This is a genomic window from Methanolapillus ohkumae, from assembly GCF_032594355.1.
GTDB classification, from domain to species: Archaea; Halobacteriota; Methanosarcinia; order Methanosarcinales; family Methanosarcinaceae; genus Methanolapillus; species Methanolapillus ohkumae.
The window spans coordinates 288358-346028 of sequence record NZ_CP131061.1; the positions used below are offsets into that span (position 1 = coordinate 288358).

Below are 57671 nucleotides of genomic sequence, written 5' to 3' on the forward strand. Positions count from 1 at the left end.
CAACAATTTTTTAATTTTTTCAACAAAACGAGGGGTCAGCTTTTTAATTTTTAACATTGCCGCATCTGCTTACTATTTTACCGTTTGCTGCGTCTGTTTATTATTTTGCTGTTTGCTGCGTCTGTTTATTATTTTGCCGTTTGCTGCGTCCGTTTATTATTTTGCTGTTTGCTGCATCTGTTTATTATTTTGCCGTTTGCTGCGTCCGTTTATTATTTTTCTGTTTGCTGCGTCTGTTTACTATTTTTCTGTTTGCTGCGTCTGTTTTCACATATTTCTTATCACAATCGTATTTTACCGAAAAATTCGGACGCGGGAACGCGTCCGAATTTTCGGGTGGTTTTGCTTGGATTTTTCATTTGTTGTTTCGTATTTTTTATATTATTTTTCAACCGCCCCGTCTTGAAAAATTCAAAATGCCGCGGCAAATTTTGAGCAAAGTTTATATTCTAACGGACAGTTATGTCTTTCTCAATTCCAAATGGAAATGAAATATTGAAAATGAACTAAAAGTACAAATAAAAATGAATGAGACGTGGGGCTCTATGACGCTGAATCCTGATAAACTGGAACTGATCCGACGAAATACTGATGAAATTATCACTGAAGAAGAACTGATGGAACTTTTCAAAAAAAACCCGGCACCGAAAGCCTATGTAGGTTACGAACCCAGCGGAAAAATCCATATGGGACACGTCCTGACCGTCAACAAACTTCTGGACCTTCAAAAAGCCGGCTGCCAGATCACGATTCTTTTGGCAGACGTCCATGCCTACCTGAATAAGAAAGGAACCTTCGAACAAGTTCGAAAAATCGCCGACTACAACAAACGCTGCTTTATCGCGTTGGGTCTCCAAGAAGAAAATACGCGTTTCGTCTACGGTTCCGACTACCAGCTCGGGCATGAATACATGCTCAACGTGATCCAAATGTCGCGAACCGTCACTCTTAACCGGGCCACCCGCAGCATGGATGAAGTCGGCCGCGCCATGGACAACCCGATGGTTTCTCAATTGATTTACCCGATTATGCAGTCTCTTGACATTGCGCTTTTGGATATTGATATCGCGGTCGGTGGAACCGATCAGCGGAAAATTCATATGCTTGCGCGCGAGCACCTCAAAGATTTGGGATTTAAAACACCCATTTGCATTCACACGCCGATTCTTTTAGGATTTGATGGAAACAAAATGTCTTCCTCCAATGATAATTTTATTTCCATCGATGACAGCGCCGAAGACATTGAAAAGAAATTGAAAAAAGCTTACTGCAAACAAGGAGATGTGGAACAAAATCCGATTTTGGAACTTTTCAAGTACCACATCTGTCCGCGCTATGAAAAAATTGTCATTGAAAAACCTGAAAAGTTTGGCGGAAACAGCACTTACCATTCGTTTGACGAACTCAAAGAAGCATTCGCCGCTGAAAAAATTCACCCGATGGACCTCAAAGGCGCCGCCGTCAAATACCTCAATGAAATTTTAGATCCGGTCCGAGCCGTCTTGATGTAATCAAAAAAACGTCACATAAAATTGTAACAAATCGGAAATCGATATTAATTTGAATTGAAGAATTTGTCACAATTTCGGACTCTTTTTTTGAAAAATCAGTTTATTTTTCTTCTTTTTCTGTTTTTTGCTTTTTTAATTTTGGTTTGTTTGCGTTTTTGTGCATTTTCCGCCCCGCGCGCGTTATGGCAGCCATTTATGATTTGATCTAACAAAATCGAGGGACGTTTTTTTTAGAAATGTCACTCAATTTGATGACAGGGTTGATGACAGGCCGATGACAATTGATAGAAAAATGAATTCGTACGGAAAAAAGTAAAAACAAAAGACAAAAGACAAAAAAAGTAAAAAAAAACGAAGAGAAAAAGAAAGAGAAAAAGAAGAGAAAGGTAAAAAAGAGTAAAAGAAAGAGATTGACAAAATTAATAAAAGATAAAACCTTTGAAGGAATTGTTATATCCCATAAATGATTATAGGTTTCTCAAAATTTGTAAATGAACTTTCATTTATCCATCAATTATCAATATCGCAATGATTCAGGTGTTTTTATGATTTATACATATCAGGACGGAACAGAGCTTCCGGTTCAAAGAGATTTCATTCAAGATTTAAAGAATTACATTGAATGTTTGGGAAAGGTTCTGCCTCTTGAAAATGCTATCATTGAAAGAAAAGACCGAGACAAAGAGGACATTGCTGACTTGAATCGAAAATGGGTTGTCCTCAGCAAATTCCGTGAAGATTTAATTCATGCGTTACCGCTCAAAGAAGGAAGCGAAGAATTTGTGATTTTAAAACCGTGCATCGCCGAAATCATTGAAGTGTGTGACAAAAGCATTAAAAATGCGCGCGAATCCTTGGAATTTGAAACCAATCAAATCAAAAAAGAATCGAATGCCTTCATCAAATCCAAGGAAATTGAAATCATTAAAATTCTGAGTCCGTTTTTGGTGTCAAGTGTTTACGGCGCAAAGCGCGCGTATGTGATTTCCCAAGAACAAAACGCTTTGACCGGCATGCTTTTTGGATATGTGTCCGGCCTTCAATACAATTATCTGCTTCATTTCAATGACGAACGGTTGACGGTTCAAAAATTAATGGGAAAATTAAACGTGCCGCACATGGCCAAAACCGGGATTTTTGTCAAAGAAAACAAGCCACGCATCAGCAGCTTGTCGGACTACACCGTTTTAAACATCCAATATGATGACCCGTACAACTTTTCACTGGATTTGGAAAACAAAAAGAAAATCGTGAAAATCATCCGAAAAAATGGCAGTTTCTCAATTTTCGATGATGGTCAAGATATTACGGCCGACACCGATTTATCGGCACTGATTGAAGACACTGAGCTTCAAAAAATCCCGGAAAAAATTACCAATTACATCAAAAAGAACGTCGCGTCCTTCGAACTCAAAGAAATTTTTATTGACGAAGACGATGCGATCGCCAACAATTACACGTTTGACTGCATGAAAGTGATTGCCGGACAATATGGCGCCATCGTTCACGAATGCCTCCGAAAAAGTCCGATTAAGAATGAAATCTCCATCAAAATCCAAATGGAAGACGGTACCCGAAGTGAAAAATATATTTCAAAAGAAGAGTTGTATTCCAAATTGGCCAACCTTGGCGGGGAAGGACTCGAAATTGCCGGAATTATCGGGGTGGAAGCAACAAAAGGCGCCGGCGCAAATAAATATCTGATTGTTTGATGATTGGGTGATGTTTATTGTTTGATGTTATTAGGTGATGTTATTGGTTATGGGATTGTTTAATTTTTAATTTTTAATTTTTCCGCCTTTTTTATTTTTTGACAAAACGTTTCATGATTTTATTTTTTGGTGAAAAAATGGATCCTCCCGAAAAAATCCAATTCGGCTATTCTTTGGAAGACATTTCCATGGACGAACTCATGCGCCGGCAAGGATATGCCAAAGCCGGCCGCCATTCCGCGGTTAAAACCTGTACCTGGCTTAAAAATTCCATGAATGGAAACGGGGTTTGTTATAAATCTTCTTTTTACGGCGTCATTTCTCACCGGTGTCTTCAAATGACGCCGACTCTTCTTTGCAACCAGGAATGTGTTTTTTGCTGGCGGCCGACTGAAATTTCTGTACCTGCGCCGGATGAATGGGACTCGCCGGAACAAATCGTCTCAGGATGCCTCCAAGCTCAAAGAAAATTAATTACCGGATTTGGCGGGTCTCCCAATGCCCTTTCTAAAAATTATGAAGAAGCCAAAACTCCGTCCAATGTTGCGATTTCTTTGTCGGGGGAGCCGACATTTTATCCGCATCTGCCGGAATTGATTCGGGAATTTGAAAAAAATGAAATGACCACTTTTGTTGTCACCAACGGCACCCGCCCGGACATGCTGCGCCGTATTTTTCCGACGCAGTTGTACATGAGTTTGGATGCGACCGGCGAGGAAATGTATGAACAAATCTGCCGTCCGAAATCTCCGATGCTTTGGGAAAAAGTGATGGAATCCTTAGATGTTTTGAAAGAAAAAAAGAAAAACGGGGTTCGAACCGCCATTCGAATTACGGTGGTCCGCGATTATAATTACAGTGTGGCAAACGCCGAACAATTTTCTCAACTCATCCGGCGGGCCGACCCCGATTTTGTAGAAGTGAAATCCTACATGCATGTCGGATTTTCACGGCTGAGGCTTGCGCGTGCCAATATGTTGGAGCAGGAAGAAATCCGGAATTTTGCAAACGAAATCGCATGGCATGCCGGATATTTGTATGCCGGAGAATCGGAATCCAGCCGGGTGGTCGTCTTGTCCAAAACCGGAAAAACATCACCGGTCAAATGAAAACAGGGTCAAACCGGATTTCTTTTTTCTTTCTCTTTTTTCAAGATTTATTCTCCTTTTCTTTCTTTTCTTTCAACAAATTTTAAAATTTAATTTTAATAAAATATATCCTGTTTTGTACAATAAATTTTTTTAAATACAAAACTGTCTAAATATAAATTTATTTCTATTCGGAATAGTTATCAATAGAGTTTTAGACCAAGTTGTTTATCAATATACTCTTCAAGTATACGGATCGAAGTATATATACTCTCTTCAAAGTTTGTATTCAATCCCGGGGTGGAGGCGCATCGTGGTTTTTAGTTTGGATACAAAGATGATTCGAAAAAAGCTTATTAAACGACAAACCGATTACTGTGTTTACCTTATGTAGCAAATATTTGTCCGATGAAACCGGCAACTTGATAAATTTCAAAATTTTCAAGGGCAATCCTCAAATTTCAGAATTTTCAGGATCAATCCCCCTTGCAAAATTTGATAACAAATAATAAAATTCGAAAAATCAAAAACCAAAGATCGTCTCCCTCTAATCAAAATAAAAACCGGATCTTCACAAATCAATTCAGCCGGGCGGTTTCATTACAAAAATCAGGAGAATAAGAATGGCAAAAGTAATCGTTTATACGACAGATGTCTGTCCGAAATGCAAAGTCCTTAAGAAATACCTGAGTGAGAAAAATGTTCCTTTTGATGAAATGGATATGGGAACCCCGGACGCTTTAACGGAACTCGCCATGAACAATGTTTTTACCAACGTGGCCCCGGTTCTTCAAATCGGAACCAAATTCCTGACCTATAAAGATATCTTTGCCGGAAGCACCGTCAACGAAGCTCAAATCCAACCTTTGATTTCATTAGCCCTATAATCCCACATTTCATCCTATACACTATCATTCTGTCACTTATCACCCCTTAATCACCTATCTCTGTCACTTATCACTCCTTAATCATGTAATCACTTATCATTTATTATTATCACTTAATTCATCACACACCAATAAAAAGAGGATTCAAATGTCAATCGACTTAAACAACAGTGCCGAGAAAGGAATTTCAAAGCAAGTCCAGCAAACATTGGATGGGAACACCATTTCCACCATGCCCAAAGTCCGGACAACCGGCGGATTCATGCTGGATTGGGACCGAAATGAAATTGTCAAGCAATTGATGAAAGAAACGCCCCTTGCCGAACGTTTTTATGGAGTTTCCGGAATCAGCCGCGAAGAAGCCGTGGAAATTTCAAAAGATGCTGAAGCCCGCATCCGGAAAATGAATTTAAAATTCTTATCCGGTCCGCTTGTCCGCGAAATCGTCAATTGTGTTCTTCTTGAGCGCGGCCACACCGAATGGCGCAATGTGATGACCCGTGTCGGCGCGTCTGTTTACGACTCCTGCGAAATCGACACCGGTCTCGGATTCGAATCCCACGACAACGCCAACCAATTGGACAACGCCGAAACTTCTCACAAAAAGAAAGCCGACAAAATGTCCAAAGAACAAAACCTGTTGCTTATGCCGGGAAATTTGGCCGACCTTCACTTAAACGGCGATTTCCATATTCATGACTTGGAATATTTCGGAACCCGCCCCTTCTGCCAAGACTGGGACCTTCGGTATTTCTTCTACTACGGGTTGATGCCGGATGGCGTCGGCGTTCAGTCCAGCGTGGCCGGACCCGCCATGAATGCCGAAGTTGCCATTTTGCATGCGGTCAAAGTCATGGGCTCCGCCCAAACCAACTTTGCCGGTGGACAAGGATTCTACAATTTCCTGGCCTTCCTCGCCCCCTACTTCGTCGGCAAAACCGACAAAGAACTCGAACAACTTATGCAGATGTTCGTTTACGAAATGATGCAAATGATGTGTGCCCGTGGCGGCCAGACGGTCTTCTCATCCGTCCAATTGTCTCCGGGCGTCCCCAAACTCTGGAAAGACAAGCCGGTCGTCGCCATGGGAAAAGTGTGGGACGGCATGCACGGAACCAAAGTCTGGAAATACGGTGAACTCGAAAAAGAAGTGCGAAAGGCTTTCCGGGCGTTGATGGTGGTTATGCTTAAAGGCGATGCCTGGGGAAAACCGTTCAGCTTTCCAAAACCGGAAATTTCCATCGAGCCGGATTTCATGGAAGAAGATGTGGAATTTAACAAGGCGAATCCGGATGTTTTGTCATACGACGCGCTTTACGGTTTGACATTTGAGTTGGCGGCCAAATTCGGAACGCCGTATTTCGATAACCAGATTCCGGAATATCGCGGTGCTGGGGAAGGCATCAGCTGCTACCAGTGCTGTGCATATCAATTTTCCGCCAACCCGACCGATGACAGCGAATTTGATGACAAACTCTATTTCCGGGACGGAAAACACTTCTCAATGGGCTCTTGGATGGTCATGTCCCTCAACTGTCCGCGGGCGGCCTACAAAGCCGGCCATGACGATGCCAAGCTTTTTGAGGAACTCAAATACTTGATGGCAAAATCGGTGGAAGTGTTCCGGGTCAAAAAGAAATGGATGGACCATCTTTTGGAATGCAACCGGATTCCGTTTGCGTCGATGACACCAAAGGACCCAAACACCGGAAAATTAGGAGCAATTGCCGTTGATTTTGACAGCTTGGTCTACACGATTGGGGTCGTCGGTATTAACGAAATGGTTCAGTATCACACCGGTCAATCGATTTATGAATCGAAAGATTCCTACAAATTCGCTGTCCGTGTCATGTACGAGATGAAAATGTACGCTCAAAAGCTGTCCCGGGAAAATGGAATTGAAATTGCGCTTGCCCGAACGCCGGCCGAAACAACGGCACAGCGTTTTGCGGTTTCCGATTTGCTCCATCCGGAATATGCGGCGTTTGCGGAAAACAACATGAACGGTGATGTGGAATTGGCGAAAAAAGAGTTGGCCAACCGGAGCGGAAAGGACCTCCCGGTGTATTACACCAATGGGACCCACATGCCACCGATTGCCGACATTTCCATCATCGACCGGATTAATTACGAGCAAACGTTCTTCCCGATTGTGGACGGTGGAAATATTCTCCACATTTGGCTGGGGGAGGGAAATCCGGACCCGAAGGGCTTGCAGGAAATGGCGATGTATATTGCCAAAAACACTCACACCGGCTACTTTGCGTTTACCCGTGACATCACCGTGTGTAAAGACGAAGGTTATGTTTCCTCAGGCATCAAAGAATGCTGCCCGAAATGCGGTTCGGGAAACATCGATCACTTGTCCAGAATTACCGGATACCTCCAATCCGTAAACGGCTGGAATGCCGGCAAAAAACAAGAATTGGTCGACAGAACCAGGGTCGACCCGAAAAACATGAAAGTCTGAAAAAAACAAAATCATCTCAATAAAAATCGTCTCAATAAAAATTGTCTCATAAAAATTGTCTCAATAAAAAAACGAATACAAAAAACCGGCAAATTAAAACGAAAAACGAGCCGGCCAAAGTACGAAAAACAGGAAGGAAAAGAGTTTGGGGTCTTAGACTGCGGCCCTAAAACTCTTTTTTATATTAGCCACACTTTTTCTCTTTCCCTTCCAATTTTTATTTTTTCATGTTTCTTTTTTTAAAAATTATATTTTGACAAATAGGAAATAAATTATAAATTATAAATTTTTAGAGGGTCCATAATTTATAAATACTAAATGTGCATTTTATTGACTAATAGAATCTAATGAGCCGCTCAATAATGATGCTTGTTAGGTCATGACGGATTTATCACGTAATACTTTGTTATTATGTGGTAAATTCACTTTTTTTCAAAAATATTTCCAATACTTTTTATATTTCCCTTAACTTTCATAATTTATGAAAAAATATAACAAGTTGTCAATTTCTATTCCTGATCAAGTGGAAAAATTAGAAGAACGTGGATTGATATTTAAAAATGTAAATGATAAAAAAATTGCTGAATAAATTACCAGCGGATAAAAGGGGAGACATGGGATTTGTAAAAAATTGGGAATATGATCCATTTTGGAAATAATTTTAAAACATTGAATAGAACACATTTTGGCGTGAACAATGAAATTCAGGAGCTTTGAAAAATATTAATGGATTTCAATAAAAAAAGGCAACCGGTCTTAAAAAAACCGGTTGCCTTTTTCGTTTTTTGCAAAAACTTTATTGTTTTTACCTTCATGTTTACTTTAATTTTTAAACTAAATATTTAAAATTCAACCCAAAACTTACAACGGAACTTCAAAGTCCGCCAATTCGTAGTTGAACGGAATGCCTTTGTTTTTGGCGATTTCGCGGGCGAGGAGCCAGTAAATCAAGGACAAGGCTTTTCTTCCTTTGTTGTTGGTCGGAATCACCAGGTCGACGTTTTTCGCCAGGTTGTTGGAGTCGCAAAGGGCGATCACCGGAACGCTGATGTCAAACGCTTCTTTAATCACTTGCGCGTCGCCGGACGGGTCGGTCACAATCACGACTTCCGGTTCAAAATAGCTTTCCATTTGTGGGTTGGTGAGCATTCCCGGGATGAAGCGTCCGAGGGCGGAGCGGCATCCGGTTGCTTTTGCGAACATCTTGGCCGGGTATTGACCATATTGCCGGGAAGAGACAACCAAAACGCGGGAAATATCGTATTTGGCCAACATGGTGGCGGCGGCGATAATTCTTTGGTCGGTGGCTTGAATGTCTAAAACATATAAACCGTCGGTCCGGACGCGGTAAACAAACCGCATCATGTCTTTTGTTTTCTGTTGCGTTCCGATGTGAACACCGGCGGCCAAATATTCGTCAATGGAGACGAGATAGGATTGTTCGGGGGCGGACACATCTTCTGAAATGTTTGCGGAATAAACTTCTTCTTCCATGGAATCACCAAAATATTTTCTTAAAATAAAGTTTCCTTAATTTTTTTTTAGGTTTCCTAAATTCTTTCTATTCTGTAAAGATGAAAATTAATTGAAAAAAAATGAAGAAATTAATTTTAACGAATGAATCAAGGATGAATCAATAACGGGTAAATTAACTTCTCTTGACCGTAATCGGAACAACGCCTCTTTTAAATTCTTCAAGGGCGATGTAAAGCGGATCTACGCCCGACTTTTCGTAATCCTGAATCAAAACCGGTGCGCCCATTGAAATCTGAAGGGCACGGGCTCCGACAATTCGAGCTCTCTCAAATCGGGTATAATCTTGAATTTGAATTTCCATACCATCACCAAAATAATTGTTTTAAATGCGTCTTGAAAAATAAATTAAATAAACGAAATAAATAAAAAACAAAAAAAGGTCGAAGAATAAAATTGTCCGATCTTTTTTTGGCTTTTACCATTTTGTGTTTAAGAGGAAGTTATTTTTCAAGCAAAGTGTTTTTTTTTCAATTTTCTTTTGAAAATTTGATTTCATTTTCCATTACTGATATGGAGCAATCATATCCACCAATTCGATGTGGCTTAAAAGCATTCGGCGGCAACAATATCGGGTGATTCCAAGGTCATCTAAAATCTGACCTTTGTCTTCTCCCGCTTGGGCGCGTGCTTTAAATTCCTCGTAACTGGAGGAGATCACTTTTCCGCATGAAAAACAACGGACCGGTATCATAATTTATTCCCTTACCTGTATGATTTCTGGTATTTTGCGCGGGCGCCCGGACCACCGAAGTATTTCGGCTCTTTTTGTCTGGAGTCGCTCACAAGCAAACTTCTGTCAAATTCGGCAAATGCGTCTTTGACGGCAACGTCGTTGGTGAATTCAACAATTCCCTTGGCGATTGCGGTTCTGGCTGCGTAGGCTTGACCGACAACGCCGCCGCCGCTGACGGTGACACTGATGTCCAATTTGGAAATCACGTTTTCACCGGCAAGGTTGACCGGCTCGGAAATTTTTTGGTTCACAAGATAAGATCCGTAAATCGGAAGCGGAATTTTGTTAATTCTGACAATTCCCGTTCCTTTCTGAACAACCGCTCTGGCAATTGCGGTTTTGTGTTTACCGGATGTGTTTACAACTTTTTCTGTCATTTACTGGTTTTCCCCCTTTAGAAGTTCGCTCCGAGTTTTTTGCTGACATCGCCCAACCGAACGTATTTGCTGGAGCTGAGGCGTTCCATGTTAGCGGACTCAACGGTCTCGGTCGGCTTTCCTTTGAATTCGGATGGCACGCCGACGTAGACTTTTAAGTTGCCCATCGCTCTTTTCCCATGTTGTTTTTTGTAGGGAACCATTCCGCGAACTGTTCTTTTCATGATTCTGTCGGGTCTTTTGGGGAAATACGGACCGAATTCCGGTCTTCCGCGTTCGACAGAGTGTTCGTAATCGGCAAAAATATTTGCGCGGGAACCTGAAATAACTGCTTTTTCGGCATTGATGATATCAATGGTTTCGCCGGCCAAGAGGCGTTTTGCAACAACGCTTGAGAGGCGGCCCAAAATTAATCCATTTGCGTCAATAATTGTCATTTTTGCACCTCACTGGAAAATCCGAATGCCTGACCCTTTGGGGTTTTCTTCAAGGATGTCTTCGATTCTCATGCATTTGCCACCGGCTTCCGCGATTTTGTCGGCTGCGCCGGCACTGAAATTGAGTGCTGCGACGGTGACCGGGAAATCAATGTCTCCGGCGCCGAGAAGTTTTCCCGGAACCAAAATGACTTCGTTTTCGTTGGCATGCCGATTGATTTTACTCAAATTGACATCGGCATAATTTCTGGACGGGTTTTCAAGTTTTTTGGCAATCGCCGACCAGATCGGTGCGTCATTCTCATTGGCGGCATTTTTCAGCGTCAAAATGAGATTGATCATTCTCGGATTTGTCTTTCTCGAGATCTTTACAAGTGTTCTCTTACCCATTATTTTCCTCCGCAAGATTTTTTGAAAAATTGAACAAAAATCCTACTCACGCACATAAATCCGGCTGCAAAAACCAACCGATGCGTTCGAAAATACGGTATCCTCATTAATTACAGTCCAAAACTGCATAAAAAAGTAGATACAATACATTTTCGAATAGGTAAACTCCCTGAATAAGATTGATAGAATATAAAGCTTTAGTTTAGAAAAATCTGAAACATAAAACAAAACTAAAATGAAAATAAAACGAAACTAAATAAAACTAAATAAAAACAAAGTGCTGGTTTTTGTTGAAATCTTCAAAACTGTTGCCATAACGCGCGCGCATGCCGGCACAACACAAAAAAGAAAAACAGTAAAAACAAAAACAGTAATACTAAAAAACAAAAATAAAGTATGAAAAGCCGGGGTTTACATTTCGGCTAATTTTTTCCCAAATGTTTTGCAGGCGTTGATTGCATCCCCGGTGGGTCCTAAGTTGACAATCAGCCCGCCGTCCAAGAGTTTTGCGCCGGTGGCTTTGACATCTTTTGCCCATCGACGCATCCATTCTCCGTCTCCCCAGTCGTAAGACCCGAAGAGGCCGACATTTTTGCCGGAAATGGTTCCCATGATGGATTTCATGAACGGCTCAAATTCGTCTTCTTCCAAGATTTCGTCGCCCATGGCCGGGCATCCGAAAGCGACAACATCCGCTTTTTCAACATCGGAAACATTTGCGGCGGAAACTTCTTTTAACGTGACGGCAGCACCGGCGGCCGTGGCCCCTTCCAAAATAAGATTTGCCATCGCTTCAGTATTTCCGGTTGCGCTCCAATAAACGATTAACATATTCATGATTTTTTCACTTCCTATCAAGTTTTCAAATATTTTTCTGTTTCTTCTACTTCTTTTTAGTATAAAATGATTTCGTCTAATAGAATTATTTTAGATAAAACAAATTTAATCCGCCTGAACGAAAAATAAAAATCCGGCGGGGCGCTTCGGAATTTTATTTGGAATATATGCCGCTTGCTACTATTTTTTCAAAAATCTGTCTCTTTGGTCACGAAGAAAAACTGAAAAAAAAGTAAACCGAAAAAAAAGTAAACTGAAAAAAAAGTAAACCGAAAAAAAAAGTAAACTGAAACAATGAACTAAATAAATATAAAATTACCAGAACACGTTTTTTTCAGATAAAAGCATCCGCTAAAAGATAATTTTTCAAAAAAAGGGATAAAAATATGTCACATTTTTGTGACACATTCAACTATTTTTTATTTTTATGGCTTAGTCTTCCATTCTTTTTTGGAATTTGCGGATGACATCTCGGATTAAAACAATGTCCGCCGCGGTAACAACCCAGCGGTACGGAATAATAACGCCGTCTCCCGCAACGTCGAAGACATCTGTGTTGACTTGATTGGCAATCAAGCTGGAAACGGATTGGCTTTCCACATCAATGATTAAGTCAACAACTTTTCCGACATAAATACCGGTGATGGTATAAATGTCCAGACCAAAAAGTGAAGTAATTTCTGTACGCATGTTCTCGCCTTTGAATTGAAATTTGGATCGAATTTGAATGAAAAATGTGACGTATTGGATAAATTGTGTGTGAACTTGAAATGAATTATGAACTTTTTACCGTTTTCACGGCTTTATTAATCATAATTGTATAAACATAATACCGAAATATAATATAAATTATTTGTTCTCATCTCACTTGGATTTTTACCGGTTTTCATATTATTTTCGTTTTATTATTTTCGTTTTATTATTTTCGTTTTTCTGTTTTTATTGTTTACTTTTTATCTTTGTTATTCCTGTTCAATTTTGAATTGAATGGTTGTAAACATCGGTCCTCTGACGTCAATTTTTTTCTTGTTTCCGGTGATGAATTTTTGCCCCAGGTCGGTCAATTTCAAATTAACTTCTGACAACATTTTCACCATACGGACACGCGTTTCATGTTCCGTTTGACCGGCTAAAACCGCCTCTTCAGCATCCGCCGCCGCTTCTGCCGCAACCGCTCCGATAAATGTAATTCCGGTTCGTGCGGAATGATTCTCTAAAGCCTTTTGCCATTTCTTGTCATCGGGAACGCCCAAAACATCCCCGTTAAATGCAACAATTTCATTTAACGCCGCCGGGCCACACAAATTCGTATCGGATTCCGGTTCAATAATTTTAACCGTTACGGTTTTGCCGTTTAATTTTCCGAACCAAACCTCCGATTCGCAGGGACCGGGCGTTTTGCCGTATTTTTTGCATCCGGCCACAATCGCGTCCGCGATTTCCCGACCGGCGTCGGTACAGGGGGTTTTAATCAATTTCACTTGGCGCGCCAAATCCGCGTCCGGCATTTCCCAGTCGCCATACTGCGAAAATTGAGGGTAAGTCATCGATCGCATGTCTTTGGCGTCATACAAAATCATAGCCAGGCGCTCGACACCAAGACCGAAATTCATGACCGGGACCGGAATATTGTATTCCGAAAGCGCACAGGGCGAATAAATCCCAAAGGTGGCGACCTCAATCCAGCCGTCTTTGTATTTTGTGCTCGAGCCGTCCAATTTTGGATGATAGGCGTACACTTCAATTTGCGTATCGGGTGCATAGTATTTGCTCCGTTTTGTGTCCGGGCGGAACATAAATTTTTGGAAACCGAATTGCGATAAAATTCCTTCCGCAACAGCTTTTCCATGATCGATAGTCACATTTTCATCCATGATCACACAAGACGCGGAAAAATAAGTCATTAAGCGGGAAGCATCTTCCTGCTGCTCGCGACGGAAACACCGGTCGATGGAAAACATCCAAAACGGCGGTTCATTTCGTTCCAGCAGTTCGGACAAGGTGATAAACCAGCCGCTGGTCATGTGGCTGCGCAGGGTTTTTGAGGTTCCTTCCGGCTTAAGTTCTTTAAATTCCGGAAACACTTTGTCGATCACTTCAACAACGAGCACATCTTCCACATGAAGCTGTTCCGACAATTCAAAAACCAAATCGTCTCCCTCAATCGTTCCCTTCTTATACGCATGCAGAACTTTTCTTATAATTTCAATGCCGCTGTCATCTATTCCAGCTAAAATACTGCGAATCATCCGGATCCGCTCCTCGGAAATTCCGACATTGGGGCGCGGAAGGCCTGCCAAATAAAAGCATCGGTCCAAAACGGCCAGCGCTTCTTCGCCGAACTGTTTGTGAACATCCTTTTCGTCCACAATCAGCGGGTTCATCATTTCAATAAATCCCATCCGCATGTAGGCTTCCCGCAAGCGTTGAATGGTTTCATAAACCGGATGCGGCTTTCCAAATTCAAATGAAAGGCGCGGGTATTCTTCCTCAATCGGAGTTTTTCGAATGTATTTTTTCGTCTCATTCCACGCTTTTTCAAAATTTTCGTTTTTTTCGTCGCGGACAACCTGCGGGTCAAATCTCATAATTTCCTCAAAAATGTTCAAAAATTAAAAAATAATCATCATCTTTACAATATTTACTTACAATATTTTGCAATTTTGCAATATTTTACTTACAATATTTTACAATTTTGCAATATTTTACTTACAATATTTTACTTACAATATTTTGCAATACTTATTGGCTCAACTGTTCCACCATTTCCAGCCCTTGCCGGATCAAGTCAAAGCTTTCCGCAATGCGTCGCGGGTCAGATTCGTTTTGGACTTCTTCGGCAATCCCGGTGATTTTCATCAAGATCAGTTCTCTTAATCGTTCTTCTGCAGCCGGATAAACAGTTTGTCTGGTTATATAGTTCTCTTCCGCCTTTTGTTTTTGTCGGACCGCTTTTTCGGGAGGGGATGATTTTTTTGCCGGAAGAGGGGCCGAACAAAAAACCGGTGCCGCTTTTTCTAAAACCGGCTCGGGAATGCCGTCCGCGTCGGCGCCGCTGCACAACGGGCAGATGATTTCTCCTTTAAACCGGAAAAGCGGCGCTCCGCAAATATCACAGTGGCTGGCCAGCATGGTGCCGCCGGTTTCTAAGAAACGGGCAATCTTTTTAATTTCTTCATCCGAACTCATGATGTCACCTGAATTATAAATTGAATCATTTATTGAATCTGATTGGATAATTGAATTGTAAGTTGAATTATAAATTGAATTGTAAGTTGAATTATAAATTGAATTGTAAATTGAATTATAAATTGTTAATGATTTTTTCCATCATTCGAAATAACAATTTGAAATAAAACAGAAATAGATAATCCTGTTAATAAATATTGTTTTTTGTGATTTGTTATGGTTTGTTATGGGGTGTTGTATGGTTTATGTGATTTTATCGGACATTTTGTCACGGTTTTATCGTATGTTATCGCCCGCTTAATTGTTCTACGATTGAATTTTATACATTTGATTTCTATTTTGTTCAAATATTAAAAAAATCAGAAAAAGTTCATTTAAAGGTTAGATTTAAATGATAGATACGTCTCTTAAAGGTTACAATTCAACCGATGATTTAAAATTCAAAAGAAAAATAGGTTATCGTTTAAGAATTATTAAAATTTAAATTAAAAATCGAACTTAAATTAAAATGAATAATTGTAAATTAATACATATTAAAAAATTAAATAAAATTCAAAATTAGAATTTTTTAGTTTGAATCTTGCTTTTTCAGGATTTTGTATGAAGGCTCTTTAAAAAAATGTGTGGAAAATTCCTGCGGTTTTAGGCTTTCGTTTGACCATCCTGTCTTTCCTGTTTGTTTTATCCGGTTTTGGATGGGTTTTTTCAAAATCGGTCGTAGACGGCGCCATTTCCGGGCGGTTCGGCAAGATTTCAATTCAAAAGAGGGTGATTTTAATGGCAACTGATGAATATAATGAGACAATTGCACAATGTGTGATGGAATTGGATATGATTGCGAATGATACGTCTGTTCCGAGAAATATCCGCCGCTCCGTCACGGAAATTATTTCCATTCTTCAAAACGACAACCAAGAGTTGTTTTTGCGGGCAACGTCCGGACTTTCCATTTTGTCCGATGTGAGTTCCGACCCAAATCTTCCGATGCATACCGGAACTTTAATTTGGAGCATTCTCGGAAAATTGGAAACCATTCCGCCGGAAGTTTGATTTTCTTTTTCCTTTTCTTTTTTTCCTTTTCTTTTTTGTTTTTTCGGCCCGGCAGCGTGCGTTCGTTATGGCAGCAATTTCTTGAAAAAAACTTCAACGAAAACGGCAGGCTGTTTTTTTAAAATATTTTCAAAATATAATCTATTCATCCGGTTTTAATCGTTTTCATTTAAAAAAGTGTATTTTTATTGTTTTTTGTATTTTTTCTTGTTGAATAGTTTCACCCTGCAATCTTCAAGTATTTAAGGAATGTTTTTCTACAGAAAAGAACATTTGTGATTTGTTTGAAATTATGAACTGAGCTTTGAATTGAGCTTTGAATTGAGTTTGGAGAATGGGTTTTGATGCCGGAAAAAGAATTTATCAAGCACCCGCTGATTTTAGAAAATGCGGTTGAGCAGCGGCTCTATCAACTCAATATCGCGTCGTGCTGCACACAAAAAAATTCCTTAGTCGTGCTTCCGACGTCACTTGGAAAAACGGTTGTCGCACTTTTGATTATGGTCGCCCGTCTCGAGCGGGCCGGTGGGAAACTCCTTTTGCTTTCTCCAACAAAACCACTCGTAGAGCAGCATTTTTCCTTTTTTTCCCGAGTTTTGAAATTGGACAGCGATCAAATTGTCATGTTTACCGGTTCCGTTTCTCCGGAAAAACGAGGAGAATTTTGGGAAAACGCGACGGTCATCATTTCAACGCCGCAGGTCATTGAAAATGATTTGTTAGGCCATCGAATTCAGCTGGATGATGTCTCCTGCGTTGTTTTTGATGAAGCGCACCGAACGGTCGGCGATTACGCATACACCTATATCGCGGAAAAGTATCAGCAGGATGCGAAAACTCCGCTCATTTTGGGAATTACGGCAAGCCCGGGAAGCGAAGATGAAAAAATCTCCGATGTCTGTCAAGCGCTGGGAATTGAAAATGTCATTGTCAAAACCGAAAACGATGCTGACATTCGCCCCTATGTTCACAAAAAAGAAGTCGAGTGGCTGATGTTGTCCCTCCCAAAAGATATGGAGGAAATTGAAGTCGCACTTAAAAAAGTGCTGGACGATCGCCTGCAAAAGCTTTCCGAATTCGGTTTTCCGCTTTCTGCCAAATATGTTTCCAAAAAAGAGTTGCTCACTCTTCAAAAAACCCTGTCCGGCGAAATGAAATCCGGCGGCGCGGATTCCAATGTTTATTCCGCTATTTCCGTTTTAGCGGAAATTATGAAAATCGAACACGCCGTCGGGCTCATCGAAACCCAAGGAACAAAACCGCTTCTGGCCTATTTGAAAAAATTGGAAATCGACGCGTCGGCATCCGGGTCAAGCAAAGCTGGAAAGCGTTTGGTCAACGACCTTTATTTCCGGCAGGCGCTTTCATTGGCACAAAACAGCGAGGCTGAGCATCCTAAATTTTATACCGTCCGAAAAATTGTTCAAGACCAATTAACAGAATTTCCGGACTCCAAAATCATTGTTTTTACAAATTTTCGGGACACGGCAAATACGGTTCTTGAAGCGCTATCTGAACTTCCCGGTGTTTTTCCCGTTCGTTTTGTCGGGCAAGGTTCACGAACCGGTGACAAGGGACTGACTCAAAAACAACAGACGGAAATCCTCAACCAGTTCCGAAACGGTGACTTTAATGTTTTGATTGCGACGTCGGTCGCCGAAGAAGGACTCGATATTCCGGCAACCGATTTGGTTGTTTTTTATGAGCCGATTCCTTCGGAAATCCGAAGCATTCAAAGAAAAGGAAGGACCGGACGGTTTCAATCCGGCCGCGTGATTGTTTTGGTGACCAAGGGCACACGCGACGAAGCTTATCGGTGGAGCAGCCAAAACAAAGAGAAAAAAATGCTTTCCGTGATGAAAAATCTTCAAAATTCTTACGGGTCTGAAAAAGAATCCTTTGACGAAAACAATCCGGAGGAAGATGAACTGTCGCAAAAAACATTTTCCGATTTTGAAAAGGAATTCAAAAACCGATATCAACAAAAGGAGAATTCGAAAGAATGGGATTCAGAGAATAAGGATTTGGAGAACGGAAGTTCGGAAAAAGGAAATTCGAAGGAAGAGAATTCGGCGAACGGGAATTCAAAAGAAAAAGAGCCGGGTGATGAATTCAATGAACAACTTCTTCAAGAAATTCGCGAAACACGGGATGCAAAAAACAATACGGCGCCGGCAAAAAATCAGGCGGAGGACTCCGGGTTTTTTAAACCGGAATCTGAAAGCACAGATCCGATTTTAAAAATTCTGGTCGACCACCGCGAAATGAAAGGCGGCGTCCCCAAATATTTAGAAGCGCAAGGCATTGAATTGAAAATGGCGCAGCTGGAAGTCGGAGATTATGTTCTCAGCGACGACATGGCGGTGGAGCGCAAAAGTTCCGCCGATTTTGCCGCATCGCTTCTCGACGGCAAACGCAATTTATTTTCGCAACTGGTCGATTTGTCCAGAACTTACAAAAAGCCGGCATTGATTGTGGAAGGAGGGGACTCCATGACGGCCGGTCATATGATAAATCCGAATTCCATTCGAGGTGCGCTTTTGTCGATTGAAATGGATTTAAACGTGTCAATTTTTTACACACAAAATGAAGAGGAAACTGCGCTACTTTTGAAAATGATGGCCAAAAAAGAACAAATTCATGAAAAAAAATATGTGAATCCGCACGGCAAAAAAGTCGCCAAAACAACGGCGCAGCAACAGGAATATATTTTGTCGTCCATTCCGGGCGTCGGCCCGCATGCCGCCCGGCTTTTGCTGAGTGAATTCGGATCCTTAGAAAACGTATTTGGCGCCACGGAAGAAGAACTCTGCCGGGTCAAAGGAATCGGCAAAAAAACGGCGGAAAGGATTCTCGGGGTTGTAAAAGCGGATTATAAATAACTCTAACATTTCAAACAATCTGTCATTTCAAAAACTTTAAATAATTTAAAGTAATTTCTACATTTAATAATGCCTACCATGCCTAACAATTATGTTATTCATATAAATGTCTGACAAATTGATGCACACTCGGGTAGGCTCTTCATTTTTTCTGATAGATATGCCAAATAATAATTTGCCTCTTTCTGTAACGGACCAAATCACTCTTTTAAAAGGGAGAGGTTTGGTGTTTAATGATGAAATTTCGGCAGCTCATTTTCTTTTTAATAACAATTTTTATCGGTTAAAAAGTTATATGCATATTTTTCATGCACCCGATAAACATTTTTTGAAAAACATCTTCTTTGAGGATATTTTAGAATTATATCATTTTGATAGGGATTTAAGGTCATTAATATTTAATGCGACGGAAGAAATTGAAATTGCCTTCCGAACTCAAATTATTTCTCAATATTCCATGTCATATGGAGGACATTGGTATTTGGATGAAATATATTTTAGAAATCATTCGCTTCATTTCAATTTTTTGGAAAAATTATATGATAATATCGAATCCAGTACAGAAGATTTTATGGTTCCTTATAAAAAGCAGATTTCTGTTTCATCTTGTTGGATGGTTCCCGCATGTTGGATTTCTTTTGAGGTAATGAGTTTCAGACAGCTTTCCATGTTGTATCAGAATCTTTACAGAAATGATAAATGCAAAAAAGATGTTGCGGTCCATTTTGGAATAAAATCTCCTCTCGTTTTGGAAAATTGGATGCATTGCATGAGTTTAATTCGGAATATCTGTGCTCATCACGGTCGATTGTGGAACCGGACGATTCCAAAAAATATTGAGTTGCTAAATTCTTGTTCTGAGCCGTTTATTCAAATTTCAAATATTCGAACCGATAAAATTTATGCATATATTTGTTGCATGTTATACTTACTTAACAAAATAGAGCCTCAAAACAATTTCAAACTTCAATTATTCAAATTATTTGAAAAATATCCTTCCACCAAATTAAACCTCATGGGTTTTCCCCAAGGGTGGGAATCAGAACCACTCTGGAAAATATAAAACCGTGAAAGGAATCAATCCTTTCACACCTCTATTATTTTTTTGTCTTACGCTTTTCTTTCCACTTTCAAAATCGAGTGGTTGACCGCGCTTTTCGGGCATCCGGCAATACAGCGTTTGCAGCTGGATCCCAAACACTTCTGGCTATCGATAATGATATAGTTGTCAGGCTCCCGCTTTTCCACGCGGATCGCATTTTCCGGACAGATTTTTTCGCATTTGTGACAGAAAATACATCCGTACGCCGGCGCCGTTAAGAAAACACCGATGTGTTCCACCATCTGAATGCCTTGCTTTCCGACATCGTCAATGTCTCGGACCACACGTCTTTCCACATTTGGATTTGTTTCGCCATGCGGGAACGGCCGAATACCAAACATTTGCAACATCTCATCAAACATTTCCATTGACATGCCCTGTTCCCAGTACGAAAGTTCGCAGACGTAAATGTCTTTAAAAGTCTGAGAGGTCGCCATCATCAAGTGGTCCGCTTTGATTTTCTTCGCCATTTGATTGATGCTGTCCAGTTGTTCCGGATGAATTGCCAGTTTTCGGGCCAGGCCGATGGAGGTGTTTCCGAATTGGATAATATTTTTCGCGTAGCTTGGGACCGATCCCAAGTAGGCCGCTTTTTTGCCGTCCACATACGTGCCGGTCGCACCGGAAATGTAGGCGTATTCCAACCGGTCGTAATCTAAGCCGGCCGCTTCCATTAAAGTCAGCTGTGCCGCCCGAATCGCACCGATTGCTTTTCCGATTTCCACCACATCTTTTTCCGTAATTTCAATGTCTTTTCCAAGAATGATTTTTCCATTCGGCAGCTTCGGGATTTTGTTCATCAGTTTGCTTTTGAGCGCCACCGACATACAGGAAATGACGCCGGTTCCGGTAATTCCGACCGGCGGAATTGCTCCTTTCTCTATTACTTCGCCGGTGACCGGGTTAATTAAATCGCCAACAGAAGATTGCATTTTCTCATCCAGAATTGTCAAACGCCAGTAATCCCCCTCCAAATTCACATCGCTGATTGCGCCGGGGCTGGCCAGCATTCCACAGGGAATGCCTTGTCCTTCAATGGCGGGACCGGCAGCGGCACTGGCGGTAATAATCTTGTCTCCGACTTTAATTGCCATTTCGGCATTGGTTCCGTAGTCGGTAACCATACAGGGTTGGGTTTGCGTGTAAAAATCCGTCTCGGTCATCATGGCCAAAGCGTCGGCACCGATTTCGTGTTGGATTGCCGGCGGAACAATGATTTTACAGTCGCCCATATCGCAAATTCCATCAAAAAGATCGCTGGCCGGAAAAATCCGGGCATCCCGCTGGACATCTTCAACGCCCAAAGCCATTTGTTTGGTTTTTCCGGCGTAAGCCAAGTCCCGGATTTCGATGTTTTGGAAAAGAGATAATTGAATCGGGTTTCCGCAAATGGAAATGTAGTCAATGCTTTTGGGGTCTACCGCAAAGGCGTCCAGCATCTTTTTAACGGTTTGAATCATCACCTCATTGGCGACATCTTCGCCGGTCACGATGGCAAATTCCAAATGGTCGATGACATTTCCGCCCGGAAGCGGGTGACCCATTGTAATCACGGTTTTAATGGTTTCGTTCGTTTTCGGATTCAAAAGCTGGGCGCGAAAACCGCTTGTCCCAAGGTCAAGTGCGATGACGTACATTTTTTCCCTCTCATTGATGTAAATCGTTTCAGATGGTTATGATTTTATCCACCTTCTGTTGAAAAATACAATATGCCGTTTACAATAGGCTGTTTTTATTCAAATGTTTTTCTTTTTAGGTGTTATTTTTAAAAATATAATTCAAACCTGTTGTATTTTTATAAAGTTTTGACAATTTCATCTTTTCTATATAATTCCAAATATTCTCTATCATGAAAATTCAGGATAAAATTTAAAAATCTTCAAGGCTTTATGTTTGTCAGGTTTGTTCGGTAAAATGGCGTTTTACGCCGGTTGCAATCTTTTTTGCAATAAGCCGGATTTTTTAAAATCATTTTTTTGGAAATGTTGGTACTTTTGAAAAAATCATATTGTTTTTTTTCAAAAAACGTTACAAAAAAATCAGATAAACTTTAAAACCGTATTAAGAATCGTATTAAAAACCGTATTTGCATGGTATAATTTTAAAATAGGAACCTGACGGTTCTTTTATTTTTATATCATTATACCTTTGGGGGAACTCAAAATGACAACATACACACCAAAAGAGAGATTATACCGCGTTTTAAGAGGAATGGAAGTTGACAGAATGCCGGCCGTTTGTTTTACACAAACTGCGACGGTCGAACAAATGGAAGCCGTCAAAATCTTCTGGCCGCAAGCTCACGAAGACTCTGAAATGCTCGCCAAATTGGCAGAAGCCGCCCACACCGTCGTCGGTTTTGAAGCCGTCCGTGTTCCGTTCGACATTACCGCCGAAGCCGAATTTTTCGGATGCAAATTAAAAGCAGGAACCCTTGACCAACAACCCTCCGTCATCGGCCACAGCGTCAAGACACCGGAAGATGTTGACAAATGGAAAAACTTCAAATTCGGGGGAACCGCACGTGTGGACAGAATTATCAAATCCACCAAAATCTTGGCCGACAAATACGGAAAAGAACTTCCGATTATCGGTTCCATGATTGGACCGTTCTCCCTCGCCCAGCACCTTAATGGTGACAACTGGTTTATGGGAATCATGATGGACGACCCGGTTGTTCAACCCTTAATCGACCTGACCACCGACTTCTGTATCAAATACGCGACAGAAATGGTGAAAGCCGGCGCTGACACAATTGTCATTATCGACCCGACGGCCAGCTACGAACTTCTCGGCGACCAATTCTACGAGAAATTTGCGGTTCCGTACCACAAAAAGATCGCAGACGCCATGCGCGCCCTCAATGTTTCCACCATTCTCCACATCTGCGGCGACACCACCAAAGGAATTGCCCTCATGGACAAAGCCGGTGTTGACGGTATCAGCGTTGACCAAAAAGTCAACATCAAACTCGCATCTGCTGCCTCCAAACAGGCAAAAATCGTCGGAAACCTCGACCCTGTCCAACTCCTCTGGAAAGGCACACCGGCCGAAGTGACCAAACGCTGCCAGGAAGTCTTTGCGGAAGGCGCCACTATCGTGACCGTTGGTTGCGGTATTGTGACCAACACCCCGACCGAGAACTTAAAAGCCTTGGTGGAGTTCACCAAGACCGCCAAATACAAGTAATTTTTAAAAATAAACTCGTACATACCTCACATATTGTACAAGCCGGGGCAAATTCGCAAAAATGCGGATTTGCCTTTTTTTTGGCCAATATTTTTATTTTGAGCATTTTCACATTTTTGAATATTTTATAAAATCTATATATTATAAATCCATTAATATTAAATGTATTTAAAAATATTTGTCATATGTGAATTATTTTGAAAAAAATAATTCTTTTTAATATAGTTGAGGCTTTATTCTAAATATTCAAAAGGTGAAAATATGAAAAATAAATTTTTAAATCTATTTTGTACTTTTGTTATTTTGTTAGCACTTTCTGGTCCGGCTTTTGCGGAAAGATGGGAGTGAACGAAAACTGTCTGACGGGAAAGATATTCTGGCGGGAATTGATTTTGATTCGCCGGATTATGATTTCGAAAAATTGACCGATGCCCAAAAAAAAGTTTTGATGGCAGAATCCGACAAGTGGATTGCAGACCATACTTTTAATGTGACGGTGACAACAATTTATACAACAAAAACGTTGGATTCAAAAACAAAGGAATTGCAAGTTGAAACCATTTATCAAAGCAATGATTCCAGATTCAAGGAAATGTTTGAATCAGATGTGATTTCTGAGGTGAATTGTTATCCAATAGAATCAAATGAAAAACAAGTTTATTTTGAGGACCAACTCCTTTCTCTTGAAGAAGACGTATCATTAACAAATGTAAACAAAGAAATGGTTGTTATGGCATCCCCAAGCGACCCATATAAGTGGTGGAAGTATTACACTTATCCTCAGCACATGTGGTACATTATAAGTGGTGTGTGCGTAAGAAAAGATCCAATAAACATGATATGGGACAATACATCTTCAAGTCTTGTAAAAAATAACATTTTAGCAGGCGCAGGCAATTGGACGGGAGTTGTAACAGTAGAATACAGATATGAGATTCTTGATAGAAATGGTATTTAGCTTGGAAGTAAAAGTGTTGCCAGTGATCCTGTTAGATATAATGGCGGCTATCACGTTCGTTTGTATCAAATGACAAGTAGTTCAAATGGTGTTGTTGTTGGTGGTGCACACAGAGACAGTGCTTCTCCACACGTTGTTACGGAATTTGAACCGGTTGAACAAATGGTTGCAAATTACTTCAGACCTGGTCCATCATGGTTGCTCGGGTCGTGGAGTATAAGTCAAACACCGATGAACAATTCTGGTTACTATGATGGAATTTATAATAACAACTATGCAACGTTCATTTATCGTACTCAGTGAATCCGGAAAAACGGATTCCTTTATTTTTTTAAGGTTTTAATATGAATCCACAATCCACGAAAACAGATTTATTTCTCTTTTTTATAATCATATTTGTATTCATGGGGCTGATTCATCTTCCCAATTCATTCATTGCATCATATGTCGATTTTTCAGGATTTTTGCTTCTTTTTTGGGATATTGTCTTTTTATCTTACATCTTACTGAGCGGTGTTTTTTATGGCTTTATTACAAAATCACGCCTTTTATCCGCAGCATTGGGTTTTTTAATTCCAGTCATCGGATTTGTTTTGCCTTTATTCATTTCAGTAATTGAATCCGGATTCGATTTTCCAGCCGAAGACGCTTTAGTGCCGTATTTTCCATTTTTCAGAATTGCATTTTTTGCCGGATTGGCCGGCTTTTTTGCAGCAGCGAACAGTTCAAATAAAAAAATAAATGATATGAATTATGTATTTTCCATCCTTTCTTGTATTTTGACATTCGTTTTTGTATTTTATTGGTTTTAAAGGAAGATTCGCATGATTTTTAAACCAACTCAAAAAACCAATATCATTTTTTTTGTTGGTTTTTTTATTTTTTACATTCTTCTATCAAGATTTTATTACTTGGGAGTTTATCAAAATAATTTTTCAAGCAGTTTGGAATTCTTGATTGTTATTTTGCTGATTTTGTCCATCCTATCATTTGGAGCACTTCTTTTTGGTTTTTTCTCTAAAAATCAACCCCTTTCTTTATTATTTGGTCTTCTGCTTCCGGTTATTCCTTTTTACAATTTGTTCACATCGGAAATGGCGCTTTGGATTGTCCTTCTTTTAAGCGGTTTAACCGGATGGTTTTCGGCCAAAGAGGAGCAAAATCCGGAAACCAAAGGATTTTATTCTCTGATTACTTTTTCCCTCTTCTTTTTGCTCTTGATTTTTATTATTAAATTTTATCGCATTAACTGAATCAATTTCTGTTTTTCACTTGAATTTTTTAACAAAAAATTACGTAAAGCACTACAGATTCGGTTGAAACAAAAAAGTTTTCAAAATACAGACGCGAGAGCGCGTCTGATTTTGTCGGATTCCCCAAATTCAATTAAAAAACCAAACCCCATCTTTTTAAAAAAATCAAGTAAAAAAAAGCCGACATTTTTTCTTTTTCTTCTGAAAATAAAATCGGTCGGCGGGGTTTTAGAAAAAGTCGATAAAAATCGGGGTTTTGGTTTTTATGTTTTGAATAAAAAAATTTCCATCCGGATTTGTTTTAAATATATATGCAAAAATCAGCCACATGAGTTTGTTTAAAATATTTATGCAAAAACCAGCCATTCGATTCTGTTTAAAATGTTTATTCAAAATGGGTGCCATAACACGCGCGCAGGCATTCACCAAAACAGAAAAATTAAAAATCCAAAAACAACTCAAGGCAATTTGTACAATTCATCCGGTTGCGGCTGCTTCAATATGCTTTTTTCCGAATCATGTTTGCATCCGGTTTTAAAAATAAACCGCTCTTGGGGATTGCTTGTCATTTCCCCGACAACGGCGGCGGGAATTCCTTTTTCGCTCAATTTTTGAATGAGCAATTCGGGGTTCGTTGTCGCCATCATCATGCTGCCACTTGAAATCAGGCGGCACGGATTAATTTTGTAGTAGTCGCACAGGGTTTTTGTGACCGGCGCGATCGGAATTTTTTCCAAAAAAATGTTGACGCCGGTTCCCGAGGCTTCCGCGAGTTCCCAGGCGGCGCCGAAAATTCCGCCTTCCGTGATGTCATGCATCGCGTGCACAATGTCTGGGCCGAGTTTCCCGGCAATGATTCCTTCTTCTAAGACGCTGATTTGATTCAGGCAAGCTTTCGCATCGCTTACAAAACCGTCTCCGAATTGTTTTTTGAGGGCGGCCTCGTTTTCGTTGGCAATAATCGCAGTTCCTTCAAGGCCGACCGTTTTGGTGACAATAAGTTTGTCGCCCGGTTTTGCGCCAGCGGAGCAAATTGTTTTTTGTTTGGAGAGTCCGATGGCGGTCGTGTTAATAACGATGCGGGTGACAGCGTCGGTCACTTCCGTGTGGCCGCCAATCACACTGACGCCAATCGCGGTTGCGGTTTCCGCAATTTCCGTCATGATTTTTTCCAAATCCGATTCCGTGGAGCCGGCCGGCAGAAGAATGGACACCAAAAGACCGAGCGGCCGAACGCCGCTTGCGGCAATATCATTGCAAGACACATGAACGGCCAAGCGCCCGACTTCATTTAAGGCACCTGTAATCGGGTCGCAGGACAGAACCACCAATTGTTCCCCGCAATTTAAAACGGCGCAATCTTCCCCGATTCCGGGGCGAATCGTCACGTCCGGATTGAAAAATTTCAGTTTGTCAAAAACGATATTTTTCAAAACGTCATGCGGCACTTTTCCGATTTCCATGTTTTTTCCTGTCCGTCATTTCAAAAATGCAAAATATAAAATACAAAAATAAATCAAAATCACTTTCAATAATTTTTCAATAAACTTTTAATAACTTTTTTTCAATAATTTTTTAATAAATTTTTTCAATAGAATAATCATTTTTCAATAGAATTTTCTTAACTACGGCATTTTCTGTATTTAAAAATTCTCTTTTCGCCACTTTTCACACTTTTCATTCTCCTTTTCCCCAAAATCGCGACAAAATGGAAACCAATTTCGGCCGGCAGTTTTCTTGAAACCGGCAATTGGGGCAAAATAAAATGTTTTTTTCACCCGGCATTTTTCCGTTTTTTGCCTCTTTTATTTGCCGCAGCGTTCGAAAAACAATTTTTTTATCTTGGGGACGGATGCGTCCAATTCGAAGTTCGCCGGCATAATCCATGATAAAACTGTCCGCTACGTTTTCTTTTTTGAATTCATGTTCCAAAATTAAAATGTAAGCCGCCGCAGCAATTCGGTCTTTTTCCCAAATACCGTTTTGAGGCGGCGCGGATGTTTTCAGAAGATACGGGACCATCTTTTCCTTCCAAAGCACAACTTTATGCGGTGCGCCTGCCAGATTTATTTTTTGAAAATAAAAGACGTGTTCGGATTTGACCGGGTTTGCGGCGGCTTCATAAAGATCAAATCCATAGGTTTCAATCGTTTTTGAAATATTTTGAATCAATATCGGAATTTTTCGGACAATTTCGGCACAAGCGTCGTCAATCGCGGCAAAAATATTATTTCCGGCGCCGGATTCTTTTTTAATTTCATCTGCTTTAATTTCATCTTTTTTTATTTCATCCGGATTTTCGCTTTCCAATAATTTCATTTCCTCTCTCAAATCCTCAATCAGCTGCCGGATTTTATTTTCCAATCCGGCAAAATCCACCCACGTACCGTTTTCTTGTTCGCCGGCGTTTTCTAAAATCATTTCCGGCAGGCAAAATAATATTTCCCGGAGGATTTCATTTTCAAAAAACCGGACCGGGTCTTTTTGAAAAAAATATTTGTTTTTTTCTTCCCATTCTGTTTTATTCTTTTCCCGATGGGAGTTTTGAAAGAAAAACAATCTCGGACAAATCATCCAGGTTTTTAAATCAAAAACCGAAATATATTCGTTTTTATTTTCCGGTTTTAAAATATTCGGCTGTTTCATCATTTTCATCATTTTCATAAATTCAAAAAGAAAAGGACATTCATCTTCTTTTTCATTTTTTCAAAATCGGCAAATTTATATACGGATTGTATGGTTCCGGATTTCTTGGTCTTTGAAGAAAAATTTATTTTCCATTCTTTTAGAAACTGTCTGTTGCATTCGATTTTTAATTTGTCAACCCTTTCTAAAAAAGTTGAGTTAAATTTATATTTCATTCACCCCTTCTCTTGCTTGTCATGACAGACAATGAGGCTTTTGAAAATTTAAAAAAGAGGCTGGCGGAAAAGATGGCCGGAGAGATTACGCTCTCCGAAAAACCCGGCGAATGCCTTAAAAAATGGCGCTTAAACTTTGAAGTGTCGCAAACCGATATTTCAAACGCCCTCGAAGTATCGCCGTCGGTTATTAGCGATTATGAAAGCGGCCGGCGAAAATCCCCGGGAACGCTCATGGTCAGCAAAATTGTCGAATCACTTCTCGCAATCGATACTGAGCGTGGCGGCCAAAAAATTCATGCGTATGAATCCATGCTCACCGCAGACAGTTCCAAAGAATCCATTTATTCCACCTACGAATATTCCATTCCGATTCAGTTTCAAAAGTTGGTTTCCCTACTGGACGCGCACGTTCTTTACCGCGGCATGGAACGTCCGCTTTACGGTTTTTCCATTGTCGACAGCAAGCGATCCATTTTGGAAATGTCTTCTTATGAATTCCAGCGCCTGTACGGGTGGAGTACCGACCGCGCCATGGTTTTTACAAAAGTGTCCACCGGAAAATCTCCGCTCGTTGCCATTCGGGTGACCAATTTAAAGCCCGGCGCTATTGTTCTTCACGGACTTTCCAAAGATGAAGTGGATCCGATGGCGGTCAAAATGGCGGAAGTCGACCGAATCCCGCTCCTGTGTACGACAAAAGACATTACGGAAGCCATTGCCGAATTGAAAAAATACGGCCAGTATTCCATCAAAGGAATTTAAAGTCCAATCCCTGTTGTTTTTGAAATCTTCTCTTCATTTTATTATTTTTCTTTTTTTCGGTTTTTTTGCGACGTGGCCGCGCGCGGGATGGCAGCCTATTTTTTAAAAATCAATTAAAGTCGTTTGGTCAATTTTAAATGATTTATCCTGAATCCGGATGTGTTTTATTGAAAAATGGACATGTATCCTCGCATTCGAATTTCTTGAAATTGCTGTTATGAACAAATATATTGGCGGAAAAGATGGTGGTAGTTGCAGTAGTTGCAGCAGTTTCAGAAGTTTCAGAAGTTGCAGCAGTTGCAGCAGTTTCAGAAGTTGAAGAAGTTACAGCAGTTGTAAAATCAGGAACAGTTCTTTTCCATTTTTGTTTCTTTTTTCATCTTTTTATATGCATGTTATAACAAAATGTCAGGAGAATATCTATTTTTCATTTTTTATTTTATTTTAAAAATGAACGTTTTTTGCTTCTTTTGTTCCCTTTTATTTTTTGAATTTGCCTCTAGATTCTTCTTATAAAATTTTGACTTCGTCGATACCGTATTTTTTATTGGCTTTGCTTCTCAAAATTACGTCAATCAACGAATCCGCCTACGTTATGTTTATATACCTATTGTTCGTTTTTGGTTTTAAGTTCTCTGAAACGATGCCGCTTGATTTGATTCGGGAGCATCTTTTCAGAGTTAATTGGTAAGCTCTAAAAATGGTTTAAAAATAAAAAACGAAATTGAAGAATTTGAAGAAAAAACGAAATAAATATTTAATAAATGAATAAGAGTTTTTCAAGATTTGAAAAAGACCTCAAATGAAGAACCCAAAACCCAAAAAATCTAAAAACACTCAAAAAAATATGAACCTAAAATAAAAAACGAAAAAAAATAAAAAAACGAAATCCTTAAAGAACCTCAAAAGAAACGAAAGTAATTTTTTAAATTGCTTTCGTATTTTTTTAAATTTTTACTTTTTTTAAATGAAATTATGAATCAATCAAGAATAATTAAAATGCAGGTGAATAAATGACAGTCGGAATTGTTTCCTACGGTGCCTACATTCCCAAATACCGGATTAAAACCGAAGAGATTGCCGGAGTTTGGGGCGGAGACGCTGAAATTTTAAAAGCCGGTTTGAAAGTTTATGAAAAATCGGTTCCGGATGTTGACGAGGACGCGGCGACGATTGCGGTCGAAGCGGCACGAAACGCACTCAAACGGGGGAAATTCGATCCCCAAAGAATCGGAGCGGTGTACACCGGCTCTGAAAGCCACCCGTATGCGGTCAAACCGACCAGTACGATTGTGGCTGAAGCCGTTGGCGCAACCCCGGACATGACCGCGGCAGACTTTGAGTTTGCCTGTAAAGCAGGATCAGCTGCCGTTCAAGTCTGTATGGGTTTGGTCGGCTCCGGCATGGTGGATTTGGGACTTGCGATCGGCGCCGACGTGTCTCAAGGCGCGCCCAATGACGCTTTGGAATACACGGCCGCGGCCGGCGGCGTTGCTTTTGTGATCGGAAAAGAAAAATCCGAACTCATTGCCGTCATCGAAGACACTTACTCTTTTACCACCGACACCCCCGACTTCTGGCGGCGTGAAGGACAACCGTACCCCGGCCACGGCGGACGGTTTACGGGAGACCCCGGATACTTTAAACACGTGACCAGCGGCGCCAAAGGTCTCATGAAAAAGATGGGAACCAAGCCGTCGGATTACGACTATGCGGTTTTCCACCAGCCCAACGGTAAATTTCCGGAACGGGCCGCGCAACTACTCGGGTTTACACCGGAACAAATCAAGCCGGGACTCGTGGTTCCAAAACTCGGAAACACATATTCCGGATCCTGTTTGATGGGAATCGCGGCCACACTTGATATTGCAAAACCGGGTGACCGCATCTTCGCAACCGCTTATGGTTCCGGTGCCGGATCCGATGCGTTCAGCATTCTTGTGACCGACAAAATTGAAGAGAAAAGAAAACTGGCTCCGTCCGTTCAACAACTTTTGGCCGATCCGATTTACCTCAGCTACGGTAAATACGCGCACCACAAAGGAAAAATTAAGTTCGGATGAGGGGGAATAAAAATGAGAGAAGTAGCAATTGTCGGCGCAAAGACGACAGAATTTGGAGAACTTTGGGAACGGTCCTTGCGTGACATCGTTGTCGAAGCCGGAATCGGCGCCATTGAAGATGCCGGAATTTCCGGAAAAGAAATCGATGCCATGTATGTCGGAAACATGAGTGGCGGCCGGTTCGTTGAACAAGAACACTTAGGTGCGCTCATTGCGGATTATTCCGGTCTTGCGCGCGGACTTCACGTGGCGTCGACCCGTGTGGAAGCGGCCTGTGCCTCCGGAGGTCTTGCGCTGCGCCAAGCGATTCAAGCCGTTTCGTCCGGTTACAGCAATGTTGCCATTGCGGCCGGTGCCGAAAAAATGACAGATATCTCTTCCTCCGGTGCGACAGACGCGCTTTCCGCCGCCGCCGACCGTGAATGGGAGGGTATCCAGGGGGCGACGTTCCCGGGAATTTATGCCATGATTGCCAAATTGCACATGGCAAAATACGGAACCACCAGCGAACAATTAGCGGCGGTTGCCGTGAAAAACCATGAAAATGGTATGCACAATCCGATTGCTCAATTCAAGAGCAAGATTTCCATTGAGCAGGTTTTAAAATCGATTATGGTCTCTGACCCGCTTCACATTTTGGACTGTTCTCCGGTGTCGGACGGCGCCGCAGCCGTCGTGGTTGTGCCGGCGGAAGACGCTCTTAAATACACGGACAAACCGATTTATGTGAAAGCCAGCGCGCAAGCAAGCGACACAATCGCTCTTCACGACCGCCGCGACATCACTACGTTGGATGCAACGGTTGTTGCCGGAAAGCGGGCCTACGAAATGGCCGGACTCACCCCCAAAGACATCAGCTTTGTCGAAGTGCATGACTGTTTCACCATCGCCGAAATTTGTGCGATTGAGGACCTTGGTTTTGCTGATAAAGGAAAGGGCGGTGTCGTGTCCATGAACGGCGAGACAAAACTCGGCGGCAGAATCCCGGTCAACCCGTCCGGCGGCCTGAAATCCTGCGGCCACCCCGTCGGTGCCACCGGTGTTAAGCAAGCGGTTGAAGCGGTCACGCAACTCCGCGGCGAAGCCGGAAAACGCCAGGTTGAGGGCGCAAAGTATGGAATGACACACAATGTCGGCGGCTCGGGTGCCACGGCTGTGGTGCACATTTTCTCGAGTGAGAGGTGATATCAATGACAGTACCAAGATTCTGGAGAGAGCAGGCCAGCCGCTACAACTTAGTCGGTTCCCACTGCAAAACATGTAACGAATATTTCTATCCGGTCCGGAACTTATGTCCGGTTTGCCGCCGCGATGGTGAAATAGAATCCTACAAATTCAAAGGAGAAGGCGAAATCGTCACCTACACCGTGACGCACACGACGTCCGATGAATTTAACGATTTGGTGCCGTACACTTTGGCCATTGTCAAATTGGATGAAGGTCCGTGTCTGACCACGCAAATCGTGGACGAGCCGGCAAAAGCCGCCATCGGAAAGCGTGTTCACTCCGTGTTTCGAAAACTCGGCAGTGACGGCGAAGATGGTATTCTTTACTACGGAACAAAATTCGAGTTGGACAAATAACCTTTTGGTTTTTCTTCCATAATTTGAAACAATCAATGGCTTTTGCCGTTGATTGTTCTTTTTTTATTTTTTGTTTGTTTTTATGTAGTTGAGCGATAAAGCCACTATTTGAGAAACGAATAATGGTACACAAATTCCTCTGCCCTTGAAAAATTCAATAATGGTGGCAAAGATGCTATTCTTTACCAGAAACATAACTCATCTAGACCCTTTATTAATTATTATGGAGAAAAAATAAGTACGGAAAAATTAAAAATCTATTAAGGTTATGGGTGGGATAATTATTATCCCATCTATTTCTAAAAGTGATTTCCATGAGATGTCAAAAATTATTTTTCCTCTTGATTTTATGCATCGGAATTTTGATTGCCGGATGCATCGATTATCAACAAAAAGAAACGGAAAGTCACAATCAAACGGATACTGAGTTCGTTCATTTGGATTCCGATTCCATCAATCCATTGAACAAAAATATCACAAAATATGAATGGACTTTTTCGGCTACCCCGAGAGACAAAAATATTATCTGGTATCAAAAATGGGGAAATGACTCCCGTTCGGGCTTTACAAATGAGACCTTAATTACAGAATCCGATCTGATTTTTTACGGAACCGTTCAAGAAGTTCAGCCGGCGGTTTGGTCAACTTACAGCGGCAAAGCACCGTTCATTCTTTATTTCAAACTTCCCGAAAAAGGAATGATGGTTTATGAATCCGGTTCTTGGGAATATAAATCGATTACGTCCTCTGTCACACAAGATGAGTACATCTATTCAGATATTGTTTTTGAAGTGGATGATTGGGTGAAGGGGCCGGCCGAAAAAGAAATGACCATTTCTGTAAAAGGCGGCCGGGTTGGAAAATTCGCGATGATGGGGGCTTACCCAAACCCGTGGGATTTTAAAGCCGGTGAGAAATATTTGATTTATTCCAAAGATTTGGGCAGCGGACAAAACGAGATCATGTATCCGGGGCTTTTTATCGTTCATGAGTAAGGTTTTTTGTTTCTTGGAGGCCAGGCAACCTGCGCGCGTGTTATGGCAGCAAATTTTAAAAGACATTAAACAAAATCAATGGCCCATTTTTATTTCTGTAAACAGAAAAAAGCGGCAAATCCTTCAAAAATAGAAATAAAAGCCAACCCGCAGGTATAAAAAAATAATAATTTGCCGCCATAACGCGCGTGGCGACCCGCTCAAAAATGAAACAAACCACAATCCGACAAAAATGAAACATAATAATATTTGGAAAAATATATAAATTCGATAAAGTGAAAAAAGATAAGAATAGAAATTAAATAATATAATTAAAAATATAAATATTTGTCGAAAATAAATCGGATAAAACCCTTTGCATCCTTTCAAGTGTCGATGATTTTTCCTCATTTTCGACACTTTTTCAAACGAATTTTTCCCTATTTTTGCGGGGCAACTCCGAAAATTTCGGAATACAGAGACTGAAAAATTCGGTATACGAATCATCAATCTTTATTTCGTTTATTAACGAAATGAATATATACCTGTGAAGTAATTATCGACTAGAAACGAAAAAAGGATGTCACAGACGGATATCCTTTCAAATACCTTTCACACATTTATTTTACAAAAATTTCTATATTAAACGGGATGGAATTGGAATATGCTCCTTACGGTTGAACCGATTGGCAGTATTAGAAAACAGGCAAATAAGACCGAAATTTTAATTTATTCGGAATTTGAGCAAGTCGTCACAAGCATGGTCGATAAATTCGGCAATCATCCGGCGAAAGGACAAAAATTATGGGTTGTCCACAAAAGTAAAGACGGCGCAAGACAATTAAAAGTCACTGAAGCGACATTGGTCGAGCGCAAAGGTAACATCCTGACTGTTTCTAAATTCGACGCGTCCGAGGGACCTGTCATTGACATAACCATCCAACCTTCCAGCTAATATGGAAAAAATCTGTTTTTAAAAATTGAATGAAAGGACGAGAGTCCGCCTAATCTCTTTTTTTACGATTCTATCTCCTTAAATCCATTTTTATTCATTCTTTTTGTTTTTCAATCTTTTGTTTTTATTTTTCGATTTCCCAAAATGGGTGATCATTTTCGTGACGTCACGAAAATGATCGGATGTATCTTCTCATCGAATTGTCCTTAATTTTGGGGTTTTGTCGCCAAAAATATTGGCGCTGAAAATAATCCGGCAATTTGAAATATAAAATCCGGCCGGACTAAAACAACTCATTTTCGGGAATTTTTTTATATGACGGCTTCCTTTCTTTTAAAAAATCAATGAAAATCAATCGATCAATAAAAAGATCAATGAAAGAAATAAAAATTGGAAATAATTGAATAAATTGGAAAAGTCGGGTGAAAGAATGGGCGCAGATATCGGGGATTTGTTAGAGCGGGATGAAATTTCCGCAAAAGATTTGGATGGAAAAATTGTGGCGTTTGACGCTTTTAATGTCATCTACCAATTCGTGACCACGATTCGGGGGCGGGACGGGCAAGCGCTTACCGATACCAATGGGAATATCACCTCGCATTTGGCCGGACTTCTCTACCGGACGACAAGTTTTGTCGAATCCGGCATCAAACCGGTTTTTGTTTTTGACGGCGAGCCGCCTGAACTCAAAGCGGAAACAATTGAAAAACGCCGCGAACTTCGCGATAAAGCACATGAAAAATGGAAGCTTGCGGTTGAAAAAGGAGATACGGCGGAGATTTATAAATATGCGCAAGCATCTGCCCGGATTGACCCGCAAGTGATTGACGAGTCCAAAATGTTGTTGTCCATGATGGGAATTCCGATCGTGGAAAGTCCGTCGGAAGGAGAAGCGCAAGCGGCTTTCATGTTGGAACAAAAAAGCGTCGATTATGTGTCTTCTCAAGATTATGATGCTTTTATTTTCGGAGCGCCGCTGGTCATCCGAAATTTAACGGTGTCGGGAAAGCGCAAGCTTCCCGGAAAAAATGTTTATGTGGATGTAGCACCCGAAAAAGTGGATTTTCAAAAAAACCTTGCCCGACTCGGCATCACAAAGGAACAATTCATTGACATTGCGCTTTTGGTCGGCACCGATTTTAACAAAGGATTGGAGCGGGTCGGCGCCAAAACCGGGCTTAAGCTCATTCGGGAAAAAGGAACTTTTGAAGCGGTTCTTCGGTCCAAGGAAAAAGAAGATCTGATCCCGGAATTTCAAAAAGCGAAAGCATTTTTCGAGCACCCGCCCGTCACCCGGGATTATGTTCTCCGGTGGGAAAAAGCCGATGCGGATAAAATGGTTGAATTCTTGTGCCGGAAACGTGACTTTTCCGATGACCGCGTTTTAAACGCTTGCCAAAAAATAAATGCGGCGCGGATGGCGAAAAAGAAAACCACATTGGATCAGTGGTTCTGACCCTCTTTGGCTATTGTTTTTGAGTTTATGGTTTACAGTTTGCGGCTGATGGTTCACGATTTACAATTTGCGGCTGATGGTTCACGATTTACAATTTGCGGCTGACGGTTCACGGTTTATAATTTGCTGCTGACGGTTTACGGTTTATAATTTGCTGCTGCCGCGCGCGTTACGATGACACATTTTTGAAAATATCAACAAAAAGACGGGTTAGCCTTTTGTAAAATATAATTTATTTGCTGCATCCGTTTTTGAAAAAATTAAAAAAAATCATAAATGGTTTCCATGAAAAAATTACTTTTCACAAGAGAAAGTGCCTGTATCCAGCCGATTCGGGAACTCATTGAACAACAAAATCATCGGACGTTGGTGCTTTGGGCGCTGGACTCCGCGTCTTTTGCGTTGAACATTTTTGAGTCACGCTCCGATGATTTGCGTCCGCGCCAAGCGGTTGAAGCGGCCGGATTATGGGCAAGCGGCAGCATTAAAATGCCGGATGCGAAAAAAGCCATTCTCGCCTGCCACAAAGCCGCCACCGAATCAGGCAGCGATCCGGTCACAGAAGCCGCCGCACGTGCGGTCGGACATGCGGCCGCAACCGTTCACGTAGAAACACACGCTTTGGGATTGGTCTTTTATGGACTGACAGCGGCCGCCTACGCCAAATGTCCGTACACAATGCCGAATGATGCGGAAGCATTGGTGGCAGACGAATTGGACTGGTTTTACGAACGGCTGACTTATTGGGAAATTCATGCGGAGGACAAAAAAAGAAGTTGGGCGCCGTTTTTGCTCAAAGATTCCCCCAACAAAGAAAAACTTTTCCGGCAAAAACAAGAACAAAAAATGAAAAATAAAGTTTGAAGAGAAGAATTTAATACTTCCATTTGTTTCATCTCCTCACTCATTTAAATTTATAGAAAAAATTTATAGAAAAATTTCAGTTTTTATTTTTTATTGAGGATTCATTATGCCATCCAATTTTGAAATAATTGAAAAAGACGGTGCCGGCCGAATCGGGCGTCTCCGAACACCGCACGGAATTGTTGAAACGCCGACTGTCATGCCGGTCATCAATCCGAATCTTCGAATTATTGAACCTGCGGAAATGAAAGACTTTGGCGCGGAAATTTTAATCACCAATTCGTACATCATCTATAACAAAAAAGAATTGCGGGAAAAAGCTTTAAAAGACGGGCTTCATGAACTTTTAGGATTTGACGGTCCGATCATGACGGATTCCGGATCATTTCAGTTGTCCGTCTACGGCGAAATCAATGTGGAAAACCATGAAATCATTTCTTTTGAGCAGCAAATCGGAACCGATATCGGAGTTCCGCTCGACATCCCCACCGGGCCTGATGTTTCTTTTGAAAAAGCATCCGGAGAACTTGAAATTACACATGCCCGCCTCAAAGAAGCCCGCGAAATCGTTGAAAAAACAAGAGAGGCGGCAAAATCCCATAGGGAATCCGAGGGAAAGTCTGATGGAATGTCAGATGGAAAAGCAGCTGGAATGTCAGATGGAAAAGCAGCTGGAATGTCAGATGGAAAAGCAGCTGGAATGTCAGATGGAAAAGCAGCTGGAATGTCAGATGGAAAAACAGATGTGAAAAGACGCGGCGATGACATGATGCTGGCCGGACCCATTCAAGGCTCCACCCATAAAAGTCTCCGGGAAAAAAGCGCGGCTTACTTATCCGAACTGGATTTTGATGTTTATCCGATCGGAGCGGTTGTTCCATTGATGGAAGCCTATAGGTATTCGGAACTTGTCGACATTATCGTTGCTGCCAAAAAAAATCTGACGCCAACCGCTCCGGTTCATTTGTTTGGGGCCGGACATCCGATGATGTTTGCGCTTGCAGTTGCACTCGGTTGTGATTTGTTTGACTCGGCAGCCTATGCGCTGTATGCCAAAGGCGGTCGCTACATCACGGTGAATGGAACTTACATGGTCGACCGGCTGAAATATTTGCCCTGTTCCTGTCCGGTTTGTATGAAAAACACGGCAGAAAGCCTGAAAAAAGCCGCCAATAAAGAAGAATTGTTGGCTCGGCACAACCTGTATGTCACCTTTGAAGAAATCCGGCAAATCAAACAAGCCATCAGTGACGGAAAACTTATGGAATTGGTTGAACTCCGGTGCCATTCTCATCCGAAAATTTTGGGGGCGCTGGATGCGCTTTTTTCCCATTCCGACTGGCTGGAACAACATGATCCGGCCGCCAAATCCACGTTTTTCGAATGTAGTGCCGCATCTGCCAACCGCCCCGAAGTTTTGCGGTACGGAATGCGCCTCTCTCGCCTCTCTGTTCACGGAAACGTACTCATTCGTCCCCATTCGTCTCCCAAAGACAAAGAATATGATTTTATCTTTTCGTTTAAGCCGCCCTTTGGCGCTTATCCGGTGGAATTGGATGAAAACTATCCGTTTAATGCCGAAGTTTTAGACATCCCAAGCCTTCCGTCTCTTCAAAAAGCGTTGGATCACACTCTTCGCCTGGTTCAACAAAATCCGGACGCAAAATTCGTTTTTGTTAAAGGAAAACGTCTCTCTCGATTCGATGAATCCTGTTTTGAAGAATTGAAAAAAGTATGTACCGTCGTTGACCGGCTGGATGATTTGGAAAAATAAAACCAAAAAAACGAAAAATAAAGCGAAAGAAAAAAAAGGTAAAACCAAAAGATAAAAATGAAAAATAGATTTGATTTGTTGAAATAATAGATTTGATTTGTTGAAAAATAGATTTGTCATTTGGAAATGTCCAATGAAAATGTGGATGTAACAGCAAACGTGACAAAAAATATTAAAGTAATGAACTCATTTCAGGGTTGATTCTTTCAAATTTTTTCCGAAAAGGAAATTTTTACCATTGAATTTCAGCCGGTCGTTTTTTCATCCCTTTAATTGACGCGCTACGCGCCGATTTTTGTGTCTCGGTTTGTTTTTCAATGTCGGCCCGGGTGGTAAATTGTCAATTCTTAATCAGATCAAGCCCTATATTGTTATGCTTCGTCCGGAAATTGCGTTTATGGACATAACGCTTCCGGCATCTTCCGCGCTGCTCGCTTTTTATTTCGCGACGGGTGGACTTCCCGAGCTTGGATTATTCTTGCTGGCGACCATTGGCGGGTTCTTTGCCATCACCAGTTCTTATGTTTTTAATGATTGTGTCGACGTGGATATTGATCTGATTAATTTGCCCAGCCGTCCGCTCCCGTCCGGTCAAGTTTCCCGAAAAAACGCATTTCTTTACGCGACAGCGCTTGCGCTCATCGCTGTTTTTATTTCTTATTTCCTCAATCCGGAATCCTTTGTCGTTCTCTTAATCGCGCTTTTCATCATAACGCTGTATTCCGTTTTCTTTAAACGAAAAACCCCCTTCAGTTTTATTCCCGTCGGACTGGCATATGGGTTGGTCCCCATCGGAATTTGGCTGGCTTTTGCGCCGGCCGGCATTTTAACGCCGTCGATCGGTCCGTATTTTACCGGCATGGTCTCCTCCATCGGCGATGTTCCGCTGACCTACCTTCTTCCGCTGCCCGCTCTCTTTTTTGGGCTTATGATTTGCATGACGGACTGGGGATTTACGCTTGCGGGGGTTTCCCGTGATGTGGAAGGCGACCGCCAAAAAGGCGCTCCGACGCTTCCGGTGACTTACGGCATTCCCTTAACCGCCAAATTCATTTTAATCATCTGGACCATCGGCATCCTTTTATCCATCGCAATCGGTCTCTCCGCGCATCTTGGACCGCTTTATTTTATCGCGGCGCTTTTGTCCGGACTTTGGATGCTCCGGCACTGCCTGCGTTTTATTCAAAATCCGGTTCCCGAGCTCGGCGGGAAACTGTTTGTTGACGGTTCCAACTACCGCGGCGTCATGTTCTCGGCAATGATTTTAGATATCTTGCTTTTGGTTTTTGTAGATGTTTATCCGTCTCTGTCGGAAATTTTCGGAATGTTCTGATTGACATTTCCGTTTCCTCTCAAAATCCGCCGATTGACTATGATTTTATATGGTTGCAAATGATTAAATAATTTGTTTGGAATAGATTTTGTATTGAAATATCTTGAAAAATTATTGATGTTATTGATATTGATTATCGGATATTGATATTATTGAAATATTCTTGATATTGAACATGATTGAAATATTTTTGAAATATTTGAGGAATAAAAATGTCTGAACAGATAGATATTGCCGTTATCGGCGCCTCTCCGGCCGGACTCATGGCGGCCCGGTATGCCGCAATGGGTGGTGCCCGTGTTACTTTATTTGAAAAAAAAGACCGGATCGGAAATGATCCGCATCCGGCCAATTCATTTTTTAAAGGAATGATGAACTACACCGGCGAAAAAGTCGATTCTTCCTACGTGGTTCATGAAATTGACGGCATGAAACTTATTTCTCCGGGCGGTCGCACCGTCACCGTCAAGACGCCCGGCTATGCCATTAACAAATCCGTCTTTGACCGGTTTTATGAACAAAAAGCGATTGCGGCCGGTGTCAACATTGTTACCGGAACAGCCGTCACCGATGTCAAACGAAAGGAAAATGGGATTGTTTTAAAAACAATGCCGTCCGGATGTTTGGATCCGGAGAAAAAAGAAAAAGTGAAAGCAAAGATCGTGATTATCGCGGACGGCATTTTGTCCAAAAACGCAAAAGCGGCCGGCCTTAGCACCATGAAACATCCGGAAGACATCGCCTGGGGAACCGAGCTTGAAATTAAAGCGCCCGGCATCGGAAAATCGGATTTCGCCGAATATTATGTCGGAAGTCATGCCCCCGGCTGGAAATCCAGTTATCTTCCCCGCGGCGGAGACAATGCCGCCATCGGAGTTTATGTGCGCTATTTTGGAAAAGATGTTTCTCAATTCTTAAATCCATGGGTTGAAAAATTCAAGGAACTCAAAGGAATTTCCGATGATGAATTTTCCATCGTTGAGTCCAAAAGCGCGGGCGACCCGATCATTACGATTCCCGACCGGATTTACGCACCCAACATCATGGTTGCGGGCGGCGCTGCCGGGCAATCCGGAATCGGCTATGCGATGCGGGCGGGACAACTTGCCGGCACGGTCGGTGCCAAAGCCATCGCAAAGGATGATTATTCTGAAAAAACGCTTTCCGCTTATTATTCCCAATGGAAAAAAGATTTGTATATCGAACACACATTCGGCCGCATCGGTCTTGAAACGCTCCGGAAAATGGATGACACGGAAATCGACGAGTTGTTTGACGTGTTTGAAGGCGAAGACGTGTCTTCCCTCATTCAAGGAAGCGCAATGGATCAAGGGCTTTCCGTTCTTTCGCTGATGCTGAAGAAAAAACCGTCCGCGATTTTAAAAGCAGGTGCCTATTTCAGAAACAGATGATTGAAAAAAATGAATTGAAAAAAATGAATTGAAAAAAATGAATGGATTGGCGGAAGAGTTACAAATCAAAACTTTTCGGCAAAAGAGTACAAAAACAGTTGAAATTCAAATGGTGGCGTAATGAAATATCCGATTTACAAAAATCTTTTTTTTGAAGCAGACATTGAAATATTTCGCGGACGGACAAAGGTCACGTCCCGCGGGATTTTGGCGCCGCTTTTGAGGACACGCGTTTCCCGAGAAATGTCTTTTTTTGACAATCAGAAATACATTTTTGAATTGATGCCGGACTCCGATATGGATAATGAGCATGCCAACTATTTGAATCGGTATGGTTCCTCTCTTATTTTTTCCACATGGATGGCACCGATTCCATCCCCTGCGTTTTCCCGCCAGGTCAAAAGCCGGATGATGTCCGGATTTGGATGTTTTCATCCGGAACAAGTCACCCTTTCCATTACGGAAGAATGTCCAAACCGTTGTCTTCACTGTGCGCTGCCCAACAAAAACAATCATTCCAAGCTCAGCCCGACAGAAGTCAAAGACGCGATCGACCAATGCGTTGCCGCCGGGGCGACGAATATCATTTTTGATGGCGGTGAGCCGCTTGGCTATGCGGGTTTGGAAGATCTCATTTCTCATGTTCCCGAAACGGCCGTTGCCGGGCTTTTCACATCCGGCGTCGGATTAACTTTTGAAAAAGCAAAATCGCTCAAAGACGCCGGACTTTACTCAATTTCGGTGAGTTTTGACAGCCCGTTTGAGGAAAAACATGACCATATGCGCGGCGTTGCCGGGATTTTTAAGAAAGCTGCCGCAGGTGTTAAGAACGCGGTATCTGCGGGTCTTTTGGTGAATATGTATGTTGTTTTGGCACCCTATAATGTTTCTGATTTGGAAGACTTTTACCGTCTTTCCCAAGAGCTTGGCGCACATGAATTATCATTTTATGAAATTGTCCCGACCGGACGCTGGCTGGACAACACCTCTGATATTTTGACAAAAGACCAGCATGCGGCGTTTGAGAGTTTTGTCCGCCGCCATGAAAGAGATGGGGACGCGAAAGACAGCCAAAATATTGATTCGGGTCCTAAGATTTTTCCGGGTCCGCTCATTGTTCAAACGTTTGGCTGCATGGCCGGTCGGCAGTGGCTGCACATCACGCCGGAAGGAAATATTTTGCCATGTTCCTGCGTTCCGATTTCGTACGGGAACATTAAGGACGGCAAAAACGCGGTCAAAACCGCCTGGAAAAAAATAAGAAAGGATCCGGCTTACGGCAAAATTGGCGGCTGTCTGATGCGGGATAAAGATTTTCGGGAAAAATACGGGGATAAGTTCGAGTAATGAAATATTTTTAATTTTTTCCAAAGTTCTTTTTTTCAAAACTCTTTTTTAAAAAAACGTAAAAAAAGTAAGAAAAAAGTTTTAAAAAAAGTTTTAAAAAAAGTTTTAAAAAATGTAAGAAAAAAGTTTTAAAAAAAGTAAAAAATAATAAAAACTTATTTCAAATCTTCCTCATTTTTGAGCCGCCAGAAAAAGTCGCCTTCAAAGAGATATTTTTCCGCGATTCCTTTTTCTTCAAAATTTTTCAAGCGCGGAAGCACTTGAGACGGGGCGTATCCGGTCACGTGGCAAATGCCTGCGGCATTCATACCGTCTTTAAATAGCCGGAACAGAATATCCAAATCGACATCGTCTTCCGAAAGTTGAGACACAAAATGAATAAATGAGTTCATTAAACGGTTTTTTTTCGTGTCGAGTTCTTTTTGCAGATGAGACAGTTGAACTTGCTCTTCCAATACCTCTTCCATTTCTTTTTGAACCCGGTGAATCTGCGACAAGAAATATCCTTCCCGGCTTTTTAAAACCATATCTTCGGAATTCTCTTTTGTCTCTCTCTCCCTTTTTGAATTTTTCAAGTCCTCCTCAAGCAAAATATCGAAACTTAAACCCACATCGAAATCCTTTTCTTCCGGTTTATTTTTCGTCTCATCCGGATAAGGCGGCGCCGGAAACGACGGCGCCAAAAATATCACCGGCGCCGGCAAAAGGGAAGACATGCGTCCCATGCGCCCCATTTGCATCATTTTTTCCATTCGGCTTTTCCGCTGCGCCTTTGTCTCCGGCGGCTGAAACACGACCGACAAAGAATAAGTCGGAGCGCTCGGGAATTCAAATTCGGAACGATTGACGTGCGCAGAATAAGAATATGGTGACACGAAAACTTCAAGGCGCATGCTCCTTGAAATATTGTAATATTTTCGCCGCTGCTCATCGATGCTGCTTTCAATCAGACCCGTTTTTTCCAAAAGAGTCAAATGACCAATGACGGCCTTTGGAGCAACGCCGATGCGGCTTGAAATTTCGCTGACATAAAATGGACGGTCCGCCAAAAGCGCTAAAATTTTCCGGCGGTTTTCATTTCCCAAAATATCCAAAATCTCAGACGGGTCCATTTTTCCTCCGATTTGATTCCTGAAAAAGTGTTCAGTCACTGTTATTTTTCAGCCACTGTTATTTTTCAGCCACTGTTATTTTTCAGTCATTGTCAGTCATTTAAGGCTCTTGTATTTTTGGGGCATGGTGTTCCACGGTCACACCTGCTTCTTTAAAAAAGGACATGGAATTCGGGTCTGGGTAGGCGTTTAAGTAAACCACCCGGCGGATTCCGGCGTTAATAATCATTTTCGTACACAAAATGCAGGGTTGGTGCGTGCAGTAAAGAGTTGAGCCCGATGTCGGAATTCCATGAAGCGCGGCTTGGATAATCGCGTTTTGTTCAGCATGAACCGCCCGGCATTTTTCATGCATGGTTCCGGACGGAATATTTTGTTCGTTTCGGAGGCATCCGATGTCTAAACAGTGAGCCAAACCACGGGGAGCTCCGTTGTAACCTGTGGTGAGGATGTGGTTGTCCCGAACAATCACCGCACCGACTTTGTTTCGCAGGCACGTCGAACGTTTCGCCACCGTTTGGGATATTTCAACATAATAATCATCAATGGAAAGCCTCTCTGACATGAATATACATAAATGAGGACAATATATATAAGTTATCTGAAAATCCGAATAAGTTCTTTGAAAAATACGAATGGATAATATTTGCGGATTTTTGTTTGTTTGATTTTTTAATTTCGAAAAAGATTCGCATGGATTGGAATAATTTGCCGTTTGTCATTTTTTTGTTTTGTGTCACACCACACGTGCATTGTAGCACCCAATCTTTTTAAATTTAACAAGACCGGTACATATTTTTCTTTTTATTGAAAAAGGAATAATGCCAAAATTATTCAGGCCTTTTCCAAAAAAATGAAAATCAACATCGAAAAGTAGAAATACGATTAACCAATACATCCAAAAATTGACCTTTCAAAAAAATGGTGTCCGTCGACTCCATCTGCTTATAATTATTATCTTCTTTTGATGATGACTATGGCTCAAAGCCGGCGAAAAATGAAAGTGGTTAAATATAATGCTCTGATAAATGTATGAGTTTAGTGGAAAATAAAATATCATGAAATCCATAATCATCAATAAAATATTATCATGAAATCCATAAAATCATCAATAAAATCATCAATAAAATATTATCATGAAATCTATAAAATCATCAATAAAATATTATCATAAAATCATCAAAAATCTTCATCAATAAAATTTATTGTAAAAAATAATCCTTAAAATTAACTGTTTGGCGCTTGAAATCGTATCGAAGACAGAAAAAAAGGCGAAAAAAATATGGCATTTGAATTGTACAATTATCTTTACCCGTTTGTGGAAAAAACGGATGATAAAAAGTTAATCGCGATTCCGCTCGCAATTTTAGCGGTGGCGATTGTGATTATTCTTTTTACAACAGTCAAAACCGGATCTCCGATGGCATTAGGCATGGATTTCGTCGGCGGTACCCAATTTGCGGTGACGACAAGCCTGTCGGAGTCCCAAATTCAGGAAATGTTCTCGGATTACCCGATGGACGAAGTGCGTATCAGCGGCTCACGGGCAATTCTTCAATTCGGACAAATGGACGAAGAAGACCTCAAAAACATTGAAAGCCTGATTTATCAGAATCCGTCGTTTACCAACGTTGAGGAAAAACAAGTGGCGCCGGTTTACAGTGAACAACTCCAAAAAACGGCCCTTATGGCGATTGTTTTATCTTTTATCGGAATGGCCCTTGTTGTCTTTATTTTGTTTAGAAAAATCGTTCCGTCCGGCGCCGTTATTTTGTCAGCGGTTTCCGACATTTTGATTCCCATCGCGTTTATGGATCTTTTCGGCATTGAGCTCACACTCGGAACCGTTGCCGCCCTTCTCATGTTAATCGGATATTCGGTGGATAGCGACATCTTATTGACCAACAAAGTGTTCAAACGCTCCGGAAATCTCAACGACAAAATCTCAGGCGCGATGCGCACCGGTCTTTTAATGACCACGACAACGATCGCCGCCTTTTTGGTCATGTATTTGGTGTCCACTTACCTTCATTATATTGTTCCAAGCGTTCCACCTATTCCGCTTTTGTCTCAAATCTCTCTCATCGTTTTGGTCGGACTCATCGTTGATATTTTCAACACCTGGTTCTTAAACGCCGGCATTTTGAAAATGTACCTGTCCAAAAAACCAGGGTCCGGTCGCTCCGGAAGCTCCGGTAAATCCGGTTCCAATGGTTCCGGCTCCGGTAAATCCGGCAGTAAAAATTCAAACGCCAAAGGAGGGAAAAACGCATGATGGAAGAGAAAAAAGAAAAACCGATTTACAAAGATTACCACGTCATTCTTTTCATCGCAGCGTTGCTTATTTCTCTGGCAGCCATCGGTCCTTGGTATTCGGCGGACGAAGGTTTTCACACCCGAATCAGCTACGGCCTTGACATTGAAGGCGGTTCTTGGATTCAATTAAAATTAGACGGGGCCGTCACGGCCGTTGACGCAAATCCCGCAAACATCGTGTCCAAAATGCTTGAAAAAGAATATCCTGATGGCATGAACGTCACAAGTTCTTCCTTTGGCGCGGATGGAAGCGGGTCGGTTATTTTCACCACGCCCGATCCGGTCAACGAAACCCGTCTGGATTATCTCTTTGGAGACGTATCCGTCACGTCCAAAGGCGCTTTAAATGAAGTGAAAATTACAGGCCCCAAAGTCTCTTTCATTACATCTTATCTGACCCACGCTTATGGCACGGAAGTCATTCCGTATGTTTCCCGCGGACCGGGCGGATATGAGTGGGAAATCCGAAAAGCGACCAGCCAAGATGAGCTCACCGCAATTATGGCCGCCGCAAATGGCACCATTTTAAAAGACGCATCCGGAAATCTGATTTACCGGGATGGAACAACCCAAGAGACCATGCAGACCACCATTGATGTGCTCAATAACAAACTCGGAAACGGTTTGGGCATCAAAGACCTGCCGATTCAGGCGGTTGGCGGCGAATACATTCTTATTGATTTTGCCGGCGTCGATTTGGCGGAAGCCCGAAAACTTGTGGAAACGCCGGGAAAATTTGAAATCCAGATTCAAACAAATGGTAACGAAACCGCGCACGTTCTCTACGGCGACAACATTGCCGGTGTCAGTCCGATTGGGCAGACGCAAAATGGCATGTGGTATGTCCCGTTCACCTTAAATGAAAACGGCGCTGTCGCGCTTCAGCAAGCCGCCATCAAATCCGGGGCGACGACCGACCCAAACAACCACAATTTAATCATGCTTTTGGATGATGAAGTGATTTACAGCGCGCCGCTCAGTGGCAGCGCCGCCACTCAGCTCCGGACCGGTCCGATTTATTCTTGGCAAGCGACGACTTCTTCGCAGGAAGAAGCCAAAGAACTTCAAATTCACTTGCGCGCCGGAGCGCTTCCGGTCAACGTCGAAATTATCGGTTCCGGTCAAGTGGACGCGGCGCTGGGAAGCGGATTCTTAAAAGGCGCGGCGATTACCGCGTTCTTTGCAATGATTGCCGTTGCGCTTTTGGTTTACAACAAATACAGGCGCCCCGAAATTGTAATTCCGATGGTGGGCACGTCTGTTTCAGAAGTCCTTATGCTTCTCGGATTTGCCGCGCTTGTCGGACAAGAACTGGATTTGGCCGCAATTGCCGGTATTATTGCCGTCATCGGTACCGGAATCGATCACTTGGTCATCATTACGGAAGAAGTGGTGCATGAAGGAAAAACCCCGTCCGAGAAAATTTATTCCGCCCGGATTGGAAAAGCCTTTATGATCATTTTCGGTGCCGCCGCGACGACCGTCGTTGCGATGTTGCCGCTTGTGTTCTTGGGATTTGGGGCACTCAAAGGATTTGCCGTGGTTACGATTGTTGGTGTTCTCATTGGCGTTCTGATCGCGCGGCCGGCCTACTCCGCCATTTTAAAGTATATCCTGACCAAAAAAGGAATGGTGGATGAGAATCTTTCGGAATAAAGTAATTGATTGAAAAAAAAGAAAAGAAGGAGAATTGTTGTGAAAGAGGTTTGGACGTTAAAATACCGCCCCGATACCTTAGATGGTATTTTAGGGAACCGGACATCGGTATCCGCACTAAAAAGCCTGGCAGCATCCGGCTCTTTGCCGCATCTTCTCTTTTTCGGTCCCGAAAACTCCGGAAAAATGACGGCTGCGCTTGCGCTTTCCAAAGAACTTTACGGGGACGAAAGTGAATTGAATCTGACGTACTTTAACGCGTCCGATTTTTTCGACCAAGGAAAAAGTTATTTGGTTCAAGACCCGCGTTTTTTTCGGATTCTTGGGACGGACGACCCGAAAAAGATTCAAAAAAGTGTGATTACGATTTTTAAAGAAGTCATCAACGAATATGCCGGGATTGCGCCGATAAATGCGGATTACAAAATAATTTGTATCGATTCGGCCGAATCGTTGACGCCGGACGCCCAGCATGCACTTCGCCGCATCATGGAAAAATATTCCAAAACATGCCGTTTTCTTCTTTGTGCCAAAAGTGTGTCCCGTCTCATTCCACCTCTACGGTCCCGATGCGTCACCCTTTTTTTCAATTATGTTTCCCCCGAAGACTTGGGTTCTTACTTGGCAGAGATTGCCCGAAAAGAAGAAATTTCCGTTTCCGAGGATGTTTTTATTGAAGTCTCCCTGCTGACTGGTGGAAATGTCTCCAAAGCATTGGAATTGGTCCAAGCCGGATTTGTTGAAGCGCAAGAACTCGGGACTGCGCTCACGCCCGGAATGATTCAAATGCAAATGTGTCTGGAAGAAGAAAGTACATTTTCAGAACTTTTCAGCGCGGCTGTTTTGGAAAAGGATTTTCTCAAATGCCGGGATAAATTAGATCTGCTTCTTTCGGATGTCGGCTATTCCGGTTCTGAAATTTTGGAGCAGCTGGCCGAAGTCATTCATGCGTCCGAAGCGGATGAGTTCGTTGCCGCCCAAAGAATGATTAAGCTGGCCGATTCAGACAGCCGGCTCATCCATGCGCAAAGCGAACGCCTTCATCTTGAAAATTTGATTTCAAATTTGGATTGATTTCTAAATACATTTTTGAATCCTTCTTTTTTCTTTTCTATTCTTTTTCAATTTATTTCTTTTTTTTCTCTTTTTCATTTTCTTGTCTTGTTTTTTGTGCCGCTGCGCGCGTTATGGCACCAAATTTCTAATTTCTCAACAAAAAAAGAGGTCCGGATATTTGTAAAAAAAGTAGAAAATAATAATTGAAAAAGAAAATGAATTAGATGGAATATGAGAAGATAGAATGAAGAATAGATTAAGAAGAATAGATAAGAAGAATAGATATGAAGAACAGATAAAAAGAATAGAATGAGAAGATAGAAGAGGAGAATAGATTAAGAAGAATAGAATGAGAAGAATAGAAGTATTTAAAATCTGAATTTTAAATACTTCGAGGTTTTAAATAGGTGTTTGAGTTTGGAAAGTTTAAAACAGAGGTTTTAAATCTTTTCAATTCCATTTGTTTTTTTTTTTGTGCCACCGTTTTTTAATCGGCTCAGCCGATTTAAGCACGGGCATTACTAATCCAATATCATTATTTAAATTATCGTCCCTTTATTTCATATTCGTTTTTAAAAATAATCGTCTGAGCAAAAAATAAAAAGACGTTTTTAATTATACAAGGGGGTTTGTATTTTATAACAATATGACAATCTCGGTCGAATTTTATTTCGACCGAAATTGTCAACGGATGGTTTATGTTAGATTTGCGTTTTTCTTTTTTGTTTTTGATTTGTTTTGTGTTGTTATTGATTTGTTGTTTTTTGAGTGGTTTTATTGGTTGATTTTAATAGTCATAGTTCTTCACGGAGTGGAACAAAATCACAAGGAAGAATATGAGAATTACAATCAGTGTGGAAAAGTATCCGACCGGGTTCCAGATGATTTCCAGAGCCCCGCTTCCGCCGTCACCGACAATGGTTGCGCCTTTGAGATACACAGGAATCACGACACAGGCAAAAGCCAACGCGAACACGAAAATGATGTCGAACACCTGCATGGCGACGCCGTCTTTTTTGGCTTTTTCGCTGGAAACTTGGGTGGTTGATTTTGTTGACATTTTTTCACCTCACTCGTAGTATTCAAGTTCGTACATGTGTTTCTTAATCGAAACCCAGACATTGTAGCAACCCAGGCCGTTGATGGTAAACATCAAGATCAGGAACAAGACATAAATTCCGATTAAAAACATCGGCAATTCCAGTCCTTGGACCGAGACGGAGTGCAAAATGAAGTAGGCGACATAAGTCTCCGAAATCACGAGCGCGAGCCACATGATCACAATCACGGCGGAGTCAAGCATCAACCATTTTTTGTATTTTTGCTCATTCACCATCGTTGGCACCTCCATTCGCTTTTGCTTTTTGTCCCAATTGGACTTCCGGGTCCGGCCAGCCCAATTTTGTTTCCCAGCTGAACTGCACTTTTCTGTTGGCTTTCATCTTCTTGTAGCGCCAGGAGAAGTAGAAGTAGGCGACCACGTAGAACACGAGCGCGAAAATCAGGTTTAACTGATAGGCCCAGTAGAACGTCGACATAATAACCACCGCAATCACGATGGCAAACATGGCGATGTAGGGTTGAAGCGGACCAATGTAGGGCCGAATCAAAGTGTTTGAGCTTGGGTACATCTTACGGAACCGGATCAACGCAAACGGAATCATCACATAACAGACAAGTCCGGACACGATGGAGAACGTAATCACTTGGTCCAGATAACCGCTGAATGCGAAACCGATCGCGACCGGCAATGTGAAAATGACTGCACGGTACGGGCTCTTGTATTTCGGGTGAACGGCAATGAACCAGTCCGACACGAATTCGTCTCTTGCGAGAGCGAACCAGGAACGGGAAGAGTCATTGACACAACCGTTGGCGCTGGCGATACAGGTAAACAAGGTACCGACGGCCAAGAGGAAGATGAAGATTCCGACCCCACTGTTTTGAGCAGCTTCAAAGAGCGGGTACACGGACGCACCCAATTTTCCGCTGTCAATCAAACCGGAACAAACGAACAAGGTCATACCGGCCATCAAGAGGAGCGTAATCATACCGGCTTGCTGTCCGAGCGGGACGGCACGGGTCGGTTTTTTACATTCTTCGGCACACATGGCTGCGCCTTCAATTCCCAAATAGAACCAAGGACCAAACTGCAAAGCAGCGAAGAGACCGACCATTCCATAGGGAATAGCGCCGCTGAATAAGTTTTCAACGTGGAAAGTAACACCGCCGATTCCCGTCACGGTCGACAAGAAGAACAACAAAATGGCGATTGCGGCGACGAACGTCAGGAAGAAGTTCAAGGTCAAAGCCGTGACCGCACCACGATAGTTAATAAATGTCAAAATAGCTAAGATCAATAACGCGACGGCTTGTACGTTGACACCGGGAATATAGGCGGCAGCCAACTGACCGACGACGATTGCGTCTGCGGCGGACAAGGCGATATATTCCATATATACACCCAAACCGACGATTGCGGCAGCACCGGGTCCGACGAACAGACGTACCCAGTCATAAGGTCCTCCGGCCAATTTGGTGGAAGATCCGAGTTCACTGGCACAGATGGATATGATAATGTACATCACACCGGCGACAATCATGGCCAAAAGAGCGCCCAAAATACCGCCTTTTGCAACCGTAAAGTTCCAACCCATGTATTCGCCGACCAACACGATACCGACACCAAGTGCCCACACGTGATATGGACGAAGTTTCTTTTCAAGTTCCATCTCCCATCACTCCTTCTTTGGTTTCGATTTTATCGAAACCCGATAGGCATCCAATAACAAGTAGGCAATAATTACGAAAGCCACAAGGAAGATGCCGATATTTAAAATATCAACTGTACTCATTTCTACACCTCTTTTTTCAATCAAAAAAGGGCATCAAACGGATCAATCATGTTTTTCAAAAAAGCGGTGTTTTGTAAAATTGAAAACCGGTATTGTAAAAGTAAAACCGATAAAACCGGGAAGAATCTTAAAAATAACGTTTACCATCGATCTAAATTGTGATTTTCGTTCTCTTTTCTTTTTTTGGGAAATTTTTGTTCTTTTGAGTCCGTCAAAAGTTACGACTACTCAAAATCCGTATATCAAATGATTTTTCCGGCTGATTTTCGCTTGACCGCATACGGCCAACCGTATTTTTTTCAATTCCGGCGTTTTTCACTGGATCACATCCAATTCACTTGATCATTTCAAAAATAATTCACAAAAAAATTGTGAAATACAATTGAAGTTATCTCCCGATATAGATCTATCACTTTTTTTGTTCGATGTTTTTTTGTTTCATCAACGCTATTTTTTAAAAAATATCCCACACATTCTATTTTCACATAACACACACTTAATCGAATAAACACAAACGTGTTTAATCCCCGTTTTTAATTTTTTGCTTTTTAAATTAAGGTACAAAATACAAGAATACCGATAAACCACAACCGGTCATTCTTGAGCACTTTTACTGAAAAATAAAAGGGGTATTCGATTTGGAATTGAAAAATCAATTCCAAATCAAACCGGATTTATTTTCTGATTTATTCAAACTTAGAAGACAAGTCCGAAACCTTCGAGTTTCTTCTTGGCTTGTTCGTAGACTTTTACGTGTTCGTCAGTCGGTGTGATTGTCTTCACATCATAACATTCTTGGAATGTCTTTCCGGCCGGGGCGGTTGCGTAGTTCTTTTCGTAGGAACCAACGAGTTTGTCGAGAATCTTGTTGATTTCTTTGATGTCAACGCCTGCTGCAGCTCTGGCGACTTCTCCCATCATGCGGGCTTCCATACCGGTTGTTTTGTTCTCAACGACTCCTTTTGCGGCGGCAACTCCGGAGAGGATTTCACGGCCGGATGCGGAGTCAGTGATGGCTTGTGCGGCAAGTTCGAGGAAGCACATTTCTGTGCACGGGCCTGCGCATGGGTAGTACTGGTTTCCGGAGAGGAAGTCGGTGTGGTTGCTGATTGCGGCACAAGTCCATCCTGCAACGGCGAGGGTTTCTCTGGTGTTGGTGGATCCCCATCTGATGTGGACCGGACCGTCAAGGTGCCAGCTTGCACCGGACATGACGAAGGCATTGATGTGGGTTGCGATGTCAACGATTGCGGTTTCTTCAAGGCCGCCGGCGTATCCACCGTAAATCGGCATCTGTTCGTCCATGATGATGTCGCTGTTGCCGTGGTAGTGCGCAATAACGGAGATTGCGTCGAGGTCAATCTTAAGTTCGTTCAATTGGGAGACTTCGTGGCTGTCCCAGGGTTGCATGCCGCCTTCACAGTCCGCACTGATGTTTCCTTGTGCGGAGAGGGAGGTCTCGGGGCCCTATATGCCCATGCCCGGTCTTCCGGCAAGAGCAGTTGCTTGTTTAATAAGTCTGCCTTCTGTTTTGGCGGACAAGATTTCGTACGGTGTTTTCGGGACCGGCGGTCTTCCGCGAACGGATGTCATAACTCCGTCGACGATGGTGTCGACTTCTTTCTCAAGAGCGTAGCTCATGTGAACGGCCATGAAGACATCTTCGGAAACCGGGGATCCTGTCGGGCCACCCTGAATGATCGGGCCTCTTTTGTCAGCCACATTTCTCTTTCTGACTTGGACGGCGTCTCTGCCGGATCCGAGTTGGAATTCGTATTGCGGGTTGGAGATGGCATCCCACATTTCGTCAGCGGTGTATTTCACGATTCTTTGTTGGTCGGTCACGAAGATACCGCACTCAAGAAGCATGTCAAAACCGGCCCAGAAGAGTTTTTCGGTCATGTCGGCGTTGGTCGGGACAAATTCGCCTTTAAAGTCAAGTTTGTATTTTTGTTTGAGTTCCATGGCTTTCATGGGGATTCTCATTAAGTCCCATTCGTCTTGAGAGCATTTTTCTCCGGTTTTGGATCTCTCATAAAATTCGTAAGAGTCAACAGATTTCTTGTATGCCATTTATTTCACCTCAGGCCATAATTTTCTTTGCGACGTTAACGGCTTCTGCTGCGTTTTCGGCAGTTCCGTCTGCGCCGATTTCTTTAATCCAGTCTTTGGAGACCGGAGCGCCGCCGAACATACATTTCACTTTGCTGCGGAGGCCTTCTTCGTTGATCATGATCATCAAGTCTTTTTGGCCGAGCATGGATGTTGTCATGAGAGCAGAACCGACGAGTAAGATTTTTGCATCTTTTGCGGCTTTGACTTCTTCAACGACTTTTTCATTGGCAACGTCGACACCAAGGACTTTAACGGTAAAGCCGTTTGCGCCGAGCATTGTGGAAACCAATCTGTTTCCGATGTCGTGGATGTCGCCTTCTTGGACGAAGGACAGAGCATATCCTGAGCTTGCAGAGGCAGTTCCTTTGGCGAGTTCCGGTTGAAGGATAACCATTGCTTCGTTCATGGCTTTCGCGGACATCATGATTTGCGGTAAAAAGAGTTCTCCTTTTTCAAAGCGTTCTCCGACTTCTTTCATACCGGCTGCAAGGCCTTTTTGAATGATGTCAAGAGGAGCAACATTTTTGGAAAGCGCTTCTTTTGTTTTCTCAACAGCGCCATTAATGTTTTGTGTTTTAACGGCTTGTGCTAATTCTGCGAATATATCTGACATGTTTTCAAACCTCCGTACGATAAAATTTCAACTGAAAAATGAAGAATCAGTGAAATCTTTCTTTTGTACGCAAAATAAATCATCGAATTACAGAAGATTAATCCGGTCAAAACCCCCGCTTCGACCTGTTTCAAATGCCGGTCTTAAGACCGCCATAGTCAAAATCGACTGTAATCTACCCCAATATCTGATTTTTTGATATATAACTTAAATCACAGTTAAATTTTCAACTCCTTTATATAATTCGTAAGACGTTTATAAAATAACAATGTATTATAAAAGATATAAAGCAATGTAGAATAGAGGGTCTAACCGGAAAAAATGACCCGGCAAAACAAAAAGCACTTCGAAAAATCAATGTCGGTAACAATCCCGCAATTTTATAGCATTTATTATATATATAAACTAAAAGAAAAAAATATGCTGAAAATTAAGAATAAAAAATAGTTTAGCTCACATATTGTATATTCGTTCTATTAATTATCTTGTAAGTATATTTATTTTTAAAAATAATCGGATTTCCATTGTTGAATCCAATGAAGATTTTGAGGAATAAGTTTTTATCCTATCTGTCTTCTGACTATGGTTTTAATGAAAAACAGATTATTTTAAATAAATTAGCCGAATGCGTTTTTTTGTTTTTCCTTTTTGTTTGTTCTTTTTCCTTTTTGTTTGTTCTTTTTTCCTTTTGTTTTTATTTTTAAATTTTTCCGCATTTTTTTAATTTCTCAATGTATTTGTTTTTTGATTTTTTCTTTTCATGTTTTCTTTTTTTTATCGGCTTATTATCTTGCTATCCGGTTGTATCTTTGTGACGTGGTGCGTTATACTACTGAATGAGGCCGGCACATCGGGCTATTGCACTGTGTTGTTGCATTGCGTTGTTGCATTGCGTTGTTGCATTGTGTTGTTGCATTGTGTTGTTGCATTGCGTTGCTGCATTGCGTTGTTGCATTGCGTTGCTGCATTGCTGTGTTTGATTATGTCTCTGCTTTGCGTTGCTGCATTACATTCCCCTGTTGCGTTGCTACATTCCTGTTTTGTGTCACCATATCTTATTTGCGTTGTTGCAACGTAATGTATTATATATCCTATCTCTATTTTTCACAAAGTTATTTTCCCTCTCCCGATTTTTTAAATAGATGAACTTCTTTTATTGGGTTTCATGGCAAAACCTGTTTTTTTGGGGAAACTTGTTCTTCATTGGTGTAATGTTTGTAATGTTCCTGTTCTGGACGAAACCTGTTCCTGCGGCGCAAAAACAAATTTCGTCAGCGTGACGCCGCCGGGCGACATCCGTCCGGCTTTTCCATATGATGTGACCCGCATCAACGACGTTTCCGTCCGGCAGTTTGGGAAAAAGTTGATTGCCGAGGATGATTTTGTTCTCTACAACAAAGCGCCGTACGAAGACCGCATGGAAGAAATTATTTGCGGAGGCGCTGTCATTGGGGCGCTCCGTTACGAAGTTGAAAAAAGAGAATGGGTCCTCCTCTTACGTTTGGAGGGCGCGCGCCGCATTTTCAATCCGAAAATTTCGTCCACCGCCGAAGATCTTGAAAAAGGAATTCTGAAGAACTGGATTATGATTCAAGAAGGAGCGGTTCCGTTTATTGCGGACGGGACCAGCGTTTTGGTTCCGGGGATTTTAAAAACAGCGCCGGGAATCCGTCTGGAAGATGAAGTCGTGGTGATCTCCCCATCTTTTGACGTGGTGGCGGCCGGCCGCGCAAAAATGAGCAGCGCGGAAATGGCACAATCGGAGCGTGGAAAGGCGGTCAAAAACCGATGGAGCGGATTTCCGGTTGAGTCCGAACCACCCGTTTTTGATTCGGTTTCGGATTCGGATTCGGTTTCGGATTCGGTTTCGGTTTCGGATTCGGATTCGTTTTCTCAAAAAACGGAATCGGTTGCCAAAAAATGGGAAAAAGTTGTTTTGGCCAACCGCAATGTTCTTCATCAATTTGAAGCGGATTCCATGTTATTCATTCAAAACGCAGCGGCCAACGTTCATAAGAAGGTCACATGTTCTTATTCCGGCGGAAAAGACAGTTTGGTGACACTTCATTTGGTCAACAAAGCCTCAAAAACGCCGTCCGGCGAAAAACTTTTTGATTTTGATATTCTCTTCTCCGATACCGGTCTTGAGTTTATTGAAACGCTCCAAAACGTGGCGGAAGTGGCAAAAATCTATGGGCATCCGCTCAAAGAAATCAGTGCCGGCAATGTTTTTTGGGACGGATTTTTGGTTCACGGGCCGCCGCGTGTCGATGACCGCTGGTGCACTCAATCCTGCAAGTTGATGCCGATTACGTCGCTCATCGAATCAAATTATCTGGATGACGGTGGCTGCTTGACTTTTATCGGCCAGCGTCAATACGAATCGCTGGCACGCGCCAAAAGCCAACGAATTTGGAAAAGCCCGTCCGTCCAAGGACAAGTCGGCGCGGCACCGATTCAAGAGTGGACGGCACTTCACATTTGGCTGTACATTTTCCAAGAAAATCTCCACTATAATCCGCTTTACGAAAAGGGATTTGACCGAATCGGATGTTGGCTGTGTCCGGCAGCATCGCTTGCGGATTTTGAAAACCTGAGAATCACCCATCCCGACGCGATGAAAATGTGGGATGGCAAGTTGCTGGAATACGCGCAGCAAAAAAATATTCCACATCCGCAGGACTGGATTTCTTTCGGACTTTGGCGATTTTTGACGTATTCGCCGGCGATGGAAAAACTGGCGCGGGAGAAAGGAATTATTGAATAAACAACTCCGTGTGAAAACAAAACGGCGGATAAAAAGGGATAGTCTTATAAATTATCCCAGACTTATTGTTTGTCTGGTGAGCTAGTCAGGGCAGTTCGGCGTTGCCTGTAACTCGAAATCGCCGATAAGCGAGTGACGAAGCAAAGGGCAGGTGTTATTAACCATAAATATGCCTGAAATCTTGACGTTGAAA

The 57671-nt window shown here is 42.0% G+C and carries 47 protein-coding genes, 1 other RNA gene and 1 pseudogene (1 of these 49 running past the window's edge); 29 read left to right on the top strand and 20 right to left on the bottom strand.

Annotated features, from left to right (window positions below; all coding sequences use genetic code 11):
* Positions 1-545: 545 nt before the first annotated feature.
* The 5 genes from MsAm2_RS01180 to nrdD all read left to right on the top strand — a co-directional run bounded on the left by MsAm2_RS01180 (position 546) and on the right by nrdD (position 7668).
* Positions 546-1511: a tyrosine--tRNA ligase gene (locus MsAm2_RS01180; RefSeq protein ID WP_338098002.1), complete on the top strand. Its 966-nt coding sequence runs from the start codon at positions 546-548 to the stop codon at positions 1509-1511.
* Between the two features lie 545 nt (positions 1512-2056).
* Positions 2057-3223, top strand: a complete 1167-nt coding sequence (locus MsAm2_RS01185) for a chromosome segregation ATPase (protein ID WP_338098003.1) — start codon at positions 2057-2059, stop codon at positions 3221-3223.
* Between the two features lie 137 nt (positions 3224-3360).
* On the top strand, positions 3361-4332 hold the full coding sequence (gene twy1, locus MsAm2_RS01190; RefSeq protein ID WP_338098004.1) for a 4-demethylwyosine synthase TYW1: 972 nt from the start codon (positions 3361-3363) through the stop codon (positions 4330-4332).
* Between the two features lie 602 nt (positions 4333-4934).
* A complete protein-coding gene (locus MsAm2_RS01195) occupies positions 4935-5198 on the top strand; it encodes a glutaredoxin family protein (RefSeq protein WP_338098005.1) in 264 nt (87 codons plus the stop codon).
* Positions 5199-5346: 148 nt separating this feature from the next.
* Positions 5347-7668 (top strand): anaerobic ribonucleoside-triphosphate reductase, encoded by a 2322-nt coding sequence (gene nrdD / locus MsAm2_RS01200; RefSeq protein ID WP_338098006.1) that lies wholly within the window; start codon positions 5347-5349, stop codon positions 7666-7668.
* An 861-nt stretch (positions 7669-8529) separates the two neighbouring features.
* On the opposite strand, the gene rpsB is transcribed toward nrdD, so the two are convergent.
* The 10 genes from rpsB to MsAm2_RS01250 form a co-directional block, all read right to left on the bottom strand.
* Entirely contained in the window at positions 8530-9162 is a 633-nt protein-coding gene (gene rpsB / locus MsAm2_RS01205) for a 30S ribosomal protein S2 (protein WP_338098007.1), read from the bottom strand.
* A gap of 154 nt (positions 9163-9316) precedes the next feature.
* Positions 9317-9505, bottom strand: a complete 189-nt coding sequence (locus MsAm2_RS01210; RefSeq protein ID WP_420846970.1) for a DNA-directed RNA polymerase subunit K — start codon at positions 9503-9505, stop codon at positions 9317-9319.
* A gap of 201 nt (positions 9506-9706) precedes the next feature.
* Positions 9707-9895 (bottom strand): DNA-directed RNA polymerase subunit N, encoded by a 189-nt coding sequence (locus MsAm2_RS01215; RefSeq protein WP_338098008.1) that lies wholly within the window; start codon positions 9893-9895, stop codon positions 9707-9709.
* A gap of 11 nt (positions 9896-9906) precedes the next feature.
* Entirely contained in the window at positions 9907-10314 is a 408-nt protein-coding gene (locus tag MsAm2_RS01220; protein ID WP_338098009.1) for a 30S ribosomal protein S9, read from the bottom strand.
* 17 nt (positions 10315-10331) lie between these two features.
* The gene (locus MsAm2_RS01225; RefSeq protein WP_338098010.1) at positions 10332-10751 is read right to left on the bottom strand and encodes a 50S ribosomal protein L13; all 420 of its coding nucleotides are present in this window, start codon (positions 10749-10751) and stop codon (positions 10332-10334) included.
* Positions 10752-10760: 9 nt separating this feature from the next.
* Entirely contained in the window at positions 10761-11141 is a 381-nt protein-coding gene (locus tag MsAm2_RS01230; protein WP_338098011.1) for a 50S ribosomal protein L18e, read from the bottom strand.
* 411 nt (positions 11142-11552) lie between these two features.
* Positions 11553-11978 (bottom strand): flavodoxin, encoded by a 426-nt coding sequence (locus MsAm2_RS01235; protein ID WP_338098012.1) that lies wholly within the window; start codon positions 11976-11978, stop codon positions 11553-11555.
* 432 nt (positions 11979-12410) lie between these two features.
* Positions 12411-12668, bottom strand: coding sequence for a PRC-barrel domain-containing protein (locus MsAm2_RS01240; protein WP_338098013.1), 258 nt, complete (start codon positions 12666-12668; stop codon positions 12411-12413).
* Positions 12669-12940: 272 nt separating this feature from the next.
* The gene (gene sepS, locus MsAm2_RS01245) at positions 12941-14566 is read right to left on the bottom strand and encodes an O-phosphoserine--tRNA ligase (protein ID WP_338098014.1); all 1626 of its coding nucleotides are present in this window, start codon (positions 14564-14566) and stop codon (positions 12941-12943) included.
* Between the two features lie 154 nt (positions 14567-14720).
* The gene (locus MsAm2_RS01250; RefSeq protein ID WP_338098016.1) at positions 14721-15167 is read right to left on the bottom strand and encodes an Sjogren's syndrome/scleroderma autoantigen 1 family protein; all 447 of its coding nucleotides are present in this window, start codon (positions 15165-15167) and stop codon (positions 14721-14723) included.
* A gap of 621 nt (positions 15168-15788) precedes the next feature.
* Here MsAm2_RS01250 and MsAm2_RS01255 point away from each other — a divergent pair.
* The 3 genes from MsAm2_RS01255 to MsAm2_RS01265 all read left to right on the top strand — a co-directional run bounded on the left by MsAm2_RS01255 (position 15789) and on the right by MsAm2_RS01265 (position 20162).
* Positions 15789-16217, top strand: a complete 429-nt coding sequence (locus MsAm2_RS01255; protein WP_338098017.1) for a stationary phase-response protein — start codon at positions 15789-15791, stop codon at positions 16215-16217.
* A 344-nt stretch (positions 16218-16561) separates the two neighbouring features.
* Positions 16562-19099, top strand: coding sequence for a DEAD/DEAH box helicase (locus MsAm2_RS01260; RefSeq protein ID WP_338098482.1), 2538 nt, complete (start codon positions 16562-16564; stop codon positions 19097-19099).
* 106 nt (positions 19100-19205) lie between these two features.
* Positions 19206-20162: an Abi family protein gene (locus MsAm2_RS01265; RefSeq protein ID WP_338098018.1), complete on the top strand. Its 957-nt coding sequence runs from the start codon at positions 19206-19208 to the stop codon at positions 20160-20162.
* A gap of 47 nt (positions 20163-20209) precedes the next feature.
* On the opposite strand, the gene MsAm2_RS01270 is transcribed toward MsAm2_RS01265, so the two are convergent.
* Positions 20210-21838 carry a methylamine methyltransferase corrinoid protein reductive activase gene (locus MsAm2_RS01270; RefSeq protein ID WP_338098019.1) on the bottom strand — a complete coding sequence of 543 codons (1629 nt, stop codon included), beginning with the start codon at positions 21836-21838 and terminating at the stop codon, positions 20210-20212.
* A gap of 526 nt (positions 21839-22364) precedes the next feature.
* On the opposite strand from MsAm2_RS01270, the gene MsAm2_RS01275 reads away from it, so the two are divergent.
* The 3 genes from MsAm2_RS01275 (at position 22365) to MsAm2_RS01285 (ending at position 25601) form a co-directional block, all read left to right on the top strand.
* Positions 22365-23390 (top strand): MtaA/CmuA family methyltransferase, encoded by a 1026-nt coding sequence (locus MsAm2_RS01275; protein WP_338098020.1) that lies wholly within the window; start codon positions 22365-22367, stop codon positions 23388-23390.
* A gap of 328 nt (positions 23391-23718) precedes the next feature.
* The gene (locus MsAm2_RS01280; protein WP_338098021.1) at positions 23719-24348 is read left to right on the top strand and encodes a hypothetical protein; all 630 of its coding nucleotides are present in this window, start codon (positions 23719-23721) and stop codon (positions 24346-24348) included.
* Between the two features lie 911 nt (positions 24349-25259).
* Positions 25260-25601: a hypothetical protein gene (locus MsAm2_RS01285; RefSeq protein WP_338098022.1), complete on the top strand. Its 342-nt coding sequence runs from the start codon at positions 25260-25262 to the stop codon at positions 25599-25601.
* A 458-nt stretch (positions 25602-26059) separates the two neighbouring features.
* Here MsAm2_RS01285 and MsAm2_RS01290 read toward each other — a convergent pair whose 3' ends face one another.
* On the bottom strand, positions 26060-27064 hold the full coding sequence (locus MsAm2_RS01290; protein WP_338098023.1) for an AIR synthase family protein: 1005 nt from the start codon (positions 27062-27064) through the stop codon (positions 26060-26062).
* A gap of 214 nt (positions 27065-27278) precedes the next feature.
* Positions 27279-28265: a hypothetical protein gene (locus tag MsAm2_RS01295; protein WP_338098024.1), complete on the bottom strand. Its 987-nt coding sequence runs from the start codon at positions 28263-28265 to the stop codon at positions 27279-27281.
* A 218-nt stretch (positions 28266-28483) separates the two neighbouring features.
* Between MsAm2_RS01295 and MsAm2_RS01300 the strand changes: the two genes are divergently transcribed.
* The 13 genes from MsAm2_RS01300 (at position 28484) to MsAm2_RS01360 (ending at position 42988) form a co-directional block, all read left to right on the top strand.
* The gene (locus MsAm2_RS01300; protein WP_338098483.1) at positions 28484-29227 is read left to right on the top strand and encodes a helix-turn-helix domain-containing protein; all 744 of its coding nucleotides are present in this window, start codon (positions 28484-28486) and stop codon (positions 29225-29227) included.
* Positions 29228-29469: 242 nt separating this feature from the next.
* The gene (locus tag MsAm2_RS01305) at positions 29470-29628 is read left to right on the top strand and encodes a hypothetical protein (protein WP_338098025.1); all 159 of its coding nucleotides are present in this window, start codon (positions 29470-29472) and stop codon (positions 29626-29628) included.
* A gap of 612 nt (positions 29629-30240) precedes the next feature.
* Entirely contained in the window at positions 30241-31290 is a 1050-nt protein-coding gene (locus tag MsAm2_RS01310) for a hydroxymethylglutaryl-CoA synthase (protein WP_338098026.1), read from the top strand.
* Between the two features lie 12 nt (positions 31291-31302).
* Positions 31303-32475, top strand: a complete 1173-nt coding sequence (locus MsAm2_RS01315; protein WP_338098027.1) for an acetyl-CoA acetyltransferase — start codon at positions 31303-31305, stop codon at positions 32473-32475.
* Between the two features lie 5 nt (positions 32476-32480).
* Positions 32481-32873, top strand: coding sequence for a Zn-ribbon domain-containing OB-fold protein (locus MsAm2_RS01320; RefSeq protein WP_338098028.1), 393 nt, complete (start codon positions 32481-32483; stop codon positions 32871-32873).
* Between the two features lie 341 nt (positions 32874-33214).
* A complete protein-coding gene (locus MsAm2_RS01325) occupies positions 33215-33868 on the top strand; it encodes a hypothetical protein (protein WP_338098029.1) in 654 nt (217 codons plus the stop codon).
* 643 nt (positions 33869-34511) lie between these two features.
* On the top strand, positions 34512-34802 hold the full coding sequence (locus MsAm2_RS01330; protein ID WP_338098030.1) for a hypothetical protein: 291 nt from the start codon (positions 34512-34514) through the stop codon (positions 34800-34802).
* 430 nt (positions 34803-35232) lie between these two features.
* Complete coding sequence (fen, locus tag MsAm2_RS01335) at positions 35233-36258, top strand: flap endonuclease-1 (protein WP_338098031.1); 1026 nt, start codon at positions 35233-35235, stop codon at positions 36256-36258.
* Between the two features lie 276 nt (positions 36259-36534).
* Positions 36535-37122 carry a putative immunity protein gene (locus MsAm2_RS01340; RefSeq protein ID WP_338098032.1) on the top strand — a complete coding sequence of 196 codons (588 nt, stop codon included), beginning with the start codon at positions 36535-36537 and terminating at the stop codon, positions 37120-37122.
* A gap of 106 nt (positions 37123-37228) precedes the next feature.
* Positions 37229-38896 (top strand): tRNA guanosine(15) transglycosylase TgtA, encoded by a 1668-nt coding sequence (tgtA, locus tag MsAm2_RS01345; RefSeq protein WP_338098033.1) that lies wholly within the window; start codon positions 37229-37231, stop codon positions 38894-38896.
* Positions 38897-39233: 337 nt separating this feature from the next.
* Positions 39234-40229, top strand: coding sequence for a UbiA prenyltransferase family protein (locus MsAm2_RS01350; RefSeq protein WP_338098034.1), 996 nt, complete (start codon positions 39234-39236; stop codon positions 40227-40229).
* Between the two features lie 212 nt (positions 40230-40441).
* Positions 40442-41641: an NAD(P)/FAD-dependent oxidoreductase gene (locus tag MsAm2_RS01355; protein ID WP_338098035.1), complete on the top strand. Its 1200-nt coding sequence runs from the start codon at positions 40442-40444 to the stop codon at positions 41639-41641.
* A gap of 120 nt (positions 41642-41761) precedes the next feature.
* Positions 41762-42988, top strand: a complete 1227-nt coding sequence (locus tag MsAm2_RS01360) for a radical SAM/SPASM domain-containing protein (RefSeq protein ID WP_338098036.1) — start codon at positions 41762-41764, stop codon at positions 42986-42988.
* Between the two features lie 155 nt (positions 42989-43143).
* On the opposite strand, the gene MsAm2_RS01365 is transcribed toward MsAm2_RS01360, so the two are convergent.
* Together MsAm2_RS01365 and MsAm2_RS01370 are read right to left on the bottom strand one after the other, a co-directional pair.
* Complete coding sequence (locus MsAm2_RS01365; RefSeq protein ID WP_338098037.1) at positions 43144-44100, bottom strand: ArsR family transcriptional regulator; 957 nt, start codon at positions 44098-44100, stop codon at positions 43144-43146.
* Between the two features lie 100 nt (positions 44101-44200).
* Positions 44201-44665 carry a deoxycytidylate deaminase gene (locus MsAm2_RS01370; protein WP_338098038.1) on the bottom strand — a complete coding sequence of 155 codons (465 nt, stop codon included), beginning with the start codon at positions 44663-44665 and terminating at the stop codon, positions 44201-44203.
* A 717-nt stretch (positions 44666-45382) separates the two neighbouring features.
* Here MsAm2_RS01370 and MsAm2_RS01375 point away from each other — a divergent pair.
* From MsAm2_RS01375 to MsAm2_RS01385, 3 genes are read left to right on the top strand one after another with little or no spacing between them, the layout of a single operon-like run.
* Positions 45383-46375 carry a protein translocase subunit SecF gene (locus MsAm2_RS01375; RefSeq protein WP_338098039.1) on the top strand — a complete coding sequence of 331 codons (993 nt, stop codon included), beginning with the start codon at positions 45383-45385 and terminating at the stop codon, positions 46373-46375.
* Positions 46372-48072, top strand: coding sequence for a preprotein translocase subunit SecD (locus tag MsAm2_RS01380; protein WP_338098040.1), 1701 nt, complete (start codon positions 46372-46374; stop codon positions 48070-48072). The genes MsAm2_RS01375 and MsAm2_RS01380 overlap by 4 nt, the downstream gene beginning before the upstream one ends.
* A 39-nt stretch (positions 48073-48111) precedes the next feature.
* Entirely contained in the window at positions 48112-49146 is a 1035-nt protein-coding gene (locus MsAm2_RS01385; protein WP_338098041.1) for an AAA family ATPase, read from the top strand.
* A gap of 769 nt (positions 49147-49915) precedes the next feature.
* Here MsAm2_RS01385 and MsAm2_RS01390 read toward each other — a convergent pair.
* The 5 genes and pseudogenes from MsAm2_RS01390 to MsAm2_RS01410 form a co-directional block, all read right to left on the bottom strand.
* Positions 49916-50188, bottom strand: coding sequence for an AcrB/AcrD/AcrF family protein (locus MsAm2_RS01390; protein WP_338098042.1), 273 nt, complete (start codon positions 50186-50188; stop codon positions 49916-49918).
* A 9-nt stretch (positions 50189-50197) separates the two neighbouring features.
* Entirely contained in the window at positions 50198-50464 is a 267-nt protein-coding gene (locus tag MsAm2_RS01395) for a monomethylamine transporter (RefSeq protein ID WP_338098043.1), read from the bottom strand.
* Positions 50454-51860: an amino acid permease gene (locus MsAm2_RS01400; protein ID WP_338098044.1), complete on the bottom strand. Its 1407-nt coding sequence runs from the start codon at positions 51858-51860 to the stop codon at positions 50454-50456. Before MsAm2_RS01400 ends, MsAm2_RS01395 begins: the two co-directional genes overlap by 11 nt.
* 819 nt (positions 51861-52679) lie before the next feature.
* Positions 52680-54056: pseudogene (locus MsAm2_RS01405) on the bottom strand (monomethylamine:corrinoid methyltransferase).
* Positions 54057-54066: 10 nt separating this feature from the next.
* The gene (locus MsAm2_RS01410; protein ID WP_338098045.1) at positions 54067-54711 is read right to left on the bottom strand and encodes a methyltransferase cognate corrinoid protein; all 645 of its coding nucleotides are present in this window, start codon (positions 54709-54711) and stop codon (positions 54067-54069) included.
* 1165 nt (positions 54712-55876) lie between these two features.
* Here MsAm2_RS01410 and MsAm2_RS01415 point away from each other — a divergent pair.
* Both MsAm2_RS01415 and ffs read left to right on the top strand, forming a co-directional pair.
* A complete protein-coding gene (locus MsAm2_RS01415; protein WP_338098046.1) occupies positions 55877-57478 on the top strand; it encodes a phosphoadenosine phosphosulfate reductase domain-containing protein in 1602 nt (533 codons plus the stop codon).
* Between the two features lie 74 nt (positions 57479-57552).
* An RNA gene (gene ffs / locus MsAm2_RS01420) (signal recognition particle sRNA) lies at positions 57553-57671 on the top strand (it continues 195 nt past the right edge of the window).

Bases quoted from the DNA above. Each gene is read 5' to 3' on its own strand.
- MsAm2_RS01270 (WP_338098019.1), bottom strand. From the start codon at position 21,838: ATGTACGTCATCGCACTTGACCTTGGGACAAGCGGTTTTCGCGCCCAG.
- MsAm2_RS01330 (WP_338098030.1), top strand. From the start codon at position 34,512: ATGCTCCTTACGGTTGAACCGATTGGCAGTATTAGAAAACAGGCAAAT.
- MsAm2_RS01340 (WP_338098032.1), top strand. From the start codon at position 36,535: ATGGTTTCCATGAAAAAATTACTTTTCACAAGAGAAAGTGCCTGTATC.
- fen (WP_338098031.1), top strand. From the start codon at position 35,233: ATGGGCGCAGATATCGGGGATTTGTTAGAGCGGGATGAAATTTCCGCA.
- MsAm2_RS01215 (WP_338098008.1), bottom strand. From the start codon at position 9,895: ATGATACCGGTCCGTTGTTTTTCATGCGGAAAAGTGATCTCCTCCAGT.
- MsAm2_RS01390 (WP_338098042.1), bottom strand. From the start codon at position 50,188: ATGTCAACAAAATCAACCACCCAAGTTTCCAGCGAAAAAGCCAAAAAA.
- MsAm2_RS01275 (WP_338098020.1), top strand. From the start codon at position 22,365: ATGACAACATACACACCAAAAGAGAGATTATACCGCGTTTTAAGAGGA.
- MsAm2_RS01320 (WP_338098028.1), top strand. From the start codon at position 32,481: ATGACAGTACCAAGATTCTGGAGAGAGCAGGCCAGCCGCTACAACTTA.
- MsAm2_RS01185 (WP_338098003.1), top strand. From the start codon at position 2,057: ATGATTTATACATATCAGGACGGAACAGAGCTTCCGGTTCAAAGAGAT.
- MsAm2_RS01315 (WP_338098027.1), top strand. From the start codon at position 31,303: ATGAGAGAAGTAGCAATTGTCGGCGCAAAGACGACAGAATTTGGAGAA.
- MsAm2_RS01370 (WP_338098038.1), bottom strand. From the start codon at position 44,665: ATGTCAGAGAGGCTTTCCATTGATGATTATTATGTTGAAATATCCCAA.
- MsAm2_RS01380 (WP_338098040.1), top strand. From the start codon at position 46,372: ATGATGGAAGAGAAAAAAGAAAAACCGATTTACAAAGATTACCACGTC.
- MsAm2_RS01305 (WP_338098025.1), top strand. From the start codon at position 29,470: ATGGTGGTAGTTGCAGTAGTTGCAGCAGTTTCAGAAGTTTCAGAAGTT.
- MsAm2_RS01295 (WP_338098024.1), bottom strand. From the start codon at position 28,265: ATGAAAATGATGAAAATGATGAAACAGCCGAATATTTTAAAACCGGAA.
- MsAm2_RS01415 (WP_338098046.1), top strand. From the start codon at position 55,877: ATGGCAAAACCTGTTTTTTTGGGGAAACTTGTTCTTCATTGGTGTAAT.
- MsAm2_RS01395 (WP_338098043.1), bottom strand. From the start codon at position 50,464: ATGGTGAATGAGCAAAAATACAAAAAATGGTTGATGCTTGACTCCGCC.
- MsAm2_RS01375 (WP_338098039.1), top strand. From the start codon at position 45,383: ATGGCATTTGAATTGTACAATTATCTTTACCCGTTTGTGGAAAAAACG.
- rpsB (WP_338098007.1), bottom strand. From the start codon at position 9,162: ATGGAAGAAGAAGTTTATTCCGCAAACATTTCAGAAGATGTGTCCGCC.
- MsAm2_RS01180 (WP_338098002.1), top strand. From the start codon at position 546: ATGACGCTGAATCCTGATAAACTGGAACTGATCCGACGAAATACTGAT.
- MsAm2_RS01290 (WP_338098023.1), bottom strand. From the start codon at position 27,064: ATGGAAATCGGAAAAGTGCCGCATGACGTTTTGAAAAATATCGTTTTT.
- MsAm2_RS01235 (WP_338098012.1), bottom strand. From the start codon at position 11,978: ATGAATATGTTAATCGTTTATTGGAGCGCAACCGGAAATACTGAAGCG.
- MsAm2_RS01300 (WP_338098483.1), top strand. From the start codon at position 28,484: ATGACAGACAATGAGGCTTTTGAAAATTTAAAAAAGAGGCTGGCGGAA.
- MsAm2_RS01240 (WP_338098013.1), bottom strand. From the start codon at position 12,668: ATGCGTACAGAAATTACTTCACTTTTTGGTCTGGACATTTATACCATC.
- MsAm2_RS01265 (WP_338098018.1), top strand. From the start codon at position 19,206: ATGTCTGACAAATTGATGCACACTCGGGTAGGCTCTTCATTTTTTCTG.
- MsAm2_RS01365 (WP_338098037.1), bottom strand. From the start codon at position 44,100: ATGGACCCGTCTGAGATTTTGGATATTTTGGGAAATGAAAACCGCCGG.
- MsAm2_RS01225 (WP_338098010.1), bottom strand. From the start codon at position 10,751: ATGACAATTATTGACGCAAATGGATTAATTTTGGGCCGCCTCTCAAGC.
- MsAm2_RS01260 (WP_338098482.1), top strand. From the start codon at position 16,562: ATGCCGGAAAAAGAATTTATCAAGCACCCGCTGATTTTAGAAAATGCG.
- MsAm2_RS01250 (WP_338098016.1), bottom strand. From the start codon at position 15,167: ATGAGTTCGGATGAAGAAATTAAAAAGATTGCCCGTTTCTTAGAAACC.
- sepS (WP_338098014.1), bottom strand. From the start codon at position 14,566: ATGAGATTTGACCCGCAGGTTGTCCGCGACGAAAAAAACGAAAATTTT.
- MsAm2_RS01355 (WP_338098035.1), top strand. From the start codon at position 40,442: ATGTCTGAACAGATAGATATTGCCGTTATCGGCGCCTCTCCGGCCGGA.
- MsAm2_RS01195 (WP_338098005.1), top strand. From the start codon at position 4,935: ATGGCAAAAGTAATCGTTTATACGACAGATGTCTGTCCGAAATGCAAA.
- MsAm2_RS01230 (WP_338098011.1), bottom strand. From the start codon at position 11,141: ATGGGTAAGAGAACACTTGTAAAGATCTCGAGAAAGACAAATCCGAGA.
- MsAm2_RS01220 (WP_338098009.1), bottom strand. From the start codon at position 10,314: ATGACAGAAAAAGTTGTAAACACATCCGGTAAACACAAAACCGCAATT.
- MsAm2_RS01410 (WP_338098045.1), bottom strand. From the start codon at position 54,711: ATGTCAGATATATTCGCAGAATTAGCACAAGCCGTTAAAACACAAAAC.
- MsAm2_RS01210 (WP_420846970.1), bottom strand. From the start codon at position 9,505: ATGGAAATTCAAATTCAAGATTATACCCGATTTGAGAGAGCTCGAATT.
- MsAm2_RS01360 (WP_338098036.1), top strand. From the start codon at position 41,762: ATGAAATATCCGATTTACAAAAATCTTTTTTTTGAAGCAGACATTGAA.
- twy1 (WP_338098004.1), top strand. From the start codon at position 3,361: ATGGATCCTCCCGAAAAAATCCAATTCGGCTATTCTTTGGAAGACATT.
- MsAm2_RS01310 (WP_338098026.1), top strand. From the start codon at position 30,241: ATGACAGTCGGAATTGTTTCCTACGGTGCCTACATTCCCAAATACCGG.
- tgtA (WP_338098033.1), top strand. From the start codon at position 37,229: ATGCCATCCAATTTTGAAATAATTGAAAAAGACGGTGCCGGCCGAATC.
- MsAm2_RS01400 (WP_338098044.1), bottom strand. From the start codon at position 51,860: ATGGAACTTGAAAAGAAACTTCGTCCATATCACGTGTGGGCACTTGGT.
- nrdD (WP_338098006.1), top strand. From the start codon at position 5,347: ATGTCAATCGACTTAAACAACAGTGCCGAGAAAGGAATTTCAAAGCAA.